Origin of the sequence: Pseudomonas parasichuanensis, assembly GCF_021601385.1 — a bacterium.
GTDB classification, from domain to species: domain Bacteria; phylum Pseudomonadota; class Gammaproteobacteria; order Pseudomonadales; family Pseudomonadaceae; genus Aquipseudomonas; species Aquipseudomonas parasichuanensis.
In genome coordinates, this window is sequence record NZ_BQHO01000016.1 from 56,823 (window position 1) to 110,540 (window position 53,718).

The window sequence follows — 53,718 nt, forward strand, 5'->3', positions numbered from 1 at the left end:
CTCGGCACCCTGGTCGACTCGAACCTGCGCAGCCGCAAGCTGGCCGATTACGACATCCTGCTGGTGGCAACGCCTGCGTTCATCGCCCGCCATGGCATCGAGCACCCGACGGACCTGGCCAACGTGCCGTGGATCGCCAACAGCAACCTCAGCAGCCCGACCAGCTGGGCCTTGCAGGCCGGGGAGGGGGACACCCTGAGCATCACCGGCGCTTCTGCCTACCAGTCCAACGCCAGCCATGCCATCCGCGCCATGGCACGCGCTTCGTTGGGGGTGGCCGTGTTGCCGGCGTGGCTGGTCGAGCAGGACCTGGCCAATGGTGAGTTGCAGCGGGTGTTGCCGCGGTACAGCCTGCCGGCGCAGCCGATCAGTGTGGTGTATCCGCACAGCAGCCATGTGCCGCACAAGACACGGGTGTTCATTGATTTTCTGTGTGAGCACCTGGGGCGTTAGGGGCGGGCTTTGAGAATGCTGGGGCCGCTTTGCGGCCCTTTCGCGGCACAAGGCCGCTCCTACAGGGGACCGCGCTTTTCTGTAGGAGCGGCCTTGTGCCGCGAAAGGGCAGCAACGCAGCCCCCAGCGCTCAAGGCTCCAGCCCGATCCCCCTCAGGATCACCCCGGTCACCGTCTGCACCGCACTCTCAAAGGCCGGATCGGTCAGCGGCATACCGTCGTTGAGCAAGGTCACCTGATACCCGAAATCCGCATAATGCTGGGTCGCCGCCCAGATCATGTACAGCAGCGCCGAAGGCTCCACCGGCAGGATTCGCCGATCTTCCACCCAGCTACGAATCTTGGCCTCCTTGAGCTGCGCCCAGGGCACCAGGGTGTCGTCCAGGGTCGGGCCGAGCACCGGCGCGCCGTGCAGGATCTCTTCCGCCCAGATCTTCGACCCCAGCGGCCGCGAGCGCGAGTGGCCCATCTTGGCGCGGATGTAGCTGGTCAGCACCACGCGGGGGTCGTCGAAGCGCTCGAAACACAGCGCGTCCTGCTTCCACACATCCAGCAGGTCCTGCAGTACCGCGCGGTACAGCTCGTCCTTGGTGCTGAAGTAATAGTGCAGGTTGGAGCGCGGCAGCTGCGCCTGTTCGGCGATATCGCCCATCGAGGTGGCGCCGTAGCCTTTGGCGGCGAACACCTGCTCGGCGGCTTGCAGGATCTTCTCGACATTGCGTCGGCGGATCTCGATCTTGTGGTTGGCCATGGGCTGTCCGTGGTGACCTGAACAGGGCAAGGCTAACAGCTTTGCAAGGTGCGTGGTGAAGGCTTCGCGGCCATCTGTTAACGTGCGTGCACCGCCCCGCCGAGTCCTTGCACCATGCCCTTCGCCGACAACCTGATCGCCTTCACCCTGGCCGCCACCCTGCTGACGCTGACGCCCGGCCTGGACACCGCGCTGGTCCTGCGCACCGCCGCCGTGGAAAGCCGCCGGCAAGCCTTGCGCGCGGCGCTGGGCATCAATGCCGGCTGCCTGCTGTGGGGCGCGGCGGTGGCCTTCGGCCTGGGTGCGCTGATCGCGGTGTCGGAGCTGGCCTACAACCTGCTCAAGTACTGCGGCGCCGCCTACCTGGCCTGGCTGGGGGTGAACATGCTGCTGCGCCCGCGCCAGTCGATGGCACCGGCCGGCGAGCAGGCGCCGGCCACCGGCAACTGGTTCGTCAAGGGCATGCTGGGCAACCTGCTCAACCCCAAGGTCGGCATCTTCTATGTGTCCTTCCTGCCCCAGTTCATTCCCCAGGGCCAGCCGCTGGTGGCCTGGACCTTCGGCCTGGTGGGTATCCATGTGCTGCTGGGGCTGCTCTGGGCGACCGGCTTGATCGCCGCCACCCGGCCGCTGGCCGAGGTGCTGCGCCGCGAGCGGGTGATCCGCTGGATGGATCGCTGCACGGGCCTTGTGTTCGTGCTGTTCGCGGCGCGGCTGGCGTTCAGCCGGCGCTAGACCTGCGGCAGCTGGGGATCTCTCTGCCACCGCGTCCACAGCGTCTCGAAGTACAGGCTCAGGCAGGATGGTTTTGCGCAGTGCTCAACCAGTGTTCAATTCTCTTGTGCAAAGCGCCGAGGCCCGCGCCCCGTGGGTGTATCTGCGCCATCACGCCAACACGGTTGCGGGTGATGAAGTCGTCTTGCCCAAGGCTCTGGTTGGCTAGTGTTCCGGGGAGCATCAGCAGGCAATAATCCGGGCGGACATCACCTAAGCGCAGGCTGTCATGGTAGAGGTGCGCGGACTCCATGGCGTCCAGCTCGCAGTACTCGCCGCTACGCCATTTCGCGTCCAGGATGAGCAAGCGTACGGCCCGGCCCTTGCGCTCGACGATCAATATGTCGGGAATTCGTTTTCGGCTGATGCTGAAGCCCTCGTGCCCCAAGGTCGGTTGAATTTTGGGAAAGACACCTTGGTAGAGCAATTCGAGACTATGGTCGGGGCCCAGTTCGGCACGCCAGCACAGATCCGCCTCGACCGTGGTCGGGGCGGCAGGTCGCAGGCCGTTTCCAGTGCAGCCCTGGAGGGTGTGCAGTATTTGGACGAAGCACCACATTTCATAGATCCCCCAGGAATGGCTCGCATGCAGTTGGTCCCACAGTTGATGACCTTCGACGCCAAGCGCCAATGCCTGGGTTCCGAGCCGGTAGGCCTTGCCATACGAAGGCTGGGCCGCGACCTGGGCAGCGCCGGACGCGCTGCTGGCGGCCGCTGTGACGCCAGGGAACGGATGCTGTCGCAGCACCTCTAGAACGCGCGCATCGAGTGCTGCAAGCAGTGCGATTCGACGCCGGCTGCGTAGTTCCTGATGTTTCTTGGTGCCTTGCAGTTCATTTGCCGCCACACTGCGGCGCAGCGCGCAGACGGCCGCCCTGAACCTCTGTAGCAGGGCCAGCAACGCCCGGTTGGCCTGTGTGTCGACGCTCGCCCCTGAAGTCCAGGCACTGACCGGCATGTTGCTGTGCTTGGCGGCAAGCGCAGGGTTGCGAATGAGTGCGGAAAGTTTGGGATCACGCAGTGCCACCGGGTGCAATCGACGCACCTGTGAGAGTGGAAGCTTGCCTCGCTTGGCTTGCAACTTGACATGGGGGGTGCGGGCGACCTGTTCAACGGCAGCGAGGAAGTTATGGCCGTGCTGGCGCAAGCGGGCCAGCAGTACCAGGTCCGGAAACAGTGCTGGCCGGCCGTCACTGCCGAACGCCAGGGTCGCGGCACTGATGCCGCCAAGTTGGCGAGGGTAGAGTGCACGGATCTGCGCGACCATTTCCTCGAATGACAGGTTGTCGGCCTTGGACGTCGACGAGCCCACCTGCAAGAAGTAGTCGTCTACCGAACCCGTCGGCCGCAGCACCTCCACGCGCACGCGCCCCGCGTAGAGCTTGGGCGTCCAGCGAAACCATCCGCGTGACGACGACAGTTCCTCATCATCTACATACAGGGTGCAACCATCCTGGTCTGGCTTGAACCTGTACTCGATATCTTCCTCGAAACCGTCCAGCACAACGCCAATCTGTGCGACGACCTCCTGGCTGGCACGCTTGCGAATGGTCAGCATGAATCAGCGCCAGTAACGTGCAGAGCCGGTTTCCACCAGATCTTCGCGTAAGGCCCGTACCTTTGCCTCGCAGCGTGCGAGGCCATGTTCGATCAGCACCTCGTGAACGTGCGCTAGAGCTTTTTCGAACCGTGGTGAATGCTCACCGCGCAGCTTGGGCAGCACCTTGGCATACACAACGGCATCCAACGCGCTCATGTCGTCATCACTGGCATTGCAGAACACCAGGTAATTCAGCACATCGTTGATGGTTCGCCAGCCAAAGTGCAGCCGAACCGGCTCCAGCGCCTGAACCAGTTGGGTCAGCAATGTACGCGTCAGTTGGCGTACGCCATCGGGCAAGGTGGCATGTGACCAGCCAGGGAATCGCTCGACATCGATATCCCAGAACTCCAGGGTGTATGCCCGATCGAGAACTTTGTCCGACAGCCCGTGAGTGGTTTCATCCATGTTCAAGGTGCCAATGATGGCCAGGTTCGCCGGATAGCGAACGCGCATCGGAACCTGGCCGATGGCGTCACCGAGTTGATGGAGTTCGATATGACCATGGGTCTCCATCGCCGAGAGAATCGGTGCCATGTACTGTTCCGGATGAGACAGGTTCATCTCGTCGAGGATCGCCACGAAGGGGATGTCCGGGTTGTCTGCGGCCTGCAACAGCAGTTCCAGGAACGGCGTGCTCAGGTAGGTGGACTCCTGGATCGGGCTGACGTAACCCAGTAATGGGCTGGGGTCGTACCAGCCGGGCTGCACAGGAATCACCCGGATCCTGTGGGTGTCCTGGGGTTGCACCTGGCACAGCGCCTGGGCGTAGTTGAGTGCCAGCTGCGTCTTGCCGGAACCGGATATCCCCGACAGTACCGCAAAGTGCCGAACCGGGTGGCTCCACAGGCCTGCGTGCAATTCACTGACCAGTCTCCCATCCAGTGCCAACTGGTCACCGAACTGCTGATCGAGACGTTCCTTGATGAGCCAGGTACTGGGGAGCTCTGCCCGATCACTGTCCGACCCCGACAACACCTCGTCCTCTTGTGCATCGGTCGTCAGGGGCTCCGGTACCCAGTCGATCATGCTTGCCCAGTGTTGGCCACGCTCGGTCAATTTCAGCAGCTTGCCTGTGGCTGGGACAATCAGTCCCAGCGAAATGAACCAGCCGATGATCGACGAGGGTGTGAAACTGGTGGTCCAGCCAGGGTTGACCGACTGCAGCAACTCGATCAGTTGCACCTTGCGCTTTGGTCCGGCTGCCAGGGCCATGAGCAGATGATCCGTACCCAGCACACGGGTCAACAAGTGATCGGCAAACTCATCCGGGTCCTGGCTTTCCAGCAGGTTCATGCCTCGCGCTGTCAGCTGGTAGCTGTCGCCCTCGCGCTTGCACAGGTCGAACTCTCGCGAGATCACATTGATCATGGTCCCGATGCTGTTGTCGGCCAGGTTCGGGTTGTGCTGTCTGAGCAGATCAGCGAACTCATCCCGGGTGACCCCTTCATTGAGTTCCGGCAGCAGCGCCAGCAGGGTCTGCAAACCTCCGCCCAAGGACGTCAGCCCTTTGCGCCGCATGAGTGCGGGGAGTGGGGAGAGGCCTTCATCAACGGCGGCTATCGAGCTGTTGCTTTCGGTCGTGTTGCTGGTTTCCAGGCGCTCATAGAGCAACCAGGGTATGCACACCTGGGTTACTTGCGAGACCTGGCCCGCGCAGGCTTGCAATGCACGATCGGTCCTGGCGCGAATGGCCCTGTGCATTTGCACGGCATGGTCGTGACGGTGGCCCCCGAGTTTGCGGTGCAGCGTCTTGAGCCGCCCGAGATCCGAGAGCGTGGTGAAGTGTTCAGGATACAGTGCGCACAACACGCGATTGAGCTTCAACCACGGCATACGGTCGCACAATGTCCTGAGCCTGCTCACCAACCCGTCATACAACTCGATCAGGTGAGACTCCACCAGCACAGGATCATCCGGCAACGGCCTGCTCACTTCGGATGCAAACCACACCACGAATGGCTCGCTGCGCAGCGCAGGTTCAATACGCACATGGCCGGCGCCAGTGCTGGTTACCGGATTCTCGTTCCAGAGCCTACGCAGGAAATCCGGATCTTGCAGTCTGTAAGGGGTGTGCTTGCGGACGTCGGCGAGGAATACCTCAAGCTCGATCATCCAGCCGTTAGTGCCTTTGTGCAGCATCGAGCTGGCGAGAATGGACTCGATGTGGCCCTGCAACTCCTTTTCTGTCACGACACTGACGCTCACGGATCCCTCTACTGTGCTTGTCCATTGACGAAGGCGGCATGCTAATGCCTTTGTTGCCCTATGGCCATGATCCATTGCCGCCGGCTCATGTAACAGGCGCAGGCCAATTCAGGTGTGGGTCCGAGGACCAATGGTCCCCCGCGTCCGGCCATGTACCGAGCCTTTTAACCTCGCAACCCTCTGCTACCCTTGACCCTCAGCCCCGAGGCTGAAGTCAGTCGCTCGCCTTGCCAGCGTTCACCTCCCAGGCCCAGACCCATCCCGTTCGAGCGTCAAGACCCACCTGGGAGGTGTGTATGCGCACTCGATTTTGCTGTGTGCTGGCCGTGATGCTGCTGGCGCAGGGCGTACCTTCCCCCGCGCAGGCAGCAGACCCGGCGCCACCCGCACCCGCACCTGCTGCTGCCAGCAGCCAGGACGCGGTGTTCACGCAAGAGCAGCTGGACCAGATGCTAGCCCCCATTGCCCTGTACCCCGACCCGTTGCTGGCGCAGGTGTTGATGGCCAGCACCTACCCGGGGGAGGTGGCCGAAGCGGTGACCTGGTCCAAGGCCCACCCGGACGCCAAGGGCGATGACGCGGTCAAGCAAGTGGCCGGCCAGCCCTGGGACCCGAGTGTGCAGGCCCTGGTGGCCTTCCCCCAGGTGCTCGCCACGCTGGGCCAGGACCCGGTCTGGGTGCAGCGCCTGGGCGATGCCTTCCTGGCCCAGCCGGACGACCTGATGAACGGCGTGCAACGCCTGCGTCAGCAGGCCAAGGCCGCCGGCAACCTGCAGAGCAACCAGTACCAGAACGTCACCGTGCAGGCCGCGCCGGCCAGCCAGCCCGCGGCCAGCCAGAGCGCCCCGGCCAGCAACCAGACCATCATCATCCAGCCCGCCGACCCGCAGACGGTCTACGTACCCAGCTACAACCCCACGACCACCTACGGCACCTGGGCCTACCCGGCGTCGCCACCGGCCTACTATCCGCCACCGCCTGCTTATTATCCGGGCCAGGCGCTGGTCGCCGGGCTGGCGTTCGGCACCGGGGTGGCGATCGTGGCGTCGTTGTGGGGCGACTGCGACTGGAACCACCACGACGTCGATATCAACGTCAATCGCTATAACAGCCTCAACGTCAACAACCCGATCAACACCGTCAACAACAAATGGCAGCACAACCCGGTGCACCGTGACGGCGTGCCTTACCGCGATGCTCGCAACCGCGAGCAATACGGCCGCCAGTTGGACGGTGCACGCGACCGCGCCGCCTACCGTGGCGACGATGCGCAGCGTGCCAGGGAGCGGCAGAACGCGCTGAACTCGCTGGACCGCCATGGCATCGAGCGGCCCGCCACCAGCAATGTGCAGGCCCGTGACCGGGTGCGCGAAGCCCAGGCCCAGCGCAATGACAGCCGCCTTGCCGAGCGGCGCCAGGATGCGCCCAGAACCAACCTGGGTGCCCAGCAGCGTCAAGGGCAAGGCCAGGCCCGCCAGCAACTGGCGCAACGCCAGGGCGCCGGTGCTGCCCGCAATAATGCCTTCGAGGGCGTGCGCTCACCGTCGCGCAGCAGCCTGCAGGCTGACCGGGGCCGCACCAGCCAGGCCTTTGCCCAGCGTGGCGGCGGCCAGCGGGCGGCAGGGCAACAGATTTCCCGGCCCAGCGGCGGGGGCGGGCGCTTTCATGGAGGGGGCCGGCGATGAACAGGCATAGCGCAAGGGTGTTATGGCTCGCGGCCTGCCTGGCCTGGCCAAGCCTCGTGGCAGCGCAGGAACACTTCGCCACTGCGGAACAGGCCGTTGAAGCCTTCGTCAGTGCACTGCGCACCCAGCCACTGGACGAAGCGCGCTTTGGCCAGCTGTTGGGCGAGGACTGGCGCACCTACATACCCCGTGGCGGTGTGCAGCACCGCGACGTCGACACGTTTCTTACCCAATTCGCTAAAGCGCACCGCATAGAACGGACAGCCGAGCACCGCGCGCTGCTGGCAGTGGGTGAGGCGCACTGGACCTTGCCCATCCCCTTGGTCCAAGGTGCCAACGGCTGGCATTTCGACCTCAAGGCCGGCAGTGCCGAGATCCGCGCCCGGCGCATCGGCCGCGACGAACTGGCGGTGCTGCAATCGATGCTGGCCTACCACGACGCGCAGATGGAGTACGCCAGCCAGGACCGCAACGGCAACGGCGCATTGGAGTATGCCCGGCGGATCTTCAGCACCCCGGGCCAGCACGACGGCCTGTACTGGGCCGATGACGGCGATGGCCAGATCAGCCCGCTGGGCCCGTTGTTCGGCCAGGAACAGGCGGGTGAGGACTGGTACGGCTATCACTTCCGCATCCTCGAAGCCCAGGGCCCGTCGGCGCCGGGCGGCGCTTATGACTACCTGATCGGCGACCGCATGAGCCGTGGCTTCGCCCTGGTCGCCTGGCCGGCCCGCTACGACGACAGCGGGGTGATGAGCTTCATGATCAGCCACGATGGTGAGGTGTTCGAGAAGGACCTGGGGCCGGAAGGCGAGCAAGTGGCGAAGGCGATGAAACGCTTTGATCCGGACAGCAGCTGGAAACCGGTGGCAGTGGGCGGCGATTAGCCGCTCGGCCCATGGCTTGCAGATCGCATGATGTTTGAATTGACCCTGTGGTAGCGGGCGTGATCTGCTCGGCGTCTTCGCGGCTGAATCGAAGCGGCGAATGGCCTATTGATCCTTCAAAGGAAGCTGAAGATCCATGTCCGACTACAAGCTCCACTGCTTCGCCGAATCCGGCAATGCCTACAAAGCGGCCCTGATGCTTGAACTCACCGGCCAGCCCTGGCAGGCGGTGTTCGTCGATTTCTTCAACGGCCAGACCCGCGACCAGGCCTGGCGCGACCAGGTCAACGAACAGGGCGAAGTCCCGGTGCTGGAGCACGCCGGTGAAACGCTCACCCAGTCGGCGCTGATCCTCGAATACCTGGCCGAACGCACCGGCCAGTTCGGCCCGCGGAATGACGCCGAGAAGCGCGAGATCTGGCGCTGGATGCTGTTCGACAACCACAAGTTCACCGCTTACTACGCGGCGCTGCGGTTCATCTTCTGCCTGAAAAACTCCGGTGAGACCGATGTCACGCGGTTCCTGCGCGAGCGGGCCACGGCTGCCTACCGCATCGTCGATGCGCACCTGGCGCAAACGCCGTTCATGGTCGGTGGCCGGCTGACCATCGCCGACCTGTCGCTGGCGGGGTATGTCTTCATGCCCGAGGACACCGGGATCGACCTGAAGCAGTTCGCGCATATCGAGGCGTGGAAGGCGCGGATCATGGCGCTGCCGGGGTGGAAGCATCCCTATGAGCTGATGCCGCGGGCGGCGGGGTGACAAACGCTTCGATCCGGACAGCAGCCGCCCACGGCCCGCGGTTCAGTCCACGATGTGCAGCTCCGGCCAGCGCGCCCGATAGCTTTCGGCCTTGGCGCGGAACATTGCAGGCTGGTGGTTGAGCGGATTGCTGCGCAGCAGATCATGCTGTAGGTCGTCGAGGCCGTGGGTGCTATACAGCTCGCCACTGGCGATGCCCAGGCCCAGGCAGGTCGAGCTGACCAGGTAACGGTCGATGCCTTCGGTGACCTTGGTCAGGCGCGGGTAGGGCGCGCCGAAGCGCGCGGCGTACCACAGGTGCACCCGGGCCTGGTTGCGTGCCTCCAGGGTGACGCCGAGGTCGGCGCCCAGCGCCTGGACGGCCTGGATCACCCGCTCTTCAGCCTCCCAGGAAAGGTCCTGGTCGAAGTAGATGATGTCGTAGTCCTTCACGCCCCAGCCCGGCTCGCGGCCTGCGCGGTGGTTCCACAGGGCCTGGAACAGGCAGCCGGCAGTGAGCATGCCGCCGGGCAGGTCGAGCGCTGGCAGGCGGTCGAGCAAAATGCGGTTGATCGGGTTTTCCAGCGCCAGCGCGATCACGCGCTCGGGGGTGAGGGGTGGCATCGTCCAGTCCTTGGCAATGGCAGGGGCTGCGAGGATAACCGGTTCGGTTGGCGGTGTTAACCGCGTGTCGGGGTGGGGCCGGTGGCCGTTTCGCTCACCGCTTGCTGCTGGTCCGCACGCAGCACTGCAAGCCTGCGCTGCTCGTATTGCTCCTGGTCAAGCCCCTGGCGTTGCAGTGCTTCGAGCTGCAACTGGCGGGTTTCCCCGGCGGTGTAGGGGCGCAGTTCGGGGTGGTTGGCGCAACCGCTCAATACGGCGATGGCCAAGGCAGCGAGCAACAGGCGGGGGGTGTTCATCGGGCGCTTTCCATGATCGGCAGATCGATGGAGCGAGCATAGGGCGCGCGCCCGATGAGGAGAAATTGCCGCGCTCGATAGTGACTATCGAGCGCGGCGAGGGGCGGTCAGAACTTGTAGTTCACGCTGGCTTCGAGGGTACGCGGTGCGCCCGGGGTGGCCAGGTCGACAGAACCGTGGGCCGAGGCATAGTAGTCGCGGTCGAAGGCGTTCTTCAGGCGCAGGGCCGCATCCCAGTGTTGCACGCTGTACAGCAAGGCGGCGTCGAAGGTGGTGTAGGCGGGCATCACCACGTTGTTGTCCAGCGCGGTGTAGCGGTCGTCAACGTAGTTGGCGCCGGCAGCTACGCGCCACTCGGGGGTGAGGGTGCGCACCAGCCACACGTTGGCGCTGTTGCGTGGCGTCAGGGTGGGCACCTGGCCTTGGTTGGCCACGCCGTTGGTCTTGCTGTTGGACTTGGTGATCTCGGCGTCCAGGTAGGCGTAGCCGGCATACACCTGCCATTTGTCGCTGAGCTGGCCGCTGAGGGTCGCCTCGAAGCCGTCAGTGCGCTGTTCGCCGGCCAGGATGGTCAGGTTGGGGTTGGCCGGGTCGGCGGTCTTCATGTTGGTGCGTTCGAGGCGGAACACTGCGGCGGTCAGCGACAGGCGGCTGTCGAGCAGGTCCCACTTGGCGCCCACTTCATAGTTGGTGGTCTCTTCCGGCTCAAGGCCGGCGTTGCTCGGGGCGACCGCGAATACTTCGCCCGAAGGCTGGTAGCTGCGGCTGACCGACACGTAGTAGGACTGGATCTGGTCAGGCTGGAACACCAGGCCTGCACGTGGGCTCCAGGTCTTGTCGGTGCGGTCGAGGTCGACGTTCTGCACCCGGGCGTCGTTGTACTCCTGGCCGAAGATGTCGTAGCGCACGCCCAGCAGGGCTTTCCACTGCGAGGTCAGTTCGATCAGGTCCTGCACGTAGAAGCCGCTGGTCTGCTGGTAGTTGGTGCCGTTGGAGGACAGGGTATTGGCATGGTCCGGCACGCCCACCAGGGCATCGCGATACACCGGCACGCGGGCCACGTTGTTCTGGCTGTAGACGCGCTGGTACTTGTCCTGGAAGCCGACCTCCACGCCGTACAGCAGGTTGTGCTGCATGCCGGCCAGTTGCGCCTGCTGCTTGAGCTCGGTCTGGTTGAACACGCCGCTTTCATCGCGTGCCACGTTGCCGCGGTTGAGCTTGACCAGCAGCTCGCCGTTGGGCGCGGTGACGAAGCGGGTCGGGCTGCTGTCGGCCAGGGTGTTGTTGCGGTCCAGGTCGTAGCGGTAGTAACGGCTGGTGTTGGTCAGGGTGAAGTCGTCGTTGATGCGGTAGTCGAGGCTGGCGGTAAACGAGAACACCTCGCTGCGCGCATAGTCCTGCGAGGCGTTGCCCGAGCCGAAGCGCTTGTCGCGGTCGACGTTGGCCGGGCGGTTGCCAACGGCCGGTATGCCGAAGTCGATCAGGCGTTTGTCGTACAGGTAGGTGGCGCCGAGGTTCAGTTCCAGGTCGTCGGACAGTTTGAACCAGGCCGACGGGGCGATGGCCTTGCGGTCGATGTAGCCGTCGTCGCGGAAGGTGTCGCTGTCTTCGAAGGCACCGGTGACGCGGTAGGCCTGGTTACCCTCGGGGGCGGCCCAGCCGCTGTCGAACTGGGTGCGGCGTTTGCCCTCGGTGTCGAGGGTCATGCCCACTTCCTGCTTCGGTGCCAGCCCCGGCTTCTTGCTGATGCTGTTGATCAGGCCACCGGACGAGCCACGGCCGTAGAGCACGGCGGCGGGGCCTTTGATCACTTCGACACGTTCGACGTTGGAGAGATCGCGAAAGTACAAGGCATCGTCGCGAATGCCGTCGACGTACATGTCGCCGATGGCGCTGAAGCCGCGGATGGTCACCTGGTCGCGCTGACCGTCGCCGTTCGACAGGCCGACGCCGGGCACGTTCTTGAGCACGTCTTCCATGGACTGGGCGCCCTGGTCCTTGATCACGCTTTCGGGCACCACGTTGACGGTCTGCGGGATATCGCGCAGCGGGGCGTCGATCTTCAGTGCGCTCTTGCTCTCGCTGGCCTTGTAGCTCTGTTGCTCGTAGGCGCTGGTCACCGAGGTGGCCGGCAGGGCCAGCGGGTCCTTGGTCTGGGCGTGGACAGCAGGGATGACCAGCAGGCCCAGCATCGGCAGGGATATCGGAGCAACAGATTTCTTCGCCATGGAAATACGACTCGTTGTTATTTGAGGTGGCGAATGGTAATGGTTCGCAAATGTAAAGCAAGTGTAAAGATGAAATATTCAGAAAAATATTTTCTGAGAGGCTGGTAGTCCATATGCGTGTTTTCGGGGGCGCCGAGACATGCACCAAGGCGGGCAGCGGTACCTTCACAGGAGTCACTGGCCCGAAACAGATGTGGGAGCAACTGTCTTGCGCAGCTTTTCTGTAGGAGCGGCCCGGCAAGGCCGCACCTACAGCTGTCGTACAGCACATGTGGGAGCCGGCTTGCCGGCGATGCGCCGCGCGGGCGGCGCTCGATCTAGAGGGTGCTGCACCTCTATCGCCATGCACCTGGATGCCCACATGCAATCCCCAGGCATGCCGCCCCGGGCGACTCGCTCAACGCGGCATGTACCCCAACTGCCACGCCCGCGGAATAAACCGGCTCACCAAGGCCAGCACACACGCCAGGCCACAGCTCGCAGACAACGCCATCAACCCCAACCGTTGCTCCAGCCAGGCGCCAATGGCTGCACCCAGCAGCATCCCGCTCCACGGCACCAACTGCACCCGCCAGCCATGGCGCCGCTCGCCCAGCAGCCAGCGGCCGAGCCCGCGACCAAACCGCGACAGCGCGCCGGTGACATAGGTCAGACCGATGGGCAGGCCATTCACCTGCTCGACTACGGCATTGAGCATGCCCATGGCCAGGATCGCCGCGACCAGCGCCGGGAAGCTCGTCGCCAGCGGCCAGGCCGCGGCAAAGGCAAGCAGGCCGGCGACCACCAGCAACAAGGGTGAGGCTCGCCGGCGAAAGTGCCGGGCCAGCAGCACCCCCAGGGCATTGCCCAGCACGAAACTGAAGATCGCCAGGGCCAGACGCAGCACCAACGCCAGGTCGGCCTGGCTGATGGCCACCGCCAGGCGCGTGGTGTTGCCGCTCATGAACGAGACGAAGTCACCCAGCGCCAGCAGGCCGATGGCATCGGTCATGCCGGCCAGCACCGACAGCCCGGCCACCAGCCCCAGGCCGACGCGACCGCGCAGCACCTGCAACCGGGCGCGGCGGGCACTGTGCAGGGAAGGGGCGGTGGGCAGCATGAGGGTATGTCTCCAGCAATGGGCCCCCGATCTTATACCGGCGCCAGGGCCTTGCGCATGGGCACGCAGGGGAGCTCCAGGCCGAATGGCGAGTGATACACAGCCAGGCTGTCGCCCACATAGCCACAGCGGCGGTAGAACGCAGCGGCGTTAAGGGTGGAATCAAGGTGGACTTCACCGAGGCCTGCGGTAACGGCGAGGCGTTCCAGGTGCGCGACCATCGCCCGGGCGATGCCCTGTTGCAGGTGGTCGGGGTGGACGAACAGGGCGCCGAGTTCGCCGCTCTGCAAATCAACCATGCCAGTGGCGACGACCGTGTCTTCCAGGCAGGCCAGGTGGAACCGCTCCGCCACCAGCTCGGCATAGCCGTCTGTATACGGCACATTGGCCCAGGCCTGGGCCGCTGCGGCGCCGTAGCGGTCGCTGCATTGGTCGAGAATCGCCAGGCGGCGGATGGCATAGGCCACCGGCGCATCGTCATGGATGGCGCGTCGGATCTTGAGCATCGGGTTCCTCCCTGGAACGTGGAGACGAGCCGAGCCTGGGGCCAGGCTCGGGGGTAGACGGCTCGCGATGATTGCAACGGCGTCTAGGCAAACCGTGCAGTGGGGCGGTGCAATCAGCCGGTACTGGCGATCCGCGGGTTGCAGGCCCATGCTGCGGGCTCCCCACGGCTGGCCGCGAGGCATGCAATGCACAAGGATACGCCGGTAGTCCTGATCAACGGCCTGATCGGCTGCCTGGATCATCCCGCACTTCACGACACCCTGCCTACCCGGGTGATCGCCCCTGACTTGCTTGGCTATGGCACGTTGCAGGACACCGCACCGAAACTGATCGACATTGCCGCCCAGGTCGAGCACCTGCACCGCCAGTTGCAGGCGCGCAAGGTGACGCGGGCACACCTTGTCGGGCATTCGGTGGGCGGGGTGGTGGCGCTGATGTTCGCCTACCGCTACCCGCAGCAGGTGGCCAGCGTGACCAGTGTCGAAGGCAACTTCACCTTGAACGATGCGTTCTGGTCAGCGTCGGTGGCGCGCATGGACCGAGAAGCGGTCGAAGAGCTGCTGGCAGGCTATCGGGCTGACCCTGGAGGCTGGCTGGCACGCGCCGGCGTCGGGCCCGATGCGCGACGGCTGGCCCTGGCACAGCGCTGGTTGGCCCATCAGCCGGCAAGCACGTTGCAGGCCATGGCCGCTTCGGTGGTCGCGGTCACTGGCGCGGCCCGCTACCCGCAGCAGTTGCAAGCGGTGTTTGCCGCAACGTCGGTGCACTTGCTGGCCGGCGAGCATTCACGCGCTGGCTGGGACGTGCCCCACTGGGCCGGCCGGGCGGCGGCGAGCTTCACCGAGCTTGCGGGCGTGGGCCACCTGATGATGCTTGAAGACCCGCAAGGCTTTGCCAGTGCCATCGCCCGCCTGCTCGGCTGACGATCACCGTCAGAACGAGCCGGTGAGGACCTCGCCACTGCGCACGTAATGGGCGAGCAGCACGCCTTTGGGGGTGGTGGTTGATTCCACCAGTTCGAAAGCGGCCGCTTGCGCGTCATCACCGAACAGCCGCTTGCCGCGGCCGAGCAGCAGCGGGTGGATCAGCAGCCGCAGCTCATCCACCAGGCCTGCAGCCAGCAGCTGGCGCACCAGTTCGCCGCTGCCCTGGGTCAGCAGCACGTCGCCGTCCAGTTGCTTGAGCGCGCGAACCGCGCCGGTGACATCCGAGCCCAATCCATGGCTGTTCTGCCACGTGAGCGTGGCGGGATGGTGGGTGGCAACGTGCTTGGGCACCCGGTTGAACAGGTCGGCCAGCGAGCGATCGTCCGATTGATGCTCAACGTGCGGCCAGTACCCGGCGAAGATGTCGTAGGTACGCCGCCCCAGCAGCAGCTCGAACGGCTGGCTGAACAGCGTCTGCATGGCCTGGCCGAAGGCTTCGTCGGCCAGCGGCGGGATCCAGCCGCCGTGGCTGAAGCCGCCGCTGGTGTCTTCCTGTGGGCCGCCGGGGGCCTGCATGACGCCGTCGAGGGTGATGAAGGCGGCGACGATGAGCTTGCGCATGGGGTGTTCCTCTTCAGGTTGCTGTCCGAGGGGTAGTCGAACGGGGCTGGCTGAAATCGACAGGAACGATAGAGCATGGGCGGCGCGTTGGCAGGTCCGTTCGCCGGCAAGCGGGCTCCCACGCCGACCGCACCGATTCCAGGACGGGCGTTGTAACTGTGGGAGCCGGCTTGCCGGCGATTACGGCGGTGCAGGCAATACGGCCTTACAACCAGTACGTCACCGCCCACCACCCCAGCCCGCCCATGACCAGGGTGTAGGGCAGGGCCATCCACACCATGCGCCCGTAGGACAGGCGAATCAGCGGCGCGATGGCGGACGTCAGCAGGAACAGGAACGCCGCCTGCCCATTGGGCGTCGCCACGCTGGGCAGGTTGGTGCCGGTGTTGATCGCTACCGCCAGGGTCTCGAAGTGCTCGCGGCTCATGGCGCCATTGACGAACGCCTGCTTGACCTCGGTGATGTAGATGGTGGCGACGAACACGTTGTCGCTGATCGCCGACAGCAGCCCATTGGCCAGGTACAGCATGCCCGGCTGCTGCTCGGTCGGCAGCGCCAGCACCCAGGCGATCAGCGGGCTGAACAGCTGCTGCTGGTGAATGACTGCCACCACCGCGAAGAACACCACCAGCAGCGCGGTGAACGGCATGGCGTCCTGGAACGCGCGGCCCAGGCGGTGCTCGTCGGTGATGCCGGTAAACGCGGTGATCAGCACGATCACCAGCAGGCCGATCAGCCCCACCTCGGCGATGTGCAGGCCCAGGCAGACGATCAGGATCAGCGCCGCCAGCCCCTGTACCACCAGGGCGATGCGTTGCGCCGGGGTGCGTGCGGCGTCGTCTTCGGCGGCATAGGCGGCCAGTACCTGGCGCACGCGCTCGGGCATCAGCGTGCCGTAGCCGAACAAACGCAGCTTCTCCAGCAGCACGCAGGTGACCAGGCCTGCGGCCAATACCGGCATCGACACCGGCGCGACCTTGAAGAAGAAGTCGGCGAAGTGCCAGCCCATCTCATGGCCGATCAACAGGTTCTGCGGCTCGCCCACCAGGGTGCACACGCCGCCCAGCGCGGTGCCTACCGCGCCATGCATCAGCAGGCTGCGCAGGAAGGCGCGGAACTGGTCGAGGTCGACGCGGTGCAGCTGTTCGACCTGGTGGTCGCTGTCCAGCGCCGACTCCTCGCGGGGGTTGGTGCCGGAGGCGACCCGGTGGTAGACCGCGTAGAAACCCACGGCGGCACTGATGATCACCGCGGTTACGGTCAGCGCGTCGAGGAACGCCGAGAGAAACGCCGACAGCACGCAGAACAGCAGGGCCAGCACGGCTTTGCTGCGCACCCCCAGCAGGATCCTGGAGAACAGGTACAGCAGCAGCTCTTTCATGAAGTGGATGCCGGCGACCATGAACATCAGCAGCAGGATCACCGGGAAGTTGTGCTGCAGTTCTTCATACAGCGCCTCGGGCGTGGCCATGCGCAGCAGCAGCGCCTCGACCAGCAGCAGGCCGCCGGGCATCAACGGGTAGCACTTGAGTGCCATGCCCAAGGTGAAAATGAATTCAAGGACCAGCACCCAGCCGGTGACCACCGGGCCGAGGGTTGCCAGCAGCAGCGGGTTGAGCAGCAGGAACAGGCAGATGACCGCCTTGTACCAGCGCGGCGACTGGCCCAGGAAGCTGTGGGCGAGGGCGCTGGGCAGGGATTGCGACATGAATTTGTATCCTTTTGATTCAGCAGTGGCGCACGGTGCCGGATCAGGCCCGTGGGTGCAAGGCGTACAGTCCCGCTTTTGGCACATGTGCGGTCTTGCGGGTGCGCTAAGATCCGGCGCGTGAACCCTTTTCCCACAGGAGTGCCGTCCGTGACCGAATACACCGCATTCAAGGTTGAGCTGACCGACAACATTGCCCACGTGCAGATCAACCGCCCGGACAAGATCAACGCCATGAACGCGGCGTTCTGGGAGGAGATCGTCGATATCTTCCAGTGGATCGACGACACCGATGCGGTGCGCGCCGTGGTGATCAGCGGCGCCGGCAAGCATTTCTCCTCGGGCATCGACCTGATGATGCTGGCCTCGCTGGCCGGTCAGCTGGGCAAGGACGTCGGCCGCAACGCCCGCCTGCTGCGCCGCACCATCCTGCGCCTGCAAGGCTCGTTCAACGCCGTGGACAACTGCCGCAAGCCGGTGCTGGCGGCGATCCAGGGTTATTGCATCGGCGGCGCCATCGACCTGGTGTCGGCCTGCGACATGCGCTACTGCGCCAGCGACGCGCAGTTCTCGATCAAGGAAATCGACATGGGCATGGCCGCCGATGTCGGCACCCTGCAACGTTTGCCGCGTATCATCGGCGACGGCATCATGCGCGAGTTGGCCTTCACCGGGCGCAGGGTCGATGCCGAGGAAGCGCTGCGCATCGGCCTGGTCAACCGGGTTTATGCCGACCACGCGGCATTGCTCGACGGAGTCTTTGCCATCGCCCGCGAGATTGCCGCAAAATCGCCGCTCGCCGTGGCCGGCACCAAGGAGCTGATCAGCTACATGCGCGACCATCGTGTCGACGACGGCCTGGAGTACATTGCCACCTGGAACGCCGCCATGCTGCAGTCCGAAGACCTGCGCGTGGCGGTGGCCGCCCACATGAGCAAACAGCAACCGACGTTCGCCGACTGACTGGGTTGGCGGGCGCCTTCAAGGGACCGCAACCATGTCAGCACGCTGGACAACCGCAGTACTCGACCCGCAGATCACCGGGGGCCTGGCCGTCGCCCGCAGCCCGGAAGGGTTCCTGGTGGACGCCAACGGCGCGCTGTTCCCCCGCGACTGGCTCAAGCGTCAGGCACTGGACGTGCTGTGCGAGCATGGCATCGGCCACTTCGACGGCCAGCCGGTGTTCCTGCTCGAACTGCGCAGCGCCGGCGAGGTGCCGGGCTGCTCCTGGCAGGGGCTGCGCCGGTTCATGCTCGAAGGCGACTTCGACACCTACAAGGTGCTGGGCTATGCCGCGCAGATCGGCACCTGGGCCCGCGAGCACCGTTTCTGCGGCAGTTGCGGCCAGGCGATGGCGCAGATCCACTGGGAGCGGGCGATGTACTGCCAGCCCTGCGACCTGCGCAGCTACCCGCGCATTTCACCGAGCATGATCGTGCTGGTCACCCGTGGCGACGAGGTGCTGCTGGCGCGTTCGCCGCGTTTCGTGACGGGCGTTTACAGCACCCTGGCGGGCTTTGCCGAGCCGGGCGAGTCGGCCGAGGACTGCCTGGTGCGCGAGGTGCGCGAAGAGGTGGCGGTGGAGGTGCAGAACATCCAGTACGTTGGCAGCCAGTGCTGGCCATTCCCGCACTCGATGATGCTGGGTTTCCATGCCGAGTACGCCGGTGGCGAGATTGTCATGCAGCCGGACGAGATCGAGGATGCGCAGTGGTTCAACGTGCATGAACTGCCGCCGCTGCCGGCCGGGCGTTCCATCGCCCGTTACCTGATCGACTTGTATGTGGCGCGGCGCTTAGGCCTGGCCGAACCAGTGCTGCCACGCTAGGCGCACGGTCAACGCCAGCACCACGGTGATGAACACCGGGCGGATGAACTTGCTGCCGCCGCTGATCGCCGTGCGTGCGCCGAAGAAGGCGCCGACCATCACCGACAGGCCCATGCACAGGCCGACCACGTAATCCACCTGCCCGGAAATGATGAACACCGTCAGCGCCGCGATGTTGCTGACGAAGTTCATGCTGCGCGCCACGCCGCTGGCGCGGACCAGGTCAATGGGGTAGAGCAGCAGCGTGCTCACGGTCCAGAACGCGCCGGTGCCGGGGCCGGCGACGCCGTCGTAGAAGCCCAGGGTGAAGCCCTGGGGGAACTGCCATTTCTTCTTGATCGGCGCATCGGCGTCCAGCGGCGCCTTGGGCGTGCCGCCGAACAGCAGGTAGACGCCGCAGGCGAAGACGATCACCGGCAGCAACTTGTTCAGCCATTCGGCCGGCATGTAGTGGGCCACCACCGCGCCCAGCAGTGCGCCCGTCAGGGTGCCGACGATCGCCTGGCGCCACTGCGCCGGGTGGAACAGCTTGCGCCGGTAGTAGGTGATGCTGGCCGTGGCCGCGCCGAAAGTGGAGCTGAGCTTGTTGGTGCCCAGCACCAGGTGCGGCGGCATGCCGGCGGTGAGCAGCGCCGGGGTGGTCAGCAGGCCGCCGCCGCCGGCGATGGCATCGATGAAACCGGCGACGAAGGCGACCAGGGCGAGGATCAGCAGGGTGAGCGGTTCTACGGTGAGTTCGAAGGGCATGGGGATCGGGCAGGCGTAGAGGGCAGGGTGCGGCAAAAGGCCGCGCTAGAGGCCTGACATGGTAATCCCGGTAAGTATGTGACGCCAGTGCCGGCCTCTTCGCGGGTAAACCCGCTCCCACAGGCACGGCGCTGTACTTGAACACAGTGAGAACCTGTGGGAGCGGGTTCACCCGCGAATGGGCCAACGCAGCCCTTACAGGAACCAGCGATACTCCCGCGCACTCACCTCCTGCATGAACGCCAGATGGTCCTGGCGCTTGTTCTCGCAATACACCATCACGAACTCCGCCCCCAGCCCTTCATTCACCGCCGGATGCCCGCGCATGGCCGCCACCGCGCCGAGCATGTCCTTGGGGAAATCGATGCCGCTGCTGCGGTTTTCGTTCAGCGGCGCAATCGGCTCCTGCCCGGCATCGAGCCCGTGCTCCATGCCACAGAGGATCGCCGCCAGCACCAGGTAGGGGTTGGCGTCGGCCCCCGCCAGGCGATGCTCGATACGCAGGTTGCGTGGGTCCGACTCGGGGATGCGGATGCACGCATCGCGGTCTTCGAAGCCCCAGCTGGCGCGGCTGGCGGCATTGACCATGGCGCCGTAGCGGCGGAACGCGTTGTGGTTGGCAGCGAAGATCGGCATGCAGTGCGGCAGCAGCTCCAGGCAACCGGCCACCGCGTGGCGCAGGGGGCGCTGGTCGTTGGCCGCAAGCAGGTTGTTGCCTTGTTGGTCGTACAGGCTCACGTGCACATGCATGCCGCTGCCCGGCGCCTGCAGGTACGGCTTGCTCATGAACGAAGCGCGCAGCCCGTGCTTGAGCGCCACGCCGCGGGTACTGCGGCAGAACAGCGCCGCCCAGTCGGCGGCGCGCAGGCCGTCGTCGCAGTGGCCGAAGTTGATCTCGAACTGGCCCGGGCCCAGCTCGGCGGTGATGACGTTGGCGTCCACCCCCTGCGCGTTGGCGGTCTCGACCATGTCGCGCAGCACATCGGAGAACCGCGACAGGCGCTCGATATGCATGTTCGGCTGGTCGTCGGCATCGAGGCTGAACGGGTCGTGGGGGAACTGCGGCAGGCCCTCCTTGAGCGCCCGGTCGAACAGGTAGAACTCCAGCTCGAAGGCCACGACCGGGCGGATGCCGCGCTGCTCCAGGCGCTGCAGCACGCGGGCGAGCACTTCGCGCGGTTCGAATTCGATGGGGGCGGCGGTGCCGTCGGAGGTGATCAGCATCTGCCCCAGCGGCTCGCGCTCCCAGCTCACCGGCTTGAGGGTGCCGGGCACCAGGCGCCGTGGCGCGTCGGGGTCGCCGTCGTTGAAGCAGTAGTCGCCGATCGGGAACAGCCCGCCCTGCACCCCCAGCAGCACGCAGTTCTGCGGCAGCTTCAGCGGGCTGCCGGCGGCGACCTTTTCCAGCATGTCGATGGGGTAGCGCTTGCCGTAGAAGTGCCCGGGTATGTCCAGGCTGATCAGGTCGACGTAGCGCACCTGCGGGTGTTGGGCGCGGAAGGCGCGGACTTCGCTGAGCAGGTCGGGCATTGTTTTTGTAGTTGTCATGGTCATGCTCTTAACGGAAGACCCAGAGGACCCGGGTCGGCTCGGGGGTGAGGTTGGCGTAGCGGAACTGGCTGTGCGGCGGCAACTGGAAGCTGTCGTTAGGACGCAGGGTGACGGCCTCGTCACGGCCTTCGAGCCACAGTGTCAGCTCGCCTTCAAGGACGAAACCGCCTTGTTCGGAGCTGTCGTCCAGGTGCCCGTCGCCACTGCTGGCACCGGGGGCCAGGTGGCTTTCGAGCATGGCGAAGCGGCCCTTGAGGGTGGGCGAGACCAGCACATCGGTGACGCCGCCGGCGTAGTACAGGGTGCGCCGTTCGCCGGGGCGGGTGACCCAGTCGATCTCCCGAGGCGGCACGGCCTGGTAGAAGTAGGTGGTCGGCACCTGCAGGGCTTCGCTGATGGCGGTGAGGTCGGCCACGGTCGGGCGCGACAGGCCGCGCTCCACCTGCGAGAGAAAGCCCAGCGAGCGGTTGACCCGTCCGGCCAGTTCGTCGAGGGTCAGGCCGCGGTGCTTGCGCAGGTCGCGTACCAGCCGCGCCAGGGCTTGGCTGTCGTCGGTCGGCTCAGACATGGTCGCGCATCCTGTACCAGGCCTTGGCCGCGGCCTCCAGCGGGGCAGCCAGGAAGTCGCCGCCGGGGAAGCGACCGTTGTCGATGCCCTGGTACAGCGCCAGCAGGTCGTCGTCGCCGAGGATCGCATCGCTGACCGCCCGCGCCCCGGCCAGGGTCGGCAGCACACCGTGCCCGGAGAAACCTTGCAGCCAGTAGCGCTGGCCCTGGCGGCCGATGTCCGGGGTGCGTTGGATGCTGCAGTCGATGTGGCCGCCCCAGGCATGCTCGATGGCCACCCCGCGCAGTTGCGGGAACACCCGTTCCAGGTAGGGGCGGGTGGCGGCGGCGACATCCTTGGGGATGCCGCCCAGGTAGGTGCAGCCACCGCCGAACAGCAGGCGGTGGTCGGGGGTGAGGCGGAAGTAGTCGGGGACGAACTGGTTGTCGATCACGCAGCTGTTGCGCGGCAGCAGCGAGGCGGCGAAGCCTGCGTCCAGCGGCGCGGTGGCCACCTGGTAGGAGCCCACCGGCAACAGGCGCCGCGCCAGGTTGCGGTCGAGGCGGTCGATGTAGGCGTTGCACGCCAGCACCAGCACACTGCTGCGCACTTCGCCCTTGTCGGTGCGGGCGACGAAGCCTTCGGCGGTTTCCTGATAGTCGAGCACCTGGCTCTGTTCGAAGATTCGCCCGCCGGCTTGCTCGATTGTGGCGGCCAGGCCCTGGGCCAGTTTCAGCGGGTTGAGGTGGGCGCCGTTGGGGTCGAGCAGGGCAGCCTGGTAGCGCGGGCTGTCGATCCACTCGGGCAGTTCGTCGCGGCCGATCAGGCGCAGGCAGTCGTAGCCGAACTTTTCTGCCGCATCGCGTCGGGCTTCCTCCAGCAGTTTCACCCGCCGTGGCAGCACGGCAGTCCACAGGCTGCCGAGGCGGTAGTCGATGTCGAAGCCGTGGCGCGCCGGCAGCTCGGCCATCTCGCGGGCGGCCCAGCACATGCTGTCCCACAGGCGCCGGCTGCGCTCCAGGCCCAGGGCCTTTTCCAGCGGTGGCATGTCGCAGGACCAGCCCGGCAGGGCCTGGCCGCCATTGCGCCCGGAGGCCGCCCAGGCGACGCGGCTGGCTTCGAGCAAGGTCACGCGTTTGCCGGCCAGGGCCAGGCGCAGGGCGGTGTGCAGGCCGCTGAAACCGGCGCCGATGATGAGGATGTCGGTGTCGTGCTGGCCGTGCAGGGTAGGGCGCAGGGGGATGGCGCTGGGGTAGGTCTGGGCGTAGTAACTGGCGACGTGCTGGGCGGATTGCTTGAACATGCCGGTGCCTCGTGAAATTTGTTTTGATTATTTTCATGAAAAAATAGCAGATAAATTTCATTGCGCCAGTGGGGAGAAGTTGGGGATATGATCCGGGGACCGCGTTGCGGTCCTTTCGCGGCGCAAGGCCGCTCTACAGAGTCATGCGTATTCCTGTAGGAGCGGCATTGCGTCGCGAAAGGGCAGCGCAGCAGCCCCAATAACAAGCAAAAGACCCAAGCTCATGCGCCGCCTGCCATCCCTCACCGCTCTGCGCACCTTCGAATGCGCTGCCCGCCATGGCCACTTCGGCCGCGCTGCCGCCGAGCTGTGCGTCACCGACAGCGCCGTCAGCCACCAGATCCGCCAGTTGGAAGAACAGCTCGGCGTCGCCCTGTTCGAGCGCATCGGCCGCCAGGTGCGCCCAAGCGCCGAGGCCGAGCGCCTGCTGCACCACCTGCAGCAGGCCTTCGAACTGATCGGCAAGGCCTGCGACGAGCTGCGCGACCCGGCCTCCCAGGCCGTGCTGCGGGTGGCGGTAACGGCGGAGCTGGCGCAGAAGTGGCTGGTGGCGCGGCTGGCCGACTTCAGCAGCCGCTACCCGCACATCACCCTGCACCTGCACGACCAGCCGATCGATGCCGGTGCCCCCGCGCTGGACGTCGACCTGGCCATCACCTATGGCACCAGCACCCTGGATGCCAGCACCCACTTCGTGCGGCCCTTGCCGCTGCTGCAGTTTTTCCCTGTTTGCAGCCCGGGCCTGTTCAACCAGGGCGGCCTCAAGCGCCCGCGCGACCTGGTGCGCCACTGCCTGTTGCACGACGACCAGGACGGCCGCACCTGGACCACCTGGCTGGCCACCCACGCCGAGGACGCCTTGCCCACCCGCCAGCTGTATTTCCCCCACGCCGCCCTGGCGCTGGAGGCCGCGTTGCTGGGGCAGGGCGTGGCCATGGGCGATAACCTCACCTGCCAGGCCGACCTGCAAAGTGGCCGCCTGGTGCGCCCATTCAGCGCCAGCGTCACCGCCCAGGGGCAGTACGCGCTGGTGTGCGAGCGCTTGCGCCTGGAACGCGGCGCAGTGGCGCAATTCATCGAATGGTTCATCGAACAGCTGGGCGATAGTTGAATTGAGTTCAACTATCGCTGAGTTTTCATCGTTGGAAGGCAAAAGCGCTGCGGCGTAGCGTGCAGTCATCACTCACCGACCCCGAGGTTGACCCATGGCTCGTTCGCTCACCACCACCCCCAAGGCCGATGGTTTCCGCTTGCCCGGCGAATTCGAGGCCAAGGCCGGCTGCTGGCTCGGCTGGCCGGAGCGCCCGGATGTGTGGCGCAACGGCGGCAAGCCGGCGCAAAAGGTCTGGGTCGAGATCGTCACGGCCATCGCCAGCAGCGAGCCGGTGACGGTCTGCGCCTCCGCCGCCCAGTACGCCAATGCCCGCAACCTGCTGCCGGCCCATGTGCGGGTGGTGGAGATGACCTGCAACGACACCTGGTTCCGCGACAGCGGGCCGTGCTTCGTGGTCAACGACCAAAGCGGCGAGGTGCGCGGCGTGGACTTCGAGTTCAATGCCTACGGCGGCCTGGACGGCGGCCTCTATTACCCCTGGGACAAGGACGACCAGATTGCCCGCAAGATCCTCGAGATCGAGAACCTCGACCGCTACCGCGCGCCGTTGATCGCCGAGCTGGGCGGTATCCAGAGCGACGGTGAAGGCAGCCTGCTGACCACCGAGCAGTGCCTGCTCAACCGCAACCGCAACGCTCACCTGGGTAAGGACGAAGTGACCCGCCGGTTGCAGGACTATCTTGGCGCCGAGCAGGTGATCTGGCTGCCGCGTGGGTGCAAGTTCGATGAAACCGACGGCCACGTCGACGACCTGGCCTGCTTCGTGCGCCCCGGCGAGGTGGTGTTGCAATGGACCGACAACCGCGACGACCCGCAGTGGGAGATCTACCAGGAGGCCTACGACATCCTGCGCAGCACCCGCGACAGCCGTGGCCGCGAACTCAAGGTGCACAAGCTGCCGCAACCCGAGGTGCTGCGCTGGACGGCTGAGGAGGCGGCGGGCCTGGACCATGTCGATGGCACCCATGTGCGCCAGGCGGGCACGCAGATCTGCGCTTCCTATATCAATTACTACGCCGGCAACTCGGCGATCGTCGTGCCGCTGTTCGGCGACCGCAACGACAGCATCGCCCAAGCTACCCTGGCCGAGCTGTTCCCCGGCCACCGCATCATCGGCATTGAAAACAGCCGCGAGATCCTGCTCGGGGGCGGCAACGTCGCCTGCATCACCATGCCGCAGTACGCCGGAGGCCGCCGCTGATGAAACGCCTGGCCCTCGCACTCGCTTTGGGCTGCATCACGTCGGCGGCTTCGGCCGCCGACACCGACAAGCCCAGCGTCAACCTGTACATCTGGGGCGAGTACCTGGCCCCGGACACCCTGGCCAACTTCGAGAAGGAAACCGGCATCCGCGTGGTGGCCGACCATTTCGATTCGCTGGAAACCGCCGAGACCAAGCTGCTCACCGGCGGCAGCGGCTACGACCTGGTGCTCAGCGCCGGCCAGCACCTGAGCCGGGCCATCGCCAGCGGCGCACTGCAGCCGCTGGACAAGTCGCGCTTGCCACACCTGCAAGGGGTAGGGGAGGCATTTCTCGAGCACATGGCGGTGTTCGACCCGGGCAACCGCTATGCCGGCACCTATGCCTGGGGTACCACCGGCGTGGGCTTCCAGCAGCAGGCGGTTGCTGCGCGGCTGGCCGACGCACCCAAGGACAGCTGGGCGATGCTGTTCGACCCGCAGGTGGTGGCGAAATTCGCCGATTGCGGGGTGAGCCTGCTCAACGATCCCAACGAAGTGTTCGCCGCGGTGATGCGCTACATGGGCCTGGACATCAACCAGCAGCGCGTGGAGGACCTGCGGGCCGCCGAGGCGCAGCTGCGCAAGGTGCGCCCGTACATCCGCTACTTCGACAACGACCGCAACATCAACGACCTGGCCAATGGCGAGACCTGCGTGGCGATGTCGTGGAACGGCAACGTGGCCATCGCCCAGGCCCAGGCGCAGCAGGCCGGCAAGCCGTTCGGCCTGGACTACAGCATCCCCCGCGAGGGCACGTTGATCTGGCTCGATGCACTGGTGGTGCCCAAGGATGCACCGCACCCACAGGCGGCCTGGGCCTTGATGGACTACCTGATGCGCCCGGAAGTGATTGCGCCGATCACCGACACCATCCACTACGCCAACGCCATCACGGCGGCCGACAACTTGGTGGATGCGCAGATCCGCAATGCCCCGGGCACTTACCCGCCGGCTGAAGTACGGGCGCGGCTGTACAGCAAGAACGACAACAACAAGGCGTTCAACCGGGAACTCACCCGGGCGTTCAGCCGTTTGAAGAGCGGTACCTGAAAATCAATGCGCCCCCGCATGCCGCCGTGCACGGCGTGCTTGCTGCGGTTTGGCCAGGGGCTGCGCGGGCAGGTGGTGGGGATGGGAATGCCGCCGCACGATGCGCAGCACGCCCCAGAGCATGGCGGCTGCAACGCTGAGCCACATGCCGACCAACATGAGGATTGCCATGGACAGGGTCATGAATGCCTCCTTCTTCGTGACGGGCAGTGCGTCATCCCGGACACAGTTGTCAGTCTAGCCCGGCGCCTGTGACGTTCCATTGACCGAAGGTCTAGTGCTTGGGCCGTTTGGTTCCAAGCACGGCCCGGGCTATACCCGGGCGCGGTGGCGGCCTATGATCGGTGGCCATGGCCGGGCGGTATCCGCCTGGCGTCGGAACAAGCGAGTGCCCATGTTGCAAGACCTTCCCAAGTCCCGGGGCTTGAGCCCCCGTCGTCTGCTTGCCGCGTGCCTGGTGGCCGCGGCCTTGACCGGCTGCGCCAGTGCCCCCCCGGCGGCGCTCAAGAGCCTGCCGCAGCGGGTCGAGATCAGCAGCGTGCCGTTCTACCGCGGCAATGCCAACCACAGCGCATCGATGGCGCTGGCGGCGGTGTTGTCGGCCAAGGGCGCGCCGATCACCCCGGGCTTGCTGGACAAACCGCTGGGCCTGCCGGGGGCCGCTGAGTCGTTGGACAGTGCGATCCCCAAGGTAGCGCGTGAATACGGCATGGTCGTGTACCCGCTGGACAAGCGCCTTGATGCCTTGCTGACGCAAGTGGCCGCCGGTTACCCGGTGCTGCTGCGTTTCCAGGAGGGTTCGGCCTGGTGGAGCGAGCCGCGCTATGCCGTGCTGATCGGCTATGACCGCTACAAGCAGCGGGTACTGCTGCGCGCTGGCATGCACCGGCGGCAGTTGATGAGCTTCGACAGTTTCGAGTCGGCGTGGGCCAAGGAGGGCAGTTGGGCGGTGCTGGTGCAGTCGCCTCGGCAGTTGCCGGCCCAGGTGGATCGCCAGCGCTGGTTGCAGGCGGCGGATGAGCTGGCGCGCTCGGGGCAGGAGATTGCGGCGAAGCAGGCGGTCAATAGCCTGGGGCGGTGAAGGTGGCTGTTCCGGCCTCATCGCCGGCAAGTCGCAGCGGCGAACCGCGGCTCCCACAGGTACAGCGCATATCTTGAAATCAGCGCTGTCACTGTGGGAGCCGGCTTGCCGGCGATGAGGCCAGGCCTGGCTAGATCAGAAGCCCAGACGGTCACGCAGGCTGTAGTACCAGGCGCCCAGGGCGCTGAACGGTACGCGCAGCATCTGGCCGCCCGGGAACGGGTAGTGCGGCAGGCCGGCGAACGCGTCGAAGCGCTCGGCCTGGCCGCGCAGGGCCTCGGCCAGCACCTTGCCCGCCAGGTGGGTGTAGGTCACGCCGTGGCCCGAGCAGCCCTGCGAGTAGTAGATGTTGTCGCCAATGCGACCCACCTGCGGCAGGCGCGACAGGGTCAGCAGGAAGTTGCCGGTCCAGGCGAAGTCGATCTTCACGTCCTTGAGCTGCGGGAAGGCCTTGAGCATTTTCGGGCGGATGATCGCTTCGATGTTGGCCGGGTCGCGCGCGCCGTACACCACGCCGCCGCCGAAGATCAGGCGCTTGTCGCCGGTCAGGCGGTAGTAGTCGAGCAGGTAGTTGCAGTCCTCGACGCAGTAGTCCTGCGGCAGCAGGGTGCGGGCCAGTTCATCGCCCAGCGGCTCGGTGGTGATCACCTGGGTGCCGCACGGCATGGACTTGGCGGCCAGTTCCGGCACCAGGTTGCCCAGGTAGGCGTTGCCGGCGACGATGATGAACTTGGCGCGGACCTTGCCCTGCGGGGTGTGCACCACCGGGTTGGCGCCACGCTCGATGCGGATGGCTGGGGTCTGCTCATAGATGATGCCGCCCAGCGACTCGACCGCCGCGGCTTCGCCCAGGGCCAGGTTCAGTGGGTGGATGTGGCCGCCGCTCATGTCGAGCATGCCGCCGACATAGCTGTCGCAGGCAACTACTTCACGGATGCGCTTCTGGTCCATCAGCTCCAGCTGGGTGTGGCCGAAGCGCTCCCACAGGCGTTTTTGCGATTCCAGGTGGCCCATCTGCTTGCTGGTCAGCGCGGCGAACACGCCGCCGTCCTTCAGGTCGCACTGGATGTTGTACTTGGCCACGCGCTCGCGGATGATGCGCCCGCCCTCGAAGGCCATCTTGCCCAGCAATTGTGCTTCTTTAGGGCCGACGGTGCGTTCGATCACGTCGATGTCGCGGCTGTAGCTGTTGACGATCTGGCCGCCGTTGCGGCCCGAAGCGCCGAAACCGACCTTGGCGGCCTCGACGATGCTTACCTTGAAGCCGTTCTCCAGCAGGAACAGGGCGCTGGACAGGCCGGTGTAGCCGGCACCGATGATGCACACATCGGTTTCCACCTCACCCTGCAGCGCCGGACGTGGCGGCACCGGGTTGGCCGAGGCGGCGTAGTAGGACTGGGGGTAGGGGGTAGTGGCCATGCTCGAGGAACCTCGTGTTTTATATTTTTAACGAATGTACCGATGCTATCAATAATAATAAACACCCGCTAGTCGTCCGGTGAAAATCCTTTACGGCGACCCTGCCGCTATCCTTTTTCAAATATTTTTAAGATTCAGTAGCTTAGCGTGAAAAAAATCGTTGACAGCGATTTTGTAACGCGTAGAATGCGCCCCACACGACAGGCACATAGCTCAGTTGGTTAGAGCACCACCTTGACATGGTGGGGGTCGTTGGTTCGAGTCCAATTGTGCCTACCAAACAAAGCCCCGGGTTACCGGGCATCAGAAAGGGCGATCCGCAAGGGTCGCCCTTTTTGTTTGCGCAACATAAAAGCCATTGCACACCCCCTCTGTAGGAGCGGCCTTGCCGGGGCGCTCCTACAGTAAAGCTGTGCAAGGCAGTTGCTCCGCGTCAGATCCGTGACTAACCCCTGCTGCCCCTACCGCCAGGCACATGCAAATAGGCCATCACGCTCTCGGTCAGCTCGGTCGCCAGTTTCACCGCCTCCTTATTACGTGCCATGACGCCAGCCACCAACCCTTCGATCAACGCCAGCACGGCGATGTTTGAACTGGTCAGCACCGGATGGTCGGCAGGGGCGAACAGCACATGGTGGGCAATGGCGGTCAGTGGCGAGGCCGGTGAGTCGGTGATCGCCAGTACCGTGGCGTTGCGCTCGCGGGCATAGCGCGACAGTTGCAGCGTGTCCTGGGAGTAGCGCGGCAGGGCGATCGCCAGCAGCACGTCCTGTTCGTCGATCACCGCCAGGCGGTAGGCGGCGTTCTCGTTGCCACCTTCCATGCTGATGGCCAGGGCGTCGTTGCAGAACGGCACCAGCGTCGAAGCCGCCAGGCTGGCCAGGTAGGCGCTGTTGCCGAACCCCAGCACATAGACCTTGCGTGCCGCGAGCAGGCGCTTGACGAAGGTTTCGAAGGTGTCGGCCTGGTTGTTGCTGGCGGTGGTCGCCAGGTTGCTGCTGGCGCTCTGGATCTGCTCGTGCAGGCCGAAGTCGCCATCGGGGCGTTGGGCCAGCTCGTTGCGCAGCTTGTCCACCGGCGAGACCATCTGCTGCAGGGTTGTCACCAGCTCGGCCTTCATGCCGCTGTAGCCGCCCAGGTCCAGGGCCTTGGCCAGGCGATTGACCGCCGCCGGCGAGGTTGCCGTGGCCTGGGCCATTTCCTCGATGGTCAGGGTCGCGGCCTTCAAGGGGTGACGCAGGATATAGTCGGCGACCTTGCGCAGCGAAGGCGGCAGCTCGGTCAGGCTCTCCGACAATTTGCGCATGACCGGCGAGGCATACACGGTGGTGTTCTTCGAATGGCTCGGCATCCGGCGCGAAGCTCCCTGAAAAGTTGGGCCGTAGTGTATCCCAAGGCGCCCCGCGGCGGACGGCCGCAGAGCGCCGGAGGGCTTACTTGAGGCTGCCCGCGAGGAATTGGCGCAGGCGCTCGGACTGCGGCCGTGCCAGTACCTCGCGCGGGGCGCCGCGTTCTTCGGCAACGCCCTGGTGGAGGAACAGCAACTGGTTCGACACCTCCCGGGCAAAGCCCATCTCGTGGGTGACCACGACCATGGTGCGGCCCTCCTGGGCCAGGTCCTGCATCACCTTCAGCACCTCGCCGACCAGCTCCGGGTCGAGCGCCGAGGTGGGCTCGTCGAACAGCATGACCTCGGGCTCCATGGCCAGTGCCCGGGCGATTGCCACCCGCTGTTGTTCGCCTCCGGACATGTGCGCCGGGTATGCGTCGCGCCGGTGGCTGACGCCCACCTTGTTCAGGTAATGCTCGGCTTTTTCGCGTGCCTCCTTGCGGTTGATGCCCAGCACCTGCACCGGCGCCTCCATCACGTTGTCCAGTGCGCTCATGTGCGACCACAGGTTGAAATGCTGGAAGACCATGCTCAGCCGCGAGCGCAGGCGCTGAAGTTGCCGCGGGTCGGCCGCCCGTAGCCCGCCACGCGGGCATTCGCGCAACTTGAGTTGCTCGCCATTGACCAGGATCTGCCCGGCATTGGGTTGTTCGAGCAGGTTGATGCAGCGCAGGAAGGTGCTCTTGCCCGAGCCGCTGGAGCCAATGATGCTGATCACGTCACCCGCGTTGGCTGCAAGCGAAACGCCCTTGAGCACCTGGTGGCTGCCGTAGCTTTTATGCAGGTCCTGGATGTGCAGTTTGTTCATCGGTCGGTACTCGTAGGTATCAGTCGCTGAGCAAGCGACCCTGGCGGATGGGGGTACTGCCGGCGACCTTGGCCAGCCACAGGCCCGGTTGGGCAAAGCGCAGGCGTTCGCGGGCGTAGAGAACGCCGTCGGTGGTGGCCCGGACCACGCTGTGGCGATCACTGAGCGGGTCGATGACTTCGAACAGCGGGTCGCCGACCCGCACCTGCGCCCCGAGGGGTTGCAGGTAGCTGACCACGCCGGGGTGTTCGGCGTAGGCGTACTGGGCGCCAGCGAATGGCGTGGCCTGGCAGGCAAGCGCCGGTGCGCTCGGCCACTGGCCGCTGATCAGGCCCTGCTCGGCCAGGTAGCCGAGGATCTGCTCGGCGCTGGCCTGGCACTGCTCGCGGCCGGTGTCGGCCATGCCGCGCAGCTCGAGGGTGGTGGCCACGCAGGCCAGGGGGATCTCGGCCTGGGGGAAGTGCTTGCGCAACTGCAACCACGGCGCGGCACAGGCTTCATCGAACGCGTCGCCACCGGCACCCTCGGCCAGCAGCACCGCTTCGGCGCCCAGCCGAGCAGCCAGTGAGCGCAACTGCGGCCAGTGTTGTGGCATGGCGTAGAGCAGCATCACCGATTCGAAATCGCAGTGCAGGTCCAGCACCAGGTCGGCGTCGCAGGCGTGGCGCAACAGCAGGCGGCGCAAGCCGTCCAGCTCTGACTGCGCCGGCGGCAGGGCGTCGATGAGCTCGACCATGGCCTGGCGAACCGTTGCCACGTTGCTGGCCTCGTCGTCGCCCAGGCGACCTTCCAGGCGCGTGGTCAGTGCCTGGGTCAGTGCCGGGAAATCGCGGTTGAAGTTCTTGCCGCTGTTGAATTCGAAACGGCCCTGATGGGTGGCCTGGAACATCTGGCCGATGCCGATCGGGTTGGCCAGGGGCACCAGTTCGATGGTCCCGTTGAGCCGGCCTTGGGCTTCGAGTTCGAGCAGGCGCCGCTTGAGCTCGACGGCAACGCGCATGCCCGGCAGTTCGTCGGCGTGCAGCGCGGCCTGGATGTAGGCCTTGCGCGGCCCACTGCCAAAACGCAACACGCGCAAGGTCCGCTGGGTGCCGCAGGCGCTCCAGGGCAGGGTATGGTCAATGTGCTGCATGCAGGCTCCTTAGTGCTTGCGGGGGGCCAGGTAGGCCAGCCAGTGGCGCTCGGCCAGTTTGAACAGGCGCACCAGCAGGAAGGTCAGGGCCAGGTAGATCAGCCCGGCGGTGATGAACGCCTCGAAGGGCAGGTAGTAGCGCGCGTTGAAGGTTTTTGCCGCGCCGGTGATGTCCACCAGGGTGACGATCGAGGCCAGGCTGGTGGTCTGCAGCATCATCAGCACCTCGTTGCTGTACTGCGGCAGGGCCCGGCGCAAGGCCGAGGGCAGCAGGATGCGCCGGTACAGGGTCAGCGGTGACATGCCCATGGCGCGGGCCGCTTCCAGCTCGCCGCGCGGGGTTGCCCGCAGGCTGCCGGCCAGCAGTTCGGCGCTGTAGGCACCGGTGTTGAGGGCGAACGCCAGGCAGGTGCAGAAGGTCGCGCTGGACAGGTACGGCCACAGTGGGCTTTGGCGCACGGCTTCGAACTGGGCCAGGCCGTAGTAGATCAGGAACAGTTGCACCAGCATCGGCGTGCCGCGGATCACATAGGTATAAAGCCAGGCGGGGTAGCGCAGCAGGCAGCGGCGCGACACCCGCATCAGCCCCAGGGGGATCGCCAGCGCCAGGCCACAGGCCAATGAAATCAACAGCACCTTGAGGGTCAGGGCAATGCCGTTCAGGTACAGCGGCAGGTTCTGCCAGATCAGCTGGTAGTCGAGCATCATCGCAGCGGCTCCCTTACAGCTCGGCGGCTTTGTAGCCGACCGAGTAACGTTGCCCCACACCGCGCAGCAACAGCAGCGACACACTGGTCAGCAGCAGGTACAGCGCCGCCACGGTGAGGAAAAAGGTGAATGGCTGGTGGGTGGCGTCGGCCGCGTTCTTGGCCTTGAACATCATGTCCTGCAGGCCGATCACCGAGATCAGCGCGGTGGACTTGGTCAGCACCAGCCAGTTGTTGGTGAACCCCGGCAGCGCCAGGCGCACCATCTGCGGCAGGCTGATCCGCCAGAACACCTGCAGGCCGCTCATGCCATAGGCCATGCCGGCTTCGGCCTGGCCCTTGGGTATGCCCAGGAAGGCGCCGCGGAAGGTCTCCGACAGGTACGCGCCGAAAATGAAGCCCATGGTGCAGACCCCGGCAATGAAGGGGTTGATGTCGATGTACTGCGTGTAACCCAAGGCCAGCGCCAGGCGGTTGACCAGGTCCTGGCCGCCGTAGAACACCAGCAGGATCAGCACCAGGTCAGGGATGCCGCGCACCACCGTGGTGTAGACCTCGCCCAGCGCCGCCAGCCACTTGAGGGGGGACAGCCGGCAGGCGGCGCCGAACAGGCCCAGGCCGATGGCCAGCGCCATGGCCAGCAGGGCCAGTTCGATGCTCAGCCAGGCACCCTCGAGAATGCTCGCTCCATAGCCGTGAAGCATGATGAAAACCCTCGCAAGCCAGCGTTACTGGCCGTAGATATCGAACGGGAAGTACTTGCTCTGCACCTGCTGGTAGGTGCCGTTGGCGCGGATCGCGGCGATGGCGGCGTTGAGGCGCGCCAGGTTGGCCGTGTCGCCCTTGCGCACGGCGATACCGGCGCCACGGCCGAAGTACTGGGGGTCGCTGATGTCGGGCCCGACCAGGGCAAAGCCTTGGCCGGCGGGGGTCTTGATGAAGCTCTCTTCGGTGTTGACGATGTCGGCCAGGGTGGCGTCCAGGCGCCCGGACACCAGGTCAAGGAAGGCTTCGTTCTGCGAGGCGTAGCGCACCACTTCGACGCCAGCCGGCTCCAGTTGCTCGGTGGCGAAACGGTCATAGGTAGAGGCGCGCTGCACACCTACCTTGCGGCCCTTCAGGTCCACGGCAGGTACGTTGAGCTGGCTGCCGGCCTTCATCGCGAACTTGCCGGGGGTGTGGTAGTAGCGGTCGGTGAAATCGACCGACTTGAGGCGATCTTCGGTGATCGACATCGACGACAGCACGGCGTCGATCTTGCGCACCTTCAGCGACGGAATCATCCCGTCGAACTCCTGGATCACCCACTGGCACTTGACCTGCATCTGCGCGCACAGGGCATTGCCGATGTCGTAGTCGAAGCCGGCGAGCTCGCCTTCGGGCGTGCGGTAGGAGAAGGGCGGGTAGGCCGCCTCGATGCCGATCCGCAGGCTTGCTTGGTCGGCGTGGGCGAGGGCGCTGCAGGCACAGAAGGCCAGTGCGCCGAGAAGTCCGGTCTTGTTCATGTTATCGACTCCGGTGGGTGGGCAATGCCGCCCAGCGCTGCACGGGCGAGGGGTCGGCGGGATTGAAATTGACACAATTAATTTCACAAATCAATACAGTGAAAATAAACATGTCAAAAAGGCGATGCCCGGTTCACCTCGGTGGCCGCCCCAACCCGGGGATGTATCTATTTGTATCCACATCTTGCCTTGGCAACCTCGCTTACAAATACCGCCACCGATGGATACGCCGCGGATACACGCCTGGGGCCAAATGCGTCAGCCCGAACGCAAAGCCTGCCGGCGACGTTCCGGGTTTTCATGGCACAACCCAACCGCTATCGGAGCAACACATGACCAACACCAAGACTCGTATCGGCCTGCTCACCATCGCCCTGGTGGGCGGTATCAACCTCACTGCCTCGGCCTTCGCCGTGGAGGCGCTGCCCCAGGGCTACCAGGTGGCCGCCGCTGGCAAGGCCGCGGAAGGCAAGTGTGGCGAGGGTAAATGCGGCGCGGGCGCAGCCCAGGCCAAGGGCGCCCAGACAGAAGGCAAGTGCGGTGAAGGCAAGTGCGGCGATGCCTCCTTCGCCCGTACCGACACCGACCACGATGGCCGTGTCTCGCGCGCCGAACTGCTGGCGGTGGCGCCCAAGGCCAATGCCGAGTTCGACGCCATCGACGCCAACCACGACGGCTACCTGTCGGAAGGCGAGGTGTACCAGTTCCGCAAGGGCCAGTTCGATGCCAACGGCAAGCCATTCCCGGCCGACCTGTACAGCAAGCTCAGTCAGGCCAAGAACTGACCCACGGCACTGCCCAAGGCACGGCGCCGGGCACCTGGCCCGGCCAAGCCATCCCCTCTCTCTGTGAAGGAGCAGCACCATGACCCAGCAGACCACCATCCTCTACACCGCCCGCACCCACACCAGCGGTGGCCGTGACGGGCGCGGCCAGGCCATCGACGGCGAGCTTGACCTGGCATTGAGTCCGCCCGGCTCCGGCCGCCCTGGCAGCAACCCCGAACAGCTGTTGGCCATTGGCTGGTCGGCCTGCTTCATTGGCGCCCTGCGCCGGGCCGGGCAGAAACTCGCAGTGCGCATACCGGAGGGTGTGGCGGTGGATGCCGAAGTCGCCCTGGGCAACAGCGCCGACGGCGGTTTCATCCTGGCTGCCCAGCTGACCGTGCACTTGCCTGGCCTGGCGGACGCGCAAAAGAACGCCCTGGTGGCGCAGGCCCATCAGATCTGCCCGTACTCCAAGGCGACGCGTGGGAATATCGAAGTAGGGTTCGTCATCCCGTGAACGTATCGAGCGGCAGGCCCGGTGCGTGGGGCGCTACTCCAGCAAGCGCAACTGCTGCTGCGAGGCCTTGAGCAGGCACTGGCGAAAATCCAGCACCGCCTCATCGATGTAGGGCTCGTCGCGCCAGCACACGCCGATGCAGCCTTCGGCATCCACCACGAAATCCAGCGCCTTGACCAGCCCGCGGTGAGTGAAGTGCTCGGCCACCCGGCCGGACGCCACCGAAAGCATGTCGCTGGTCTGCAGCAACCACAGGTTGGCCATCAGCGACGATGATTCGACCCGGCTGGGCAGCGGCTTGAGCCCGGCGTTGCTCAGCGCCGAGTCCAGGCGCTGGCGGATGGGCGTGCCTTCGGGCCAGAGGATCCAGTCGAACGCCCGCAGGTCGTCCCAGCTCAGCTGGGTGCGGGTGGTCAGCGGGTGGCCGGGGCGGGCGATCACCTGCATCGGTTCGCGGAACAGCATCTGGCTGTGCAGCGAGGCGCGTGGCTGGTAGCTGTCCAGGCGGCCGATCACCAGGTCCAGCTGGCCCAGTTCCAGGCGTTCGAGCAGCACGTTCATGGTGCTTTCCTGCAGCGACACATGGGCCCGCGGGTGCATCTGCAGGAAGTAGGCGATGGCATCGGGCACCAGGCTTGGCGCCGAGGCCGGTGAGGTGCCGATGGCGATGTTCGGTGCGCTGCCTTCCTTGAGTGCGTCCATGTTGCTTTGTGCCCGCTGCATCTCGCTGAGGATGCGCCGCACATGGTTGATCAGCAGCTCACCCTGCAAGGTCGGGCGCAGGCCGCGGGCGTGGCGCTCGAACAGGCTGGTGCCGGCGTCTTCCTCCAGCTCCTTGAGCCATTTCGACAGGCCGGGCTGGGTGGTGTTGGCGTTGCGCGCGGCGTCGCTGATGCTGCCGGTTTCGGCCAGATCGATCAGCAGGTGCAGGTGGCGCAGGCGCAGTCGGGTGGTCCAGGTCATGGCTTTAGCTATACGAATAAATGTATGGATGCATGGGAAAATATCATTATTCGGATAAGGGTCGCAGGTTTTTAATGGGTCACCGCCGGGGCGCTCCATAGGCCCCGGGCAGCCTGAGCCACTCATTACCTGGAGCCCTCCATGCGCTACGTGTTCGAGCCGCAAGCCCCGGTGACCCTCGCGGTCGCCGGCAGTGAGCAGCAATTTCCGGTACGCCGCGTCTACTGCGTAGGCCGCAACTACGCCGCCCATGCCCGCGAAATGGGCTTCGACCCGGACCGCGAGCCGCCGTTCTTCTTCTGCAAGCCCGCCGACGCGGTCATCCCCGTAGCCTACGGCCAGGTGCTGGAGCTGGCGTACCCCGCGCAGACCGACAACTACCACTACGAGATCGAGCTGGTGGTGGCCATCGGCAAGGCCGGCCGCGACATCCCCCTGGAGCAGGCCAACGACCATGTCTATGGCTATGCCGTGGGCCTGGACATGCCCCGCCGCGACCTGCAGATGAAGATGCGCGAGATGGGCCGCCCGTGGGAGATCGGCAAGGCCTTCGACGCCTCGGCGCCGATTGGCCCGCTGCACCCTGCCAGCCAGCTCGGCCATCCGGCCCGGGCCGGCCTGTGGCTGCAGGTGGATGGCGTGGACAAGCAGCGCAGCGACATCGACAAGCTGATCTGGTCGGTGCCGGAAACCATCAGTTACCTGTCGCGCTTTTTCGAGTTGCAACCTGGCGACCTGGTCATGACCGGCACCCCCGAAGGTGTCGGCCCGGTGGTCGCCGGCGAGCGCATGAGCGGGGGCGTCGAAGGCCTGGGTGAAATCCAGGTCGCTGTCATCTGATCCGCTCCGGGGCCGGCGCCACGACCGCCGGCCCCGACCCTTTCGGCCATTCACGGCCCGCCCTGCCTGGCGGGGCCGGAGGATCCACCCATGACTTCCACGGATAACAACAACAGTGTGGATGTGCAGGACTTCATCGACAGCCGGCCGGTCGGCCGCTATCAGTGGCTGATCCTGAGCCTGTGCTTTCTGGTCACGGCCATCGATGGTCTGGACACCGCTGCCGTCGGTTTCATCGCCCCGGCCCTGCGCGACGAGTGGGGGCTGACCGCGGCGCAACTCAATCCGGTGCTGGGCGCCTCGTTGCTGGGGCTGATGGTCGGCGCCTTCATCGCCGGCCCGCTGGCCGACCGCTTCGGGCGCAAGCGCGTGCTGTTGCTGTCGGTGCTGTGCTTCGGCAGCTGGAGCCTGGCGGCCTGTTTTGCCCAGGATGTGGAGGGCCTCACCGTCATGCGCTTTCTCACCGGGCTGGGCCTGGGTGGCGCCATGCCCCAGGCCATTACCCTGACCTCTGAATATTGCCCGCAACGCCGGCGCGCCGTGCTGGTCACCAGCATGTTCTGCGGTTTCACCCTGGGCTCGGCGCTGGGCGGCGTGATCGCGGCGCACTTGGTGCCGGTGCATGGCTGGCGCAGTGTGTTGTTGCTGGGCGGCGTACTGCCGCTGTTGTGCCTGCCGCTGCTGTACATCTGCCTGCCTGAGTCGGTGCGCTTTCTGGTGCAGCGCGGCGCGCCGGCGCAGCGGATTACCGCCATTTTGCAGCGCATTGCCCGGCAGCCGTTGCCGGCTGATCAGCATTACGCCATCGACCGGGGCGCGAGCCTGCCGGGCCAGTCGCCGGTGCGGCAGATCTTTTCAGGCCGGCAGCGGGCCGGCACCTGGCTGCTGTGGACGACGTTCGGCATGAGCCTGCTGATCATCTACCTGATGACCAGCTGGCTGCCGACCCTGGTCAAGGACACCGGCCTGTCGCTGAGCCAGGCCGCCCAAGTGAGTGCGCTGTTCCAGCTGGGCGGCACCCTTGGTGCAGTGCTGCTCGGCGCCGCGATGGACCGTTGCAACCCGTTCCGCGTGCTGGCCACGGCCTACCTCGGCGGCGCCCTGTGCCTGCTGCTGATCGGCCTGGGCCACCAGCACCTGCCGCTGTTGGCGCTGGGGGTGTTCGGCATGGGGTTCTGCATCAGCGGCTCCCAGGTCGGTGCCAACGCCCTGGCCGCCAATTTCTACCCCACTCGCATGCGCTCGACCGGCATCAGCTGGGCCCATGGCGTGGGCCGTATCGGCGCGGTGCTCGGCACCCTGGGCGGCGGCTGGATGCTGGCCATGGGGGCGGGGTTCAGCGCGATCTTCTGCGTGCTGATGCTGCCGGCCTTGCTGGCAGGCGCCGCGGTCCTGGCCATGGGCCTGCGATACGGCCGGGCGTCGGCGCCGGTCACCGTACATTGATCTGGACAGGAACACCTTCATGAAGCTGCACAGTTTCTTCAACAGCTCGACCTCCTACCGGGTGCGCATCGCGCTCGCCCTCAAGGGGCTTTCCTATGCCCATGCAGGTATCAACCTGCGCGAGGGCCAGCAGCGCAGCCCGGCGCACCGCGCGCTCAGCCCGATCGGCGGCGTGCCGGTACTGGAAGTGGAGGGCGCGGTGCTTACCCAGTCGCTGGCGATCATCGACTACCTCGACCTGCAGCACCCCGAGCCACGGCTGATCCCGTCGGATGCGCTGCAGCGTGCCCGGGTGCTGGAAATCGCCAACCTGATCGGGTGCGACATCCACCCGCTGAACAACGTGCGCGTACTCAACTACCTGCAGAACGTAATGGAAGTCAGCCCCGAGCAGAAATCGGCCTGGTACCGCCACTGGGTAGCCGAAGGCCTGGCGGCGGTCGAGACGTTGCTCGAGCGCAATGGGCCGGGTGATTTCTGCGTGGGCGACACGCCAACCCTGGCCGACTGCTGCCTGGTGCCCCAGGTGGCCAACGCCGAGCGCATGGGCTGTGAGCTGTTCGCCTACCCCCGGGTCATGGCCATCTACAGCCAGTGCCTGGAGCTGCCGGCGTTCCAGGCAGCGGCGCCGCAACGCCAGCCCGATTTCATCGCATGACCCGGGCGCAGGTTCCTGCCTTTTACCGAGCCTGCGCCGCAACACTCTGGAGACTCGCACCATGACTGCACAAAAGCACAATCAGTCGATCATCGTCGTCGGCGGTGGCATCGGCGGCCTCGCCGCCGCCCAGGCGCTGACCCAGCAAGGTATTGCCGTGCTGCTGCTGGAACAGGCCGACCATATCGGCGAAATCGGTGCCGGCATCCAGCTCGGCCCCAACGCCTACGCCGCCCTCGATGCGCTGGGCGCCGGCGAGGCGGCGCGCAGCCGCTCGGTGTTCACCGACCACCTGATCATGATGGATGCCATCGATGCCCACGAAGTGGCGCGCATCGAGGTCGGCCAGGCGTTCCGTGAGCGCTTCGCCAACCCCTACGGTGTGATCCATCGCGCCGATATCCACCTGTCGATCCTCGAGGCGGTGCAGAACAACCCGCTAATCAGTTTCCGGACCTCGGTGCGTATCGAGCGGCTGGAGCAGGATGCCGAGGGGGTCACCCTCACGGACAGCAATGGCAACCGCTACCACGCCGACGCCGTGATCGGTTGCGATGGTGTGCGCTCGGTGGTGCGCGAGGCGCTGGATGGCACGCCGCCACGGGTGACCGGGCATGTGGTGTATCGCGCGGTGGTCGAGGAGCACGACATGCCCGAGGACCTGCGGGTCAATGCGCCGATGCTGTGGGCCGGCCCGCGCTGCCACCTGGTGCATTACCCGCTGCGTGGTGGCCGCCAGTACAACCTGGTGGTGACCTTCCACAGCAACCAGCAGGAGGAGTGGGGTGTCACCGACGGCAGCAAGGAAGAAGTGCTGCGCTACTTCGAAGGCATTCACCCGCGCCCACGGCAGATGCTCGACCGCCCGACCTCGTGGCGGCGCTGGGCCACGGCCGACCGCGACCCGGTGGAGCAGTGGGGGCGAGGCCGCGTCACCTTGCTGGGCGATGCCGCCCACCCGATGACCCAGTACCTGGCCCAGGGCGCCTGCAGTGCACTGGAGGATGCCGTGGTGCTCGGCCAGGCCGTGCGCCAGTGCGACTTCGACCTGGCGGCGGCGTTCAAGCTGTACGAGACCATCCGCATTCCGCGCACCGCGCGCATCCTCTGGTCGGCCCGCGAAATGGGCCGGCTCTACCACGCCAAGGGCGTCGAGCGGCAGGTGCGCAACCAGCTGTGGGACGGGCGCAGCCAGGCGCAATTCTACGATGCCATCCAGTGGCTGTACGGCTGGAACCTCGGCAACTGCATGAAGCACTGAGCCGCCCATTCATTTCTTGAGGAATTCGTCATGTCCAACCCTCACAACGCCATGGCCCCGGACGACAGCCCCGAACTGCGCCAGCTGTACGCCGACTTTGCCGCCGGGCACATGATGCCGCTGTGGACCCAGATCGGTAACCTGATGCCGCGCCAGCCCATGCCACGCGCGGTGCCCCATGTGTGGAAATGGTCCGCGTTGTACCCGCTGGCCAAGCTTTCCGGTGACCTGGTACCGGTGGGCCGTGGCGGCGAGCGCCGCGCCATCGGCCTGGGCAACCCCGGCCTTGACGGCCGCCCCTACATCAGCCCGACCCTGTGGTGCGCCATCCAGTACCTCGGCCCGCGCGAGACCGCGCCCGAGCACCGCCATGCGCAGAACGCCTTCCGCTTCGTGATCGAAGGCGAGGGTGTGTGGACCGTGGTCAACGGCGACCCGGTGCGCATGAGCCGCGGTGACCTGCTGCTGACCCCGGGCTGGAACTTCCACGGCCACCAGAACGTGACCGACCAACCCATGGCCTGGATCGACGGGCTGGATATCCCGTTCTCTTACCAGAACGATGTCGGCTTCTTCGAATTCGGCTCCGACACGCTCACCGACCTGAGCACGCCGCAGCACTCCCGTGGCGAGCGGCTGTGGTGCCACCCCGGGTTGCGGCCATTGTCGGGGTTGGCCAACACGGTCAGCTCGCCGATTGGTGCCTATCGCTGGGCGCACACCGACCGCGCGCTGGCCGAGCAACTGCGGTTGGAAGAGGAGGGCTACCCCGGTGTGGTCGAACCGGGCCATGCGGCAGTGCGCTACATCAACCCGACCACCGGCGGCGATGTGATGCCGACCATCCGTGCCGAGTTCCACCGCTTGCGCCCCGGCGCGGCGACGGCCGAGCGGCGCGAGGTGGGCTCACGGGTGTTCCAGGTGTTCGAGGGTGTGGGGCACGTGGTGCTCGACGGCGTCAACCGCCGGTTGGAGAAGGGCGATGTATTCGTCATCCCGTCGTGGGTCAGCTGGTCGCTGCAGGCCGAAGGGCCGTTCGACCTGTTCAGTTTCACCGATGCGCCGATCATGGAGCGCCTGAGTTTCGACCGGGCCATGGTCAACGGGCAGCTGGTGTGAGCCACGGGTGTTGCCGGCCGCTCTGGCTTGTTTCGCAAAGTTTTTGATTTTTTTGAAAAAAACGCTTTACAGGTAGGTCTTCGATCACTAATATGCGCCCCACACGACAGGCACATAGCTCAGTTGGTTAGAGCACCACCTTGACATGGTGGGGGTCGTTGGTTCGAGTCCAATTGTGCCTACCAAACAAAGTCCCGGCTTCCGGGCATCAAGAAGGGCGATCCGAAAGGGTCGCCCTTTTTGCTTTGCGCGTCCGATGTCCGGGCCGCTGCCAGCATTACACCGGCAAGCTCTGGTACGACTGCTCTTCCCCAGGGCTGCGGGCGAACTCGCGCTTGTACTCGCGGCTGAACTGCGAGGTGCTCTGGTAGCCCACCCGGTGCGCCGCCTGGGCCACGCCCAGGCCTTCGCCGATCAGCATCTGCTGGGCCTTGAGCAGGCGCAGGCGCTTGAGGTACTGCATCGGCGCCAGCTCGGTGCTGCGCTTGAAGTGCTCGTGGAAGGTCGACACGCTCATGTTGGCCCGGCTGGCCAGCTCCTCGACGCTCAGGGCTTCGGCGTAATGCTCACGCAAGAAGGCCAGGGCGGCGCCGATGCGGGCGAAGTGGCCCTGCTGTTCGACCAGCGCCCGCAACACCCCGGCCTGTGGCCCGCGCAAGGCGCAGTAGAGCACCTCGCGCACCCGCGCCGGGCCCAGCACCTTGGCGTCCAGCGGGTCCTGCAGGCACTGCAGCAGGCGTTCGACGCTGTCGCGCATGGCCGCATCCAGCGCCGCCGAGCTCATCGATTGCGGGGTTTGAACCTGCACCGCCGCATCCGGTGCCAGGTTCATGCTTTGCACCAGCTCCCCCAGCTGCGCCCGGTCGATGTCCACCGATACACCCAACAGCGGCGCGTCGGGGGTGGCGAAGGTTTCGCACATGAACGGCACCGACAGCGCCTGGATCAGGTAATGCCCGGCGCCGTACTCCAGAGTGCGCGGGCCCAGGCGCGCCAGTTTGCTGCCCTGGGCCAGGATGATCAGGCTGGGTTCGTAGATCTGCGGGCTGCTGGCCACGTAGTGGTCCCAGGTCAGCACCTTGACCTGGGGCAGGGCGGTGGGCACGAAGCCTGGGCGTGTGGCGAGGCCGCGGATCAATGAACAGAGCGTGGCGTTGGCATCCACGTGGCGGGTGAGGTGCATGGTCAACCTGGGCAGAGAATCGGACAGTGGCATCTTCGCAGAATCGCAGTTCAGCGCCAGAGGCGGCCTGGCGATTCCGGAGAATCAGGCATGCATGCCGGAGAATCGGCGGTGGGCGAGGGCGGTATTGGCGCACAAAATGCGCCGCCTGAATCGTTTCACTTTCGAGGTCCCCATGTACAACGCCATCGGCTACGCCGCCCAGACCCCTGCCAGCCCCCTGGCCCCCATGACCTTCCAGCGCCGTAGCCCGCGCGCCGATGACGTTGCCATCGAAATCCTTTACTGCGGCGTGTGCCATTCCGACATTCACCAGGCACGCAACGAGTGGGGCATTGCCGTGTACCCGCTGATGCCGGGCCACGAAATTGTTGGCCGGGTCACTGCGGTGGGCGAAAAAGTCAGCCGCTATCAGGTCGGTGACCTGGTCGGCGTGGGTTGCATGGTGGACTCCTGCCGCCAGTGCGAGGCTTGCCGCCAGGACGTCGAGCAGTACTGCCTGCAAGGCCCGACCATGACCTACGCCAGCCCCGACCGCGTGGACGGCAGCAACACCATGGGCGGCTACTCCAACAGCATCGTGGTCAGCGAACACTTCGTGCTGCGCATTCCCCAGGGCCTGGACCTGGCCAGCGCGGCGCCGATCCTCTGCGCTGGCATCACCACCTACTCGCCACTCAAGCACCATGGCGTCGGCCCCGGCCACAAGGTCGGCGTGCTGGGCATGGGCGGCCTGGGCCACATGGGCATCAAGTTCGCCAAGGCGCTGGGCGCCGAGGTGACCCTGTTCACCCGCTCTGCGAGCAAGGCCGAAGAAGCGCGCCGCCAGGGCGCCGACCATGTGATCGTGTCCACCGATGCCGAGCAGATGCGCGCCGCCGCCGGGCGTTTCGACTTCCTGCTCGACACCATTCCGGTGCAGCACGACCTTAACCCGTACCTGGAAACCCTGGCGTTTGGCGGCGTGCATATTCTGGTTGGGCTGATCGAGCCGATCGATCCGCCGGTGCATGCCGCCAACCTGGTGATGAAGCGCCGGGTGCTGGCCGGGTCGTTGATCGGCGGTATCGCCGAGACCCAGGAGGTGCTGGATTTCTGTGCCGAGCATGGGATCAGTTGCGATATCGAGATGCTGGATATCCGCAATATCAACCAGGCGTATGAGCGGATGATTGTTGGGGATGTGAAGTATCGGTTTGTGATTGACATGGCGACGTTGCAAGGCTGAAAACGCAAAGCCCGCGCTGACCAGACGTTGCAGGAAAATGCCTTGGCCTGAAGCAAGTGCATTTTGTTAAGCCGGTCGGAGTACCCATTTGCACAAGCGAATGCGATTCCGACCGTTTTCGCCGCGCGGTGTATGCAAGGCCACGCTGGTTTGCGTAACAGCGCTACTCGTATTCCATCTCCAGCACCGCATCGCTGATTGTATGTTCTAGGCCTTTGTACACTGCGATGCCACTGAACCTTCCCATGATTTTTTTCGTGTCAAAGCTCCAGGAGAATGATGTGAACCTGACTACGACCGTCTCCTGGTTTTGCCCACCTACCAGAAACGAGATGTTGATGCCTCCGGTCCTGTCCGTTTGAATGATCGAGGCCTCGACGCCCTGCGCAATACTTTTGGGTTGGTCGATGAACTGTTGCGCGACAAAATGCGGGTAACCCGTGGGGTTAGTGTAAAAAAAATCGTCGGCCACGATCTCGGGATAACCGGGATAGAACGGTGGATTCACTTTCGCGGTGAAACTGCCGGTAGCGGGCAGCCGTTGGCCGGCTTTCAGAGCGGTATTCAGTGATTCGGCACCTGGCGTTGATGGTTTCATGTTGATCTCCAAAGCAGTTGGGTGGATGGAGTCATCTACTGCCAGTAGCGTTACTCCTGGCTCTGCTAGTGACAACTGGCAAAAGTATCAGGTGGCTCGGTGCGCATTAACGCCGCCATCTACCGAGTGGCCCAGGCTCAGCCGCTTCCATCTGGCAGGCGATTGCTATACAGCAAGGGTGGCCCTTAAAGACCCGCGGTTGTGAGACTCGTGCCTGATGCGTACCATGCGCTCATCCTTCTAACAACGAACCGTGCATCGCTCATGGCCACGCTGGCTGTCGATGTGCGCTCGATTGCCTTGCCTGTGAGGAAAGCGTTTTCCCATGAATGGTTCTGTCCCCACCTCAATGCCACCCACCGCCGGCACCGGCAGTTGGCTGAGCGTCATCGCCCTCGCGCTGGCGGCGTTCATCTTCAACACCACCGAGTTCGTCCCGGTGGCGCTGCTCAGCGACATTGGCCGCAGCTTCGACATGACCACCGCGCAGGTCGGCCTGATGCTGACCATCTACGCCTGGGTGGTAGCGCTGGCCTCGTTGCCGATGATGCTGATGACCCGCAACATCGAGCGCCGCCGCCTGCTGTTGCTGGTGTTCCTGGTGTTCATCGTCAGCCATGTGCTGTCGTGGCAGGCGCAAAGCTTCGCCATGCTGCTGGTCAGCCGTATCGGCATCGCCCTGGCCCACGCGGTGTTCTGGGCCATCACCGCGTCGCTGGCGGTGCGGGTGGCGCCGCCGGGGCAACAGGCCAAGGCACTCGGGCTGCTGGCCACCGGCACCACCCTGGCGATGGTCATGGGCATCCCGCTGGGGCGGGTGGTGGGCGAGGCGCTGGGCTGGCGCGTGACCTTCCTGGGCATCGCCGGGGTGGCGCTGGCGACCATGCTCTGCCTGATGAAGTCGCTGCCAGTGTTGCCCAGCCAGAACTCGGGCTCGCTGCGCAGCCTGCCGATCCTGTTCAAGCGCCCGGCGCTGGTGATCACCTATGCGCTGGTGACGCTGGTGATCACCGCGCAGTTCACTGCCTACAGCTACATCGAGCCCTTCGCCCTGCACGTGGCGCAGATCGGCGGCGAGCGCACCACGCTGCTGCTGTTGCTGTTCGGTGGCGCGGGGGTGTTCGGTTCGCTGCTTTTCAGCCGCTACAGCGATCGCTTCCCCCATGGCTTTTTGGTGGGTTCGATCGGTGCGCTGGCGACCTGCCTGCTGTTGTTGTTGCCGCTGTCGGGCAACTTCTACCTGTTCGCCGGGCTGAGCATGGTCTGGGGTATCGCGATCCTCAGCTTCAGCCTGTCGCTGCAGTCCAAGACCCTCAAGCTCGCCTCGGACGCCACCGATGTGGCCATGGCGTTGTTCTCGGGCATCTACAACATCGGTATCGGCGGGGGGGCGCTGCTGGGCAGTATCGTCAGCAGCCAGGCAGGTGTGGCGAACATCGGCATGGTCGGCGGGGGCGTGGCGGTGGTCGGGCTGTTGCTGGCTGCGGCCAGTACCCGGCGATTCCGCGAGGCGCTGGGCGGGGCCTAAAGCCCCAGGGTCAGCGCGGCCTCTTTCAGCCAGACCCGCGCACCCTCGCTACCGGCCTTGAGTTCGACAGCCTGCCCCGGCGGCAGGCGCATCCAGCTCAAGGTCGACAGGTTGCCCGCCGTGCCGTGTAACTGGCCGGCCAGTACCAGCAGCTCCAGCCCACGGCCACTGTCCCAGCGGCAGGTATCGGCGGGCTGCAGCACCTCCAGCCAGACCCGTTCATGGTCATTCTCGAACAGCGTCCCGCCCTGCGCAGGCAACCGCATCGCCAGCGCCTGGCCATCCTGCGGATGGAACTGACGCAGGCGCACGAAGATCATGCAGCCCTCGCTGGCGCCCGGGGCATGGGCGCTGCCCGGTGGGTTGCGCACGTAGCTGCCGACCGGGTAACGGCCGTGCTCATCCTCGAACACCCCTTCCAGCACCACGAACTCCTCGCCGGCACCGTGCACGTGGGCACTGAAGCGGCTGCCTGGCGCATAGCGCACCAACGAGGTGGCCCGCGCCTGCTCGCCGCCGACCCGGTACAGCAGGCGCCGCTCCACGCCGGGCAGCGGGCTGGGCAGCCACGGCAATGTGGCGCCGTGCACGATCACGGGTTGGGACAGGTCGGCGTTCAACTCTAGGTCGTGCATGGCGGCTCCGGTCAGCGCAGGAAGGGGTTGCGCAGGCGCACCCAGACGATCGCCGGCAGGGCCATCAGCAACCACTTCAGGTAGCGGTTCACGTCGTACTGTTCGCAGGCCACGCCGATGACGGTGCACACCACCACCACCGCGAGGAACTCGATCATCTTGTGCATCGGTTGCTTTCCATCATTGGCGCAAAGGAGGGCGCGCACTTTACCAGTTGGCAGGCCAGCATAGCGCCGTTGCATTTCGCCGTAACATTTTCGCCCTTTACAGCTGTGAGTGTTCAGCTACGGTCCCGCCAGCATCATCAGCCAAGGACGCGCCCCATGCCTACTTACAACGGCGGCTGCCTGTGCGGCCGTATCCGCTTCAGCACTCGCGGTACGCCGCGGTTTCCTCACACCTGCTCCTGCCACATGTGCCAGCGCCACTCCGGCAGCCTTACCCTGTGCTGGGTGGAGTTCGACAAGGCCGACGTGCTGTGGACCGGGGAGGGCGGGGCGCCGAGCCTGTATCGCTCATCCGCAGGCTCCAGCCGCGCCTTCTGCCCGACCTGCGGCAGCTCCCTCGGCGCCATCGACGACGCGCCCACGGTCGCCTTGCTGCTGGGGTGTTTTGACGCGAAAGGGGCCGATGCCTTGCGGCCGATCGCGCATTCGTTCAGCACCTCGCGACCACGTTGGTGGACACCCGGCGCTTGCGCCGGCACCCTGTGAGCCGCTAGCCCAACCCACACGTCATGGAAGATCGCAATGCTCAAGCGCAACAGCCTGGTCCCCGAACTGATCGTCAGCAACCTCGAGGCCAGCCTCGGTTTCTGGGTGTCACTGCTGGGGTTCGACATCGCCTATCAACGCTCCGAACAGCGTTTCGCCTACCTGGACCTGAATGGGTCGCAGGTCATGCTCGAACAGCTCGACCCCGATGACAACTGGCTGACCGGCCCGTTGGAAAAACCCATGGGGCGGGGCATGCACCTGCAGATTGATGTGGTGGCGGTCGAGCCACTCCTCGACCGCCTTGAACAGCACCACTGGCCGCTGTTCCGGCCTTGCGAGGAGGTGTGGTACCGGGTGGACGACGCTGAGGTGGGGCTGCGCCAGTTCCTGGTGCAGGACCCCGACGGCTACCTGCTGCGCTTGGCGCAGTCGCTGGGGCAGAGGCCTGTTTCTACGCAAGGCAAGGTGTGAGGACTCCCGCCTGTGGGCGGCCGCCGCTTCTGATCGCGAACTCAAGCGACACCGAAACAAGGGGGTGCTGAGCGCAGTTAAACACGTCTGCCAGAAGGCTGGAACTCGTAGGGCTGTTAGTGTCTCGAACAGAATTTGTTCAATAAAGTCTTCAAGGAGCTATTAACCGAGAAGCTAACAGTGAACAATAAATTTTTAACCCGCACAGTAATAGGCGCTTCGATTGCGTTGACAGTTTCGGCCTGTACTTTAGCCCCGCGCGATTCAAAACGTGTAAGTGCCAGCCAAGTCGAACCACAACACGTCGCGCCGGTTTCCCACTTCAATTGGGTTGTCTCATCCGACCCACAATTCCCACGGATCAAGCTGGGCGGTGAAGGCCCCTCATTTGATGAGAACCTGTCGCGCCAATTGATTTCAGCGCAATATAACGGCATCAACGCCTACAGGAACGCCAATGGTGGCGCGGCGAACGTTCCGGTTTTCATCAATGGCGACCTGACCGAGTTTTATCATGGCAATGAAGCCAGAGAAATAAAAAGCCTTATGGCTACGCTCGGTCCAGCTGTTTATTATGGATTGGGCAATCATGACTACGACAATAATGTGAATGACTGTTGGTACAACGGATGTGCACGGGATGCCGTAAGGGATGCCTACGAGCACGGCAAGGCCATGAATGTGGAAGCACTCGACATGACGGTCACCCACGACAGCTGGACGAACTATCAGCTGTGGAGAGGAAGCCTGGCATACGCCAAGACCCTCAGCGACTTCATGTTCATTCAACTGCACAATCATCCGGTGTACCAGCGAAACTTCAAGGCCGACGAAGACCTCAATAAATCTTTCACGTTCGACATAAAGCAATCGCTTGACTGGCTTCAAACACGGCTGCAAGCCGCGAAAGATGCAGGCAAGATGGCCATCATCAACATGCATCGCCCTCCGTTAACCGAGGGTGACGGTTACGCCGCAGCCGATATCGAGCGATTCAAAACACTGGTGCAAGACTATGGCGTCAAGGCCATTTTCTACGGGCATACCCATCAAATCCGAAAAGGCAGTTTCGGCAGTGTGCCCACCTTCAACAGTGGCGCCGCCCATGCCAAGAACTTCCTGGTTGCCCAGTACAACGTTCGCCATGGCGAAGTGACAGTCAAGCAAGCCACTGACAACGTGGTTCAAACGGATCCCTTTGGCACGTTCAAGGTCAAGGACGCGCAAACCGCAAGCGAACTTTCAACACAGATAAACATCATTCCAGACATGGCGGACCTCACGGTCAAGCAACCCCCCATACCTTACTTGCTGTGGACGTCGGTGACGCTCCAAGTGTCAGGCCAACCGCCAACGACCCTTGATTTCCCGGCTGACAAAGAAGATGGCACGGTCAAGTGGCGAATCGAAAACCTGAGTCCGAATACCGATTACACGGTGTCGTACACTGCCCACTCCGAAAAAGGCACGTCCATTTCCGGTAGCAAGCCGTTCAAGACGCCGCCCAGGCTGGACCCGGTGAAAGAATGGTGTGCTCATCCCTACGCAGGCAACGGTACCGAGTCTGGCTGGTCGGCTCGCTGGGAGCGTGGAGAAAACTGGGGCGGCCTGAGGGTGATGTACGAAATGAACGTGTATGGCGAGAACGGTGCAGTCGTGAAGCAGCTTGCCCTCACACCGGACATGGACGCCTCTATTCCCGCATCCGCCTGGCATGACTACCGTGGCAAAAACCACCAGATAGGCGTGAGGGCTTTCAACATCAGCAGCCCCTCAGACTCGGCACCGCCAAGAAAATATCCGCTGGATTTGCTGCCTATCATGAATTGCTAACAGGGGGACTGGGGCAGGCTATCCTTGCCCCATGACCAACCAACCCCCTCTACGCCACCCATGCCCCCCGGGCGCCTGCGACTGCGGCCGCGAGCAACTGCTCGACGGCCCGGTCGAGTGCCGGCGCATCTTGCTGCTCACCCGCGAGGAAGAAAAGCGCCTGGTCGAGCGCCTGGAAAACCTCAAGGACCTCGACGACCTGCACCATCTGCAGGGGCGCCTGTACCAGAACCTCGGCATCCGCGTGCACATCGCCCCCGGCTACAACGAGGTGCGCACCATGCGCGGCATCGTCATCGAGCTGGAGGCGCTGCCCGGCCTGTGCCGTAAAACCCGCCAGGCGATCCCCGCCGCCATCCGCCGTGGCCTGGAGCGCAACCCGCAGGTGGCGTTTCGGTTGCTGGATGCGCATGACTTGTTGCGTGATGCTTGAGTTTTGGCGGCACCTTAGCGTCTGAGGTTCTTTACATCGGCTTCCAGGTACCTGTTTGCAATCAAACTGTTGATGGGCCTCCATCCGTAGCTCGATTGCAAACAGGCCCACGGCCTACTGGCAAAATGAATAGTCGCCGGGCACAGGATTCAGCGCATCGCCGCCAACTTGATCCCGAACCCCACCAGACAAGCCCCCGCCAACCGCTCCAGCAAGTTACTCACCCGCGGGCTGGCGCGCATGCGTTCGGCCAGGTGGTGAGTGAGCAGCACGGCCACCAGGCCGTACAGCAGCGTCAGCGCCGCCACGGTCACCGCCATGAAGCCGAAGGTCAGCATCCCCTGGTGCTTCACCGGGTCGATGAACAGCGGGAAGAACGCCATGTAGAACATGATCGCCTTGGGGTTGAGCAGGGTGATCATCATGGTCTGGCGCAGGTAACGCCCGCCGGCCATGCCGCTGTCGCGCGGCGCTGCGCCGGGCTTGCTCAGCACCATGCGCAAGCCCAGCCAGGCCAGGTAGGCGGCGCCGGCCCACTGCACCACGTGGAAGGCGGCGGGGTAGGCGGCCAGCAAGGTGGCCACGCCGGCCACCGCCAGCCACATCAGCACCTGGTCGCCCAGGATCACCCCGAAGGTAGCAGCCAGCCCACCCTTGATGCCGCCCTTGCCGGTGGCGGTGATCAGGGCGAAGTTGCCAGGGCCGGGGATCGCCAGGAGGATAAGGAACGCAATCACGAAAGCGCCGTAGTCGGTCACGCCGAGCATGGTGAGGTCTCCAGGTGCGGGGTTGGCGGGCAGAAGACGATATATGCCATCATCCGCGGCGCTTGCAAAGCCGCAACATCACAAGGAGGTGAGGATGGCGTTTTCAACCGATGAACGTGAGCAACTGCTGGCGGTCAAGGGCGTTGGCCCGACCGTTATCCAGCGCCTGGAGCAGCTCGGCTATGCCTCGCTGGCACAGCTGGCCCAGGCCGATGCCCGGCAGATCGTCGAGGCCGCCACCAGCCTGGTCGGCGCCAGTTGCTGGAAGAACAGCCCCCAGGCCCGCAGCGCGATCCAGGCCGCCATTGCCCAGGCCAGGTCATCGACCGTCAAGCCGGGCTAATTTTCCCCAGGCGTTTTTCGTTTCCTTGAAAGCCACGCTGCGCCCCGCGCATTCGGCCCTCATCATCCAAGGAGACAGGCAATGACTTCCGTTTTCGACCGCGACGACATCGTGTTCCAGGTTGTGATCAACCACGAAGAGCAATACTCCATCTGGCCCGACTACAAGGCCATCCCCAATGGCTGGCGCGCGGCCGGCAAAAGCGGGCTGAAGCAGGAATGCCTGGCCTGGATCGATGAAGTCTGGACCGACATGCGCCCGCTGAGCCTGCGCCAGCAAATGGCGGCAGCCGCCGCGCAGTGACCACGGTGAACCTGCTGTGCCTGCCCTACTCCGGGGCCAGCGCCATGGTCTACAGCCGCTGGCGGCGCAAGCTGCCGGCCTGGTTGCAGGTGCGCCCGGTGGAGCTGCCGGGCCGTGGCGCGCGGCTGGGCGAGGTGCTGCACACCGACATGCAGGCCCTGGCCCGGCAACTGGCCAGCGAACAACGCCTGGCGGCCAACGCCCCCTACGCCTTGCTCGGGCACAGCCTGGGGGCGCTGGTGGCCTTCGAGCTGGCCCACGAGCTGCAGGCGCTGGGCTGCCCGCCACCGCTGGCATTGTTCGCCTGCGGCACGGCGGCCCCGACCCGACGCGAGGACTATGACGGCGAGAACTGGCGCGAGCCGAAAAGCGACGAAGCGCTGGTGGCCGAGCTGCGCAAGCTGGGCGGTACGCCCGAGGCAGTGCTGGCCAACGATGAGCTCATGAGCCTGACGCTGCCGGTGGTGCGCGCGGACTTCCTGTTGTGCGGTCGCTATGCCTACCGTCAGCGGGCGCCCTTGCACTGCCCGCTGCACGTGCTCGGCGGCGACACCGACCGTGCCAGCGCCGAGCAGTTGCAGGCCTGGCGCCGCGAGTCCCAGGGCGAGTTCAGCCTCCAGATGTTCCCCGGTGGGCACTTCTTCATTCACGAACATGAAGACCGTGTGCTGGGTGCGCTCACCGGTGCGCTCGAGCCGTTGCGGCTCACCGCCTGATTGACGTCACCCCTTGCCTGGGCGAGGCTTGTCGCCTGTGTGGCGTACCGGCCACGGTTTCCCAGGCAAGGGGCTGACAATGCTGATCGATTCAACACGGGCCACGCTGCTGGTGGTCGATATCCAGGAAAAACTCATTGGCGCCATGAGCGACCCGGCAGGCACACAAGCCCGGGCGCGCTGGTTGCTGGCGGCGACCGCCGACCTGGAGCTGCCCACGGTGATTTCCGAGCAGTACCCCAAAGGCCTTGGCCACACCCTCGAACCCCTCAAGGCCGCTGCGCCAAACGCCGTCATCGTCGAGAAGACCCACTTTTCCTGCGTCGCCGCCGACTGCCTGCCGGCCAGCCTGTTGGGCCGCGAGCAGGTGATCGTGTGCGGCATGGAAACCCACGTCTGCGTGCTGCAGACCGTGCTCGGCCTGCTCACCCTGGGCAAGCAGGTATTCGTGGTCGAGGACGCCTGCGACAGCCGAACCGCCGCCAGCAAGGCCGCGGGCCTGGCACGCATGCGCGCCGCCGGGGCACAGATCGTCACCCGCGAGATGGTGCTGTTCGAACTGATGGGCAGCGCCAGCCACCCGCTGTTCCGCCACATCAGCAAGACCTACCTGGTGGGTGAACAGCCGTGACAGGCAATCGTTGATGGCGTTGAGCTATTAGGTGGTCTAGAGTGCCCGCGGTTTCCACTATCGCCTACAGGATGTTGCAATGAAAACCCGCGCCTCGCTGTTCGTCTCCCTGGCCCTCTGCGGCCTGGCTTCCCAGGCCTCGGCCGCGCCCGCCAAACTGGCTGACGTGTTCAATGGGGAAATGCTCGGTACCAACCTGCGCTACTTCGAGTCGGTCGCCGGCATCGCC

Annotated in this window: 58 protein-coding genes and 2 tRNA genes (2 of these 60 running past the window's edge); 32 read left to right on the forward strand and 28 right to left on the reverse strand. The window is 65.2% G+C overall.

Annotated features, from left to right (window positions below; genetic code table 11):
- Positions 1 to 453, forward strand: the 3' portion of a protein-coding gene (locus tag L6D77_RS14470) for a LysR family transcriptional regulator (protein ID WP_232884246.1). 450 nt of this gene lie to the left of the window's left edge; the window shows 453 of its 903 coding nt (coding positions 451-903); the start codon falls outside the window, past its left edge; it ends in the stop codon at positions 451 to 453.
- Positions 454 to 583: 130 nt separating this feature from the next.
- Here L6D77_RS14470 and L6D77_RS14475 read toward each other — a convergent pair whose 3' ends face one another.
- Positions 584 to 1,204, reverse strand: a complete 621-nt coding sequence (locus L6D77_RS14475; protein WP_232884247.1) for a TetR/AcrR family transcriptional regulator — start codon at positions 1,202 to 1,204, stop codon at positions 584 to 586.
- Positions 1,205 to 1,318: 114 nt separating this feature from the next.
- Here L6D77_RS14475 and L6D77_RS14480 point away from each other — a divergent pair, with 114 nt between their 5' ends.
- On the forward strand, positions 1,319 to 1,939 hold the full coding sequence (locus tag L6D77_RS14480; RefSeq protein ID WP_232884248.1) for a LysE family translocator: 621 nt from the start codon (positions 1,319 to 1,321) through the stop codon (positions 1,937 to 1,939).
- Between the two features lie 58 nt (positions 1,940 to 1,997).
- Here L6D77_RS14480 and L6D77_RS14485 read toward each other — a convergent pair whose 3' ends face one another.
- Together L6D77_RS14485 and L6D77_RS14490 are read right to left on the reverse strand one after the other, a co-directional pair.
- The gene (locus L6D77_RS14485; protein WP_232884249.1) at positions 1,998 to 3,536 is read right to left on the reverse strand and encodes a DUF2357 domain-containing protein; all 1,539 of its coding nucleotides are present in this window, start codon (positions 3,534 to 3,536) and stop codon (positions 1,998 to 2,000) included.
- Positions 3,537 to 3,539: 3 nt separating this feature from the next.
- Entirely contained in the window at positions 3,540 to 5,786 is a 2,247-nt protein-coding gene (locus L6D77_RS14490; protein ID WP_232884250.1) for an McrB family protein, read from the reverse strand.
- 296 nt (positions 5,787 to 6,082) lie between these two features.
- On the opposite strand from L6D77_RS14490, the gene L6D77_RS14495 reads away from it, so the two are divergent.
- The 3 genes from L6D77_RS14495 to L6D77_RS14505 all read left to right on the forward strand — a co-directional run bounded on the left by L6D77_RS14495 (position 6,083) and on the right by L6D77_RS14505 (position 9,121).
- Positions 6,083 to 7,471 (forward strand): DUF3300 domain-containing protein, encoded by a 1,389-nt coding sequence (locus tag L6D77_RS14495; RefSeq protein ID WP_373870584.1) that lies wholly within the window; start codon positions 6,083 to 6,085, stop codon positions 7,469 to 7,471.
- Positions 7,468 to 8,358, forward strand: a complete 891-nt coding sequence (locus tag L6D77_RS14500) for a DUF2950 domain-containing protein (protein ID WP_232884251.1) — start codon at positions 7,468 to 7,470, stop codon at positions 8,356 to 8,358. Before L6D77_RS14495 ends, L6D77_RS14500 begins: the two co-directional genes overlap by 4 nt.
- 136 nt (positions 8,359 to 8,494) lie before the next feature.
- Positions 8,495 to 9,121, forward strand: coding sequence for a glutathione S-transferase family protein (locus L6D77_RS14505; protein WP_232884252.1), 627 nt, complete (start codon positions 8,495 to 8,497; stop codon positions 9,119 to 9,121).
- A gap of 42 nt (positions 9,122 to 9,163) precedes the next feature.
- On the opposite strand, the gene L6D77_RS14510 is transcribed toward L6D77_RS14505, so the two are convergent.
- From L6D77_RS14510 to L6D77_RS14530, 5 genes are all read right to left on the reverse strand, one after another.
- A complete protein-coding gene (locus tag L6D77_RS14510) occupies positions 9,164 to 9,724 on the reverse strand; it encodes a nucleotidyltransferase family protein (protein WP_232884253.1) in 561 nt (186 codons plus the stop codon).
- A gap of 56 nt (positions 9,725 to 9,780) precedes the next feature.
- Positions 9,781 to 10,020 (reverse strand): hypothetical protein, encoded by a 240-nt coding sequence (locus L6D77_RS14515; RefSeq protein ID WP_232884254.1) that lies wholly within the window; start codon positions 10,018 to 10,020, stop codon positions 9,781 to 9,783.
- Between the two features lie 107 nt (positions 10,021 to 10,127).
- On the reverse strand, positions 10,128 to 12,248 hold the full coding sequence (locus L6D77_RS14520) for a TonB-dependent receptor (RefSeq protein ID WP_232884255.1): 2,121 nt from the start codon (positions 12,246 to 12,248) through the stop codon (positions 10,128 to 10,130).
- A gap of 397 nt (positions 12,249 to 12,645) precedes the next feature.
- Positions 12,646 to 13,347 carry a YoaK family protein gene (locus L6D77_RS14525; RefSeq protein ID WP_232884256.1) on the reverse strand — a complete coding sequence of 234 codons (702 nt, stop codon included), beginning with the start codon at positions 13,345 to 13,347 and terminating at the stop codon, positions 12,646 to 12,648.
- Between the two features lie 32 nt (positions 13,348 to 13,379).
- Complete coding sequence (locus L6D77_RS14530; protein ID WP_232884257.1) at positions 13,380 to 13,853, reverse strand: GNAT family N-acetyltransferase; 474 nt, start codon at positions 13,851 to 13,853, stop codon at positions 13,380 to 13,382.
- A 186-nt stretch (positions 13,854 to 14,039) separates the two neighbouring features.
- Here L6D77_RS14530 and L6D77_RS14535 point away from each other — a divergent pair, with 186 nt between their 5' ends.
- Entirely contained in the window at positions 14,040 to 14,777 is a 738-nt protein-coding gene (locus L6D77_RS14535; RefSeq protein WP_232884258.1) for an alpha/beta fold hydrolase, read from the forward strand.
- A gap of 9 nt (positions 14,778 to 14,786) precedes the next feature.
- Here L6D77_RS14535 and L6D77_RS14540 read toward each other — a convergent pair whose 3' ends face one another.
- Positions 14,787 to 15,401, reverse strand: a complete 615-nt coding sequence (locus L6D77_RS14540) for a dihydrofolate reductase family protein (protein ID WP_232884259.1) — start codon at positions 15,399 to 15,401, stop codon at positions 14,787 to 14,789.
- 205 nt (positions 15,402 to 15,606) lie between these two features.
- Positions 15,607 to 17,109, reverse strand: coding sequence for a sodium/proton antiporter NhaB (gene nhaB, locus L6D77_RS14545; protein WP_232884260.1), 1,503 nt, complete (start codon positions 17,107 to 17,109; stop codon positions 15,607 to 15,609).
- Between the two features lie 150 nt (positions 17,110 to 17,259).
- On the opposite strand from nhaB, the gene L6D77_RS14550 reads away from it, so the two are divergent.
- Positions 17,260 to 18,072 carry a crotonase/enoyl-CoA hydratase family protein gene (locus tag L6D77_RS14550; protein WP_232884261.1) on the forward strand — a complete coding sequence of 271 codons (813 nt, stop codon included), beginning with the start codon at positions 17,260 to 17,262 and terminating at the stop codon, positions 18,070 to 18,072.
- Positions 18,073 to 18,106: 34 nt separating this feature from the next.
- Complete coding sequence (gene nudC / locus L6D77_RS14555) at positions 18,107 to 18,937, forward strand: NAD(+) diphosphatase (RefSeq protein WP_232884262.1); 831 nt, start codon at positions 18,107 to 18,109, stop codon at positions 18,935 to 18,937.
- Here nudC and L6D77_RS14560 read toward each other — a convergent pair.
- The 4 genes from L6D77_RS14560 to L6D77_RS14575 form a co-directional block, all read right to left on the reverse strand.
- Positions 18,905 to 19,684, reverse strand: coding sequence for a TSUP family transporter (locus tag L6D77_RS14560; protein WP_232884263.1), 780 nt, complete (start codon positions 19,682 to 19,684; stop codon positions 18,905 to 18,907). The genes nudC and L6D77_RS14560 overlap by 33 nt on opposite strands.
- A gap of 195 nt (positions 19,685 to 19,879) precedes the next feature.
- The gene (locus tag L6D77_RS14565; RefSeq protein ID WP_232884264.1) at positions 19,880 to 21,232 is read right to left on the reverse strand and encodes a glutamine synthetase family protein; all 1,353 of its coding nucleotides are present in this window, start codon (positions 21,230 to 21,232) and stop codon (positions 19,880 to 19,882) included.
- Positions 21,233 to 21,242: 10 nt separating this feature from the next.
- A complete protein-coding gene (locus L6D77_RS14570; protein WP_232884265.1) occupies positions 21,243 to 21,803 on the reverse strand; it encodes a helix-turn-helix domain-containing protein in 561 nt (186 codons plus the stop codon).
- On the reverse strand, positions 21,796 to 23,085 hold the full coding sequence (locus L6D77_RS14575; RefSeq protein ID WP_232884266.1) for an NAD(P)/FAD-dependent oxidoreductase: 1,290 nt from the start codon (positions 23,083 to 23,085) through the stop codon (positions 21,796 to 21,798). Before L6D77_RS14575 ends, L6D77_RS14570 begins: the two co-directional genes overlap by 8 nt.
- A 223-nt stretch (positions 23,086 to 23,308) precedes the next feature.
- Here L6D77_RS14575 and L6D77_RS14580 point away from each other — a divergent pair, with 223 nt between their 5' ends.
- From L6D77_RS14580 to L6D77_RS14590, 3 genes are all read left to right on the forward strand, one after another.
- Entirely contained in the window at positions 23,309 to 24,196 is an 888-nt protein-coding gene (locus L6D77_RS14580; protein ID WP_232884267.1) for a LysR substrate-binding domain-containing protein, read from the forward strand.
- Positions 24,197 to 24,290: 94 nt separating this feature from the next.
- Positions 24,291 to 25,400 carry an agmatine deiminase gene (gene aguA / locus L6D77_RS14585; RefSeq protein WP_236170071.1) on the forward strand — a complete coding sequence of 370 codons (1,110 nt, stop codon included), beginning with the start codon at positions 24,291 to 24,293 and terminating at the stop codon, positions 25,398 to 25,400.
- Complete coding sequence (locus tag L6D77_RS14590; RefSeq protein WP_232884269.1) at positions 25,400 to 26,491, forward strand: extracellular solute-binding protein; 1,092 nt, start codon at positions 25,400 to 25,402, stop codon at positions 26,489 to 26,491. The genes aguA and L6D77_RS14590 overlap by 1 nt, the downstream gene beginning before the upstream one ends.
- Before the next feature lie 3 nt (positions 26,492 to 26,494).
- On the opposite strand, the gene L6D77_RS14595 is transcribed toward L6D77_RS14590, so the two are convergent.
- Entirely contained in the window at positions 26,495 to 26,674 is a 180-nt protein-coding gene (locus L6D77_RS14595; RefSeq protein ID WP_232884270.1) for a hypothetical protein, read from the reverse strand.
- A gap of 154 nt (positions 26,675 to 26,828) precedes the next feature.
- Here L6D77_RS14595 and L6D77_RS14600 point away from each other — a divergent pair, with 154 nt between their 5' ends.
- On the forward strand, positions 26,829 to 27,572 hold the full coding sequence (locus tag L6D77_RS14600; protein WP_232884271.1) for a peptidase C39 family protein: 744 nt from the start codon (positions 26,829 to 26,831) through the stop codon (positions 27,570 to 27,572).
- 135 nt (positions 27,573 to 27,707) lie between these two features.
- On the opposite strand, the gene L6D77_RS14605 is transcribed toward L6D77_RS14600, so the two are convergent.
- Positions 27,708 to 28,991 carry an NAD(P)/FAD-dependent oxidoreductase gene (locus L6D77_RS14605; protein ID WP_232884272.1) on the reverse strand — a complete coding sequence of 428 codons (1,284 nt, stop codon included), beginning with the start codon at positions 28,989 to 28,991 and terminating at the stop codon, positions 27,708 to 27,710.
- A 202-nt stretch (positions 28,992 to 29,193) separates the two neighbouring features.
- On the opposite strand from L6D77_RS14605, the gene L6D77_RS14610 reads away from it, so the two are divergent.
- Positions 29,194 to 29,270 (forward strand) — tRNA-Val (locus L6D77_RS14610).
- 166 nt (positions 29,271 to 29,436) lie between these two features.
- On the opposite strand, the gene L6D77_RS14615 is transcribed toward L6D77_RS14610, so the two are convergent.
- From L6D77_RS14615 to L6D77_RS14640, 6 genes are all read right to left on the reverse strand, one after another.
- The gene (locus L6D77_RS14615; RefSeq protein WP_232884307.1) at positions 29,437 to 30,342 is read right to left on the reverse strand and encodes a MurR/RpiR family transcriptional regulator; all 906 of its coding nucleotides are present in this window, start codon (positions 30,340 to 30,342) and stop codon (positions 29,437 to 29,439) included.
- Positions 30,343 to 30,424: 82 nt separating this feature from the next.
- Complete coding sequence (locus L6D77_RS14620) at positions 30,425 to 31,189, reverse strand: ABC transporter ATP-binding protein (RefSeq protein WP_232884308.1); 765 nt, start codon at positions 31,187 to 31,189, stop codon at positions 30,425 to 30,427.
- Positions 31,190 to 31,208: 19 nt separating this feature from the next.
- Positions 31,209 to 32,321: a succinylglutamate desuccinylase/aspartoacylase family protein gene (locus L6D77_RS14625; RefSeq protein WP_232884309.1), complete on the reverse strand. Its 1,113-nt coding sequence runs from the start codon at positions 32,319 to 32,321 to the stop codon at positions 31,209 to 31,211.
- A gap of 9 nt (positions 32,322 to 32,330) precedes the next feature.
- Positions 32,331 to 33,029: an ABC transporter permease gene (locus L6D77_RS14630; RefSeq protein WP_232884310.1), complete on the reverse strand. Its 699-nt coding sequence runs from the start codon at positions 33,027 to 33,029 to the stop codon at positions 32,331 to 32,333.
- A 13-nt stretch (positions 33,030 to 33,042) separates the two neighbouring features.
- Complete coding sequence (locus L6D77_RS14635; protein ID WP_232884311.1) at positions 33,043 to 33,732, reverse strand: ABC transporter permease; 690 nt, start codon at positions 33,730 to 33,732, stop codon at positions 33,043 to 33,045.
- A 24-nt stretch (positions 33,733 to 33,756) separates the two neighbouring features.
- Entirely contained in the window at positions 33,757 to 34,533 is a 777-nt protein-coding gene (locus L6D77_RS14640; RefSeq protein WP_232884312.1) for an ABC transporter substrate-binding protein, read from the reverse strand.
- A 332-nt stretch (positions 34,534 to 34,865) separates the two neighbouring features.
- On the opposite strand from L6D77_RS14640, the gene L6D77_RS14645 reads away from it, so the two are divergent.
- Together L6D77_RS14645 and L6D77_RS14650 are read left to right on the forward strand one after the other, a co-directional pair.
- On the forward strand, positions 34,866 to 35,318 hold the full coding sequence (locus L6D77_RS14645) for an HvfA family oxazolone/thioamide-modified RiPP metallophore (protein ID WP_232884313.1): 453 nt from the start codon (positions 34,866 to 34,868) through the stop codon (positions 35,316 to 35,318).
- A 79-nt stretch (positions 35,319 to 35,397) separates the two neighbouring features.
- Positions 35,398 to 35,817 carry an organic hydroperoxide resistance protein gene (locus tag L6D77_RS14650; RefSeq protein ID WP_232884314.1) on the forward strand — a complete coding sequence of 140 codons (420 nt, stop codon included), beginning with the start codon at positions 35,398 to 35,400 and terminating at the stop codon, positions 35,815 to 35,817.
- A 33-nt stretch (positions 35,818 to 35,850) separates the two neighbouring features.
- On the opposite strand, the gene L6D77_RS14655 is transcribed toward L6D77_RS14650, so the two are convergent.
- The gene (locus tag L6D77_RS14655) at positions 35,851 to 36,780 is read right to left on the reverse strand and encodes a LysR substrate-binding domain-containing protein (protein WP_232884315.1); all 930 of its coding nucleotides are present in this window, start codon (positions 36,778 to 36,780) and stop codon (positions 35,851 to 35,853) included.
- A gap of 141 nt (positions 36,781 to 36,921) precedes the next feature.
- Here L6D77_RS14655 and L6D77_RS14660 point away from each other — a divergent pair, with 141 nt between their 5' ends.
- From L6D77_RS14660 to L6D77_RS14685, 6 genes are all read left to right on the forward strand, one after another.
- On the forward strand, positions 36,922 to 37,620 hold the full coding sequence (locus tag L6D77_RS14660; RefSeq protein ID WP_232884316.1) for a fumarylacetoacetate hydrolase family protein: 699 nt from the start codon (positions 36,922 to 36,924) through the stop codon (positions 37,618 to 37,620).
- Positions 37,621 to 37,710: 90 nt separating this feature from the next.
- A complete protein-coding gene (locus L6D77_RS14665) occupies positions 37,711 to 39,066 on the forward strand; it encodes an MFS transporter (RefSeq protein ID WP_232884317.1) in 1,356 nt (451 codons plus the stop codon).
- 19 nt (positions 39,067 to 39,085) lie between these two features.
- Positions 39,086 to 39,724, forward strand: a complete 639-nt coding sequence (gene maiA / locus L6D77_RS14670; RefSeq protein WP_232884318.1) for a maleylacetoacetate isomerase — start codon at positions 39,086 to 39,088, stop codon at positions 39,722 to 39,724.
- A gap of 61 nt (positions 39,725 to 39,785) precedes the next feature.
- Entirely contained in the window at positions 39,786 to 40,985 is a 1,200-nt protein-coding gene (locus tag L6D77_RS14675; protein WP_232884319.1) for a 3-hydroxybenzoate 6-monooxygenase, read from the forward strand.
- A 30-nt stretch (positions 40,986 to 41,015) separates the two neighbouring features.
- Positions 41,016 to 42,104: a cupin domain-containing protein gene (locus tag L6D77_RS14680; protein ID WP_232884320.1), complete on the forward strand. Its 1,089-nt coding sequence runs from the start codon at positions 41,016 to 41,018 to the stop codon at positions 42,102 to 42,104.
- A gap of 108 nt (positions 42,105 to 42,212) precedes the next feature.
- A tRNA-Val gene (locus L6D77_RS14685) sits at positions 42,213 to 42,289 on the forward strand.
- Positions 42,290 to 42,381: 92 nt separating this feature from the next.
- On the opposite strand, the gene L6D77_RS14690 is transcribed toward L6D77_RS14685, so the two are convergent.
- Positions 42,382 to 43,287 carry an AraC family transcriptional regulator gene (locus L6D77_RS14690; RefSeq protein WP_232884417.1) on the reverse strand — a complete coding sequence of 302 codons (906 nt, stop codon included), beginning with the start codon at positions 43,285 to 43,287 and terminating at the stop codon, positions 42,382 to 42,384.
- 175 nt (positions 43,288 to 43,462) lie between these two features.
- Between L6D77_RS14690 and L6D77_RS14695 the strand changes: the two genes are divergently transcribed.
- Positions 43,463 to 44,515, forward strand: coding sequence for an NAD(P)-dependent alcohol dehydrogenase (locus L6D77_RS14695; RefSeq protein WP_232884514.1), 1,053 nt, complete (start codon positions 43,463 to 43,465; stop codon positions 44,513 to 44,515).
- Positions 44,516 to 44,678: 163 nt separating this feature from the next.
- Here the strand turns inward: L6D77_RS14695 and L6D77_RS14700 are convergent, their stop codons facing one another.
- Positions 44,679 to 45,113, reverse strand: coding sequence for a hypothetical protein (locus L6D77_RS14700; protein ID WP_232884418.1), 435 nt, complete (start codon positions 45,111 to 45,113; stop codon positions 44,679 to 44,681).
- 325 nt (positions 45,114 to 45,438) lie between these two features.
- Between L6D77_RS14700 and L6D77_RS14705 the strand changes: the two genes are divergently transcribed.
- Positions 45,439 to 46,641, forward strand: coding sequence for a sugar transporter (locus L6D77_RS14705; protein WP_232884419.1), 1,203 nt, complete (start codon positions 45,439 to 45,441; stop codon positions 46,639 to 46,641).
- On the opposite strand, the gene L6D77_RS14710 is transcribed toward L6D77_RS14705, so the two are convergent.
- Complete coding sequence (locus tag L6D77_RS14710; RefSeq protein WP_232884420.1) at positions 46,638 to 47,276, reverse strand: cupin domain-containing protein; 639 nt, start codon at positions 47,274 to 47,276, stop codon at positions 46,638 to 46,640. The genes L6D77_RS14705 and L6D77_RS14710 overlap by 4 nt on opposite strands.
- Before the next feature lie 11 nt (positions 47,277 to 47,287).
- Positions 47,288 to 47,443, reverse strand: coding sequence for a hypothetical protein (locus tag L6D77_RS14715; RefSeq protein WP_153788526.1), 156 nt, complete (start codon positions 47,441 to 47,443; stop codon positions 47,288 to 47,290).
- 156 nt (positions 47,444 to 47,599) lie between these two features.
- Here L6D77_RS14715 and L6D77_RS14720 point away from each other — a divergent pair, with 156 nt between their 5' ends.
- From L6D77_RS14720 to L6D77_RS14735, 4 genes are all read left to right on the forward strand, one after another.
- The gene (locus L6D77_RS14720) at positions 47,600 to 47,989 is read left to right on the forward strand and encodes a GFA family protein (RefSeq protein WP_232884421.1); all 390 of its coding nucleotides are present in this window, start codon (positions 47,600 to 47,602) and stop codon (positions 47,987 to 47,989) included.
- A 36-nt stretch (positions 47,990 to 48,025) separates the two neighbouring features.
- A complete protein-coding gene (locus tag L6D77_RS14725) occupies positions 48,026 to 48,463 on the forward strand; it encodes a bleomycin resistance protein (protein ID WP_232884422.1) in 438 nt (145 codons plus the stop codon).
- Positions 48,464 to 48,598: 135 nt separating this feature from the next.
- Positions 48,599 to 50,296, forward strand: a complete 1,698-nt coding sequence (locus tag L6D77_RS14730) for a metallophosphoesterase family protein (RefSeq protein WP_232884423.1) — start codon at positions 48,599 to 48,601, stop codon at positions 50,294 to 50,296.
- 31 nt (positions 50,297 to 50,327) lie between these two features.
- Positions 50,328 to 50,729, forward strand: a complete 402-nt coding sequence (locus L6D77_RS14735) for a hypothetical protein (RefSeq protein WP_232884424.1) — start codon at positions 50,328 to 50,330, stop codon at positions 50,727 to 50,729.
- A 149-nt stretch (positions 50,730 to 50,878) separates the two neighbouring features.
- Here L6D77_RS14735 and L6D77_RS14740 read toward each other — a convergent pair whose 3' ends face one another.
- Positions 50,879 to 51,496 carry a LysE family transporter gene (locus L6D77_RS14740; protein WP_110994761.1) on the reverse strand — a complete coding sequence of 206 codons (618 nt, stop codon included), beginning with the start codon at positions 51,494 to 51,496 and terminating at the stop codon, positions 50,879 to 50,881.
- A gap of 94 nt (positions 51,497 to 51,590) precedes the next feature.
- Here L6D77_RS14740 and L6D77_RS14745 point away from each other — a divergent pair, with 94 nt between their 5' ends.
- From L6D77_RS14745 to L6D77_RS14765, 5 genes are all read left to right on the forward strand, one after another.
- On the forward strand, positions 51,591 to 51,839 hold the full coding sequence (locus L6D77_RS14745) for a helix-hairpin-helix domain-containing protein (RefSeq protein ID WP_232884425.1): 249 nt from the start codon (positions 51,591 to 51,593) through the stop codon (positions 51,837 to 51,839).
- 81 nt (positions 51,840 to 51,920) lie between these two features.
- Positions 51,921 to 52,142 carry an MbtH family protein gene (locus tag L6D77_RS14750; protein ID WP_232884426.1) on the forward strand — a complete coding sequence of 74 codons (222 nt, stop codon included), beginning with the start codon at positions 51,921 to 51,923 and terminating at the stop codon, positions 52,140 to 52,142.
- The gene (locus L6D77_RS14755; RefSeq protein ID WP_232884427.1) at positions 52,139 to 52,858 is read left to right on the forward strand and encodes a thioesterase II family protein; all 720 of its coding nucleotides are present in this window, start codon (positions 52,139 to 52,141) and stop codon (positions 52,856 to 52,858) included. Before L6D77_RS14750 ends, L6D77_RS14755 begins: the two co-directional genes overlap by 4 nt.
- 79 nt (positions 52,859 to 52,937) lie before the next feature.
- Positions 52,938 to 53,489 carry a hydrolase gene (locus L6D77_RS14760; RefSeq protein WP_232884428.1) on the forward strand — a complete coding sequence of 184 codons (552 nt, stop codon included), beginning with the start codon at positions 52,938 to 52,940 and terminating at the stop codon, positions 53,487 to 53,489.
- A 79-nt stretch (positions 53,490 to 53,568) separates the two neighbouring features.
- Positions 53,569 to 53,718, forward strand: partial view of a hypothetical protein gene (locus L6D77_RS14765; protein ID WP_232884429.1) — the 5' end (the start) only. It continues 516 nt past the right edge of the window; only the first 150 of its 666 coding nucleotides appear in the window; the start codon lies at positions 53,569 to 53,571; the stop codon falls past the right edge of the window.

Bases quoted from the DNA above. Each gene is read 5' to 3' on its own strand.
- L6D77_RS14760 (WP_232884428.1), top strand. From the start codon at position 52,938: ATGCTGATCGATTCAACACGGGCCACGCTGCTGGTGGTCGATATCCAG.
- L6D77_RS14620 (WP_232884308.1), bottom strand. From the start codon at position 31,189: ATGAACAAACTGCACATCCAGGACCTGCATAAAAGCTACGGCAGCCAC.
- L6D77_RS14630 (WP_232884310.1), bottom strand. From the start codon at position 33,029: ATGATGCTCGACTACCAGCTGATCTGGCAGAACCTGCCGCTGTACCTG.
- L6D77_RS14705 (WP_232884419.1), top strand. From the start codon at position 45,439: ATGAATGGTTCTGTCCCCACCTCAATGCCACCCACCGCCGGCACCGGC.
- L6D77_RS14535 (WP_232884258.1), top strand. From the start codon at position 14,040: ATGCACAAGGATACGCCGGTAGTCCTGATCAACGGCCTGATCGGCTGC.
- L6D77_RS14500 (WP_232884251.1), top strand. From the start codon at position 7,468: ATGAACAGGCATAGCGCAAGGGTGTTATGGCTCGCGGCCTGCCTGGCC.
- L6D77_RS14530 (WP_232884257.1), bottom strand. From the start codon at position 13,853: ATGCTCAAGATCCGACGCGCCATCCATGACGATGCGCCGGTGGCCTAT.
- L6D77_RS14645 (WP_232884313.1), top strand. From the start codon at position 34,866: ATGACCAACACCAAGACTCGTATCGGCCTGCTCACCATCGCCCTGGTG.
- L6D77_RS14695 (WP_232884514.1), top strand. From the start codon at position 43,463: ATGTACAACGCCATCGGCTACGCCGCCCAGACCCCTGCCAGCCCCCTG.
- nudC (WP_232884262.1), top strand. From the start codon at position 18,107: ATGTCAGCACGCTGGACAACCGCAGTACTCGACCCGCAGATCACCGGG.
- L6D77_RS14525 (WP_232884256.1), bottom strand. From the start codon at position 13,347: ATGCTGCCCACCGCCCCTTCCCTGCACAGTGCCCGCCGCGCCCGGTTG.
- L6D77_RS14650 (WP_232884314.1), top strand. From the start codon at position 35,398: ATGACCCAGCAGACCACCATCCTCTACACCGCCCGCACCCACACCAGC.
- L6D77_RS14510 (WP_232884253.1), bottom strand. From the start codon at position 9,724: ATGCCACCCCTCACCCCCGAGCGCGTGATCGCGCTGGCGCTGGAAAAC.
- L6D77_RS14540 (WP_232884259.1), bottom strand. From the start codon at position 15,401: ATGCGCAAGCTCATCGTCGCCGCCTTCATCACCCTCGACGGCGTCATG.
- L6D77_RS14495 (WP_373870584.1), top strand. From the start codon at position 6,083: ATGCGCACTCGATTTTGCTGTGTGCTGGCCGTGATGCTGCTGGCGCAG.
- maiA (WP_232884318.1), top strand. From the start codon at position 39,086: ATGAAGCTGCACAGTTTCTTCAACAGCTCGACCTCCTACCGGGTGCGC.
- L6D77_RS14590 (WP_232884269.1), top strand. From the start codon at position 25,400: ATGAAACGCCTGGCCCTCGCACTCGCTTTGGGCTGCATCACGTCGGCG.
- L6D77_RS14625 (WP_232884309.1), bottom strand. From the start codon at position 32,321: ATGCAGCACATTGACCATACCCTGCCCTGGAGCGCCTGCGGCACCCAG.
- L6D77_RS14675 (WP_232884319.1), top strand. From the start codon at position 39,786: ATGACTGCACAAAAGCACAATCAGTCGATCATCGTCGTCGGCGGTGGC.
- L6D77_RS14575 (WP_232884266.1), bottom strand. From the start codon at position 23,085: ATGTTCAAGCAATCCGCCCAGCACGTCGCCAGTTACTACGCCCAGACC.
- L6D77_RS14745 (WP_232884425.1), top strand. From the start codon at position 51,591: ATGGCGTTTTCAACCGATGAACGTGAGCAACTGCTGGCGGTCAAGGGC.
- L6D77_RS14560 (WP_232884263.1), bottom strand. From the start codon at position 19,684: ATGCCCTTCGAACTCACCGTAGAACCGCTCACCCTGCTGATCCTCGCC.
- L6D77_RS14655 (WP_232884315.1), bottom strand. From the start codon at position 36,780: ATGACCTGGACCACCCGACTGCGCCTGCGCCACCTGCACCTGCTGATC.
- L6D77_RS14475 (WP_232884247.1), bottom strand. From the start codon at position 1,204: ATGGCCAACCACAAGATCGAGATCCGCCGACGCAATGTCGAGAAGATC.
- L6D77_RS14565 (WP_232884264.1), bottom strand. From the start codon at position 21,232: ATGACAACTACAAAAACAATGCCCGACCTGCTCAGCGAAGTCCGCGCC.
- L6D77_RS14700 (WP_232884418.1), bottom strand. From the start codon at position 45,113: ATGAAACCATCAACGCCAGGTGCCGAATCACTGAATACCGCTCTGAAA.
- L6D77_RS14605 (WP_232884272.1), bottom strand. From the start codon at position 28,991: ATGGCCACTACCCCCTACCCCCAGTCCTACTACGCCGCCTCGGCCAAC.
- L6D77_RS14680 (WP_232884320.1), top strand. From the start codon at position 41,016: ATGTCCAACCCTCACAACGCCATGGCCCCGGACGACAGCCCCGAACTG.
- L6D77_RS14720 (WP_232884421.1), top strand. From the start codon at position 47,600: ATGCCTACTTACAACGGCGGCTGCCTGTGCGGCCGTATCCGCTTCAGC.
- L6D77_RS14665 (WP_232884317.1), top strand. From the start codon at position 37,711: ATGACTTCCACGGATAACAACAACAGTGTGGATGTGCAGGACTTCATC.
- L6D77_RS14690 (WP_232884417.1), bottom strand. From the start codon at position 43,287: ATGCACCTCACCCGCCACGTGGATGCCAACGCCACGCTCTGTTCATTG.
- L6D77_RS14660 (WP_232884316.1), top strand. From the start codon at position 36,922: ATGCGCTACGTGTTCGAGCCGCAAGCCCCGGTGACCCTCGCGGTCGCC.
- nhaB (WP_232884260.1), bottom strand. From the start codon at position 17,109: ATGTCGCAATCCCTGCCCAGCGCCCTCGCCCACAGCTTCCTGGGCCAG.
- L6D77_RS14480 (WP_232884248.1), top strand. From the start codon at position 1,319: ATGCCCTTCGCCGACAACCTGATCGCCTTCACCCTGGCCGCCACCCTG.
- aguA (WP_236170071.1), top strand. From the start codon at position 24,291: ATGGCTCGTTCGCTCACCACCACCCCCAAGGCCGATGGTTTCCGCTTG.
- L6D77_RS14595 (WP_232884270.1), bottom strand. From the start codon at position 26,674: ATGACCCTGTCCATGGCAATCCTCATGTTGGTCGGCATGTGGCTCAGC.
- L6D77_RS14580 (WP_232884267.1), top strand. From the start codon at position 23,309: ATGCGCCGCCTGCCATCCCTCACCGCTCTGCGCACCTTCGAATGCGCT.
- L6D77_RS14640 (WP_232884312.1), bottom strand. From the start codon at position 34,533: ATGAACAAGACCGGACTTCTCGGCGCACTGGCCTTCTGTGCCTGCAGC.
- L6D77_RS14505 (WP_232884252.1), top strand. From the start codon at position 8,495: ATGTCCGACTACAAGCTCCACTGCTTCGCCGAATCCGGCAATGCCTAC.
- L6D77_RS14750 (WP_232884426.1), top strand. From the start codon at position 51,921: ATGACTTCCGTTTTCGACCGCGACGACATCGTGTTCCAGGTTGTGATC.
- L6D77_RS14735 (WP_232884424.1), top strand. From the start codon at position 50,328: ATGACCAACCAACCCCCTCTACGCCACCCATGCCCCCCGGGCGCCTGC.
- L6D77_RS14710 (WP_232884420.1), bottom strand. From the start codon at position 47,276: ATGCACGACCTAGAGTTGAACGCCGACCTGTCCCAACCCGTGATCGTG.
- L6D77_RS14635 (WP_232884311.1), bottom strand. From the start codon at position 33,732: ATGCTTCACGGCTATGGAGCGAGCATTCTCGAGGGTGCCTGGCTGAGC.
- L6D77_RS14570 (WP_232884265.1), bottom strand. From the start codon at position 21,803: ATGTCTGAGCCGACCGACGACAGCCAAGCCCTGGCGCGGCTGGTACGC.
- L6D77_RS14715 (WP_153788526.1), bottom strand. From the start codon at position 47,443: ATGCACAAGATGATCGAGTTCCTCGCGGTGGTGGTGGTGTGCACCGTC.
- L6D77_RS14725 (WP_232884422.1), top strand. From the start codon at position 48,026: ATGCTCAAGCGCAACAGCCTGGTCCCCGAACTGATCGTCAGCAACCTC.
- L6D77_RS14515 (WP_232884254.1), bottom strand. From the start codon at position 10,020: ATGAACACCCCCCGCCTGTTGCTCGCTGCCTTGGCCATCGCCGTATTG.
- L6D77_RS14520 (WP_232884255.1), bottom strand. From the start codon at position 12,248: ATGGCGAAGAAATCTGTTGCTCCGATATCCCTGCCGATGCTGGGCCTG.
- L6D77_RS14485 (WP_232884249.1), bottom strand. From the start codon at position 3,536: ATGCTGACCATTCGCAAGCGTGCCAGCCAGGAGGTCGTCGCACAGATT.
- L6D77_RS14615 (WP_232884307.1), bottom strand. From the start codon at position 30,342: ATGCCGAGCCATTCGAAGAACACCACCGTGTATGCCTCGCCGGTCATG.
- L6D77_RS14740 (WP_110994761.1), bottom strand. From the start codon at position 51,496: ATGCTCGGCGTGACCGACTACGGCGCTTTCGTGATTGCGTTCCTTATC.
- L6D77_RS14600 (WP_232884271.1), top strand. From the start codon at position 26,829: ATGATCGGTGGCCATGGCCGGGCGGTATCCGCCTGGCGTCGGAACAAG.